Annotated in this window: 64 protein-coding genes, 1 tRNA gene, 1 other RNA gene, 1 riboswitch and 1 other annotated feature (2 of these 68 running past the window's edge); of the genes, 59 read left to right on the forward strand and 7 right to left on the reverse strand. The window is 37.3% G+C overall.

Annotation, left to right across the window (positions count from 1 at the left end):
• The 9 genes from LEGAS_RS01665 to LEGAS_RS01705 form a co-directional block, all read left to right on the forward strand.
• Positions 1-464, forward strand: partial view of a hypothetical protein gene (locus LEGAS_RS01665; RefSeq protein ID WP_013231218.1) — the 3' portion only. It extends 193 nt beyond the left edge of the window; the window shows 464 of its 657 coding nt (coding positions 194-657); its start codon lies beyond the left edge, outside the window; the stop codon is at positions 462-464.
• Between the two features lie 17 nt (positions 465-481).
• Positions 482-649: riboswitch (Lysine riboswitch) on the forward strand.
• A gap of 82 nt (positions 650-731) precedes the next feature.
• Complete coding sequence (locus tag LEGAS_RS01670) at positions 732-2,171, forward strand: amino acid permease (RefSeq protein WP_013231219.1); 1,440 nt, start codon at positions 732-734, stop codon at positions 2,169-2,171.
• Positions 2,172-2,355: 184 nt separating this feature from the next.
• A complete protein-coding gene (locus LEGAS_RS01675) occupies positions 2,356-2,577 on the forward strand; it encodes a DUF1146 family protein (protein WP_013231220.1) in 222 nt (73 codons plus the stop codon).
• Positions 2,578-2,677: 100 nt separating this feature from the next.
• Entirely contained in the window at positions 2,678-3,670 is a 993-nt protein-coding gene (mreB, locus tag LEGAS_RS01680) for a rod shape-determining protein (RefSeq protein ID WP_010015915.1), read from the forward strand.
• 1 nt (position 3,671) lies between these two features.
• Positions 3,672-3,881 carry a DUF2969 family protein gene (locus LEGAS_RS01685; RefSeq protein ID WP_010383814.1) on the forward strand — a complete coding sequence of 70 codons (210 nt, stop codon included), beginning with the start codon at positions 3,672-3,674 and terminating at the stop codon, positions 3,879-3,881.
• 64 nt (positions 3,882-3,945) lie between these two features.
• Entirely contained in the window at positions 3,946-5,166 is a 1,221-nt protein-coding gene (locus LEGAS_RS01690; RefSeq protein WP_013231221.1) for an FtsW/RodA/SpoVE family cell cycle protein, read from the forward strand.
• Positions 5,166-6,167 (forward strand): DUF2785 domain-containing protein, encoded by a 1,002-nt coding sequence (locus LEGAS_RS01695; protein WP_013231222.1) that lies wholly within the window; start codon positions 5,166-5,168, stop codon positions 6,165-6,167. The genes LEGAS_RS01690 and LEGAS_RS01695 overlap by 1 nt, the downstream gene beginning before the upstream one ends.
• A gap of 60 nt (positions 6,168-6,227) precedes the next feature.
• Positions 6,228-7,361, forward strand: coding sequence for a D-alanine--D-alanine ligase family protein (locus tag LEGAS_RS01700; RefSeq protein WP_010383809.1), 1,134 nt, complete (start codon positions 6,228-6,230; stop codon positions 7,359-7,361).
• Positions 7,361-8,227, forward strand: coding sequence for a helix-turn-helix domain-containing protein (locus LEGAS_RS01705; RefSeq protein ID WP_013231223.1), 867 nt, complete (start codon positions 7,361-7,363; stop codon positions 8,225-8,227). The genes LEGAS_RS01700 and LEGAS_RS01705 overlap by 1 nt, the downstream gene beginning before the upstream one ends.
• 116 nt (positions 8,228-8,343) lie before the next feature.
• On the opposite strand, the gene LEGAS_RS01710 is transcribed toward LEGAS_RS01705, so the two are convergent.
• From LEGAS_RS01710 to rpsD, 4 genes are all read right to left on the reverse strand, one after another.
• Positions 8,344-8,787: a universal stress protein gene (locus LEGAS_RS01710; protein WP_010016459.1), complete on the reverse strand. Its 444-nt coding sequence runs from the start codon at positions 8,785-8,787 to the stop codon at positions 8,344-8,346.
• 408 nt (positions 8,788-9,195) lie between these two features.
• Positions 9,196-10,482, reverse strand: coding sequence for a replication-associated recombination protein A (locus LEGAS_RS01715; protein WP_010388015.1), 1,287 nt, complete (start codon positions 10,480-10,482; stop codon positions 9,196-9,198).
• Between the two features lie 46 nt (positions 10,483-10,528).
• A complete protein-coding gene (locus LEGAS_RS01720) occupies positions 10,529-10,900 on the reverse strand; it encodes a DUF1694 domain-containing protein (protein WP_010388017.1) in 372 nt (123 codons plus the stop codon).
• Between the two features lie 117 nt (positions 10,901-11,017).
• On the reverse strand, positions 11,018-11,629 hold the full coding sequence (rpsD, locus tag LEGAS_RS01725) for a 30S ribosomal protein S4 (RefSeq protein ID WP_010016454.1): 612 nt from the start codon (positions 11,627-11,629) through the stop codon (positions 11,018-11,020).
• A gap of 315 nt (positions 11,630-11,944) precedes the next feature.
• Here rpsD and ezrA point away from each other — a divergent pair, with 315 nt between their 5' ends.
• The 34 genes from ezrA (at position 11,945) to LEGAS_RS01885 (ending at position 38,554) form a co-directional block, all read left to right on the forward strand.
• Positions 11,945-13,657, forward strand: coding sequence for a septation ring formation regulator EzrA (ezrA, locus tag LEGAS_RS01730; protein WP_013231224.1), 1,713 nt, complete (start codon positions 11,945-11,947; stop codon positions 13,655-13,657).
• A 51-nt stretch (positions 13,658-13,708) separates the two neighbouring features.
• Positions 13,709-14,254 (forward strand): GNAT family N-acetyltransferase, encoded by a 546-nt coding sequence (locus LEGAS_RS01735; protein ID WP_013231225.1) that lies wholly within the window; start codon positions 13,709-13,711, stop codon positions 14,252-14,254.
• 106 nt (positions 14,255-14,360) lie between these two features.
• A complete protein-coding gene (locus tag LEGAS_RS01740) occupies positions 14,361-15,905 on the forward strand; it encodes a YhgE/Pip domain-containing protein (RefSeq protein ID WP_010388023.1) in 1,545 nt (514 codons plus the stop codon).
• 98 nt (positions 15,906-16,003) lie between these two features.
• Entirely contained in the window at positions 16,004-16,594 is a 591-nt protein-coding gene (locus LEGAS_RS01745) for a TetR/AcrR family transcriptional regulator (protein ID WP_010388025.1), read from the forward strand.
• Between the two features lie 54 nt (positions 16,595-16,648).
• Entirely contained in the window at positions 16,649-16,798 is a 150-nt protein-coding gene (gene rpmG, locus LEGAS_RS09845; protein WP_010016448.1) for a 50S ribosomal protein L33, read from the forward strand.
• Between the two features lie 11 nt (positions 16,799-16,809).
• The gene (secE, locus tag LEGAS_RS01750; protein ID WP_013231226.1) at positions 16,810-16,983 is read left to right on the forward strand and encodes a preprotein translocase subunit SecE; all 174 of its coding nucleotides are present in this window, start codon (positions 16,810-16,812) and stop codon (positions 16,981-16,983) included.
• Between the two features lie 152 nt (positions 16,984-17,135).
• The gene (nusG, locus tag LEGAS_RS01755; protein ID WP_010388031.1) at positions 17,136-17,765 is read left to right on the forward strand and encodes a transcription termination/antitermination protein NusG; all 630 of its coding nucleotides are present in this window, start codon (positions 17,136-17,138) and stop codon (positions 17,763-17,765) included.
• Positions 17,766-17,892: 127 nt separating this feature from the next.
• Positions 17,893-18,357, forward strand: coding sequence for a 50S ribosomal protein L11 (gene rplK, locus LEGAS_RS01760; RefSeq protein WP_010388033.1), 465 nt, complete (start codon positions 17,893-17,895; stop codon positions 18,355-18,357).
• A complete protein-coding gene (gene rplA / locus LEGAS_RS01765; protein ID WP_010388036.1) occupies positions 18,357-19,049 on the forward strand; it encodes a 50S ribosomal protein L1 in 693 nt (230 codons plus the stop codon). Before rplK ends, rplA begins: the two co-directional genes overlap by 1 nt.
• A 39-nt stretch (positions 19,050-19,088) precedes the next feature.
• Positions 19,089-19,205: a sequence feature (ribosomal protein L10 leader region), on the forward strand.
• Between the two features lie 27 nt (positions 19,206-19,232).
• A complete protein-coding gene (gene rplJ, locus LEGAS_RS01770; RefSeq protein WP_010388037.1) occupies positions 19,233-19,793 on the forward strand; it encodes a 50S ribosomal protein L10 in 561 nt (186 codons plus the stop codon).
• 38 nt (positions 19,794-19,831) lie between these two features.
• A complete protein-coding gene (rplL, locus tag LEGAS_RS01775; protein WP_010388040.1) occupies positions 19,832-20,197 on the forward strand; it encodes a 50S ribosomal protein L7/L12 in 366 nt (121 codons plus the stop codon).
• A gap of 131 nt (positions 20,198-20,328) precedes the next feature.
• The gene (locus LEGAS_RS01780) at positions 20,329-20,970 is read left to right on the forward strand and encodes a class I SAM-dependent methyltransferase (protein WP_013231227.1); all 642 of its coding nucleotides are present in this window, start codon (positions 20,329-20,331) and stop codon (positions 20,968-20,970) included.
• A complete protein-coding gene (locus LEGAS_RS01785) occupies positions 20,948-21,445 on the forward strand; it encodes a nucleoside deaminase (RefSeq protein ID WP_010390029.1) in 498 nt (165 codons plus the stop codon). Before LEGAS_RS01780 ends, LEGAS_RS01785 begins: the two co-directional genes overlap by 23 nt.
• Positions 21,446-21,518: 73 nt before the next feature.
• Positions 21,519-22,037 (forward strand): HD domain-containing protein, encoded by a 519-nt coding sequence (locus tag LEGAS_RS01790; protein WP_010390027.1) that lies wholly within the window; start codon positions 21,519-21,521, stop codon positions 22,035-22,037.
• Between the two features lie 19 nt (positions 22,038-22,056).
• An RNA gene (gene ffs, locus LEGAS_RS09850) (signal recognition particle sRNA small type) lies at positions 22,057-22,154 on the forward strand.
• Between the two features lie 104 nt (positions 22,155-22,258).
• Positions 22,259-24,016 carry a DNA polymerase III subunit gamma/tau gene (dnaX, locus tag LEGAS_RS01795; RefSeq protein WP_013231228.1) on the forward strand — a complete coding sequence of 586 codons (1,758 nt, stop codon included), beginning with the start codon at positions 22,259-22,261 and terminating at the stop codon, positions 24,014-24,016.
• Positions 24,017-24,055: 39 nt separating this feature from the next.
• Positions 24,056-24,661 carry a recombination mediator RecR gene (recR, locus tag LEGAS_RS01800; protein WP_010390024.1) on the forward strand — a complete coding sequence of 202 codons (606 nt, stop codon included), beginning with the start codon at positions 24,056-24,058 and terminating at the stop codon, positions 24,659-24,661.
• Positions 24,658-24,924: a YaaL family protein gene (locus LEGAS_RS01805; RefSeq protein ID WP_010016434.1), complete on the forward strand. Its 267-nt coding sequence runs from the start codon at positions 24,658-24,660 to the stop codon at positions 24,922-24,924. Before recR ends, LEGAS_RS01805 begins: the two co-directional genes overlap by 4 nt.
• Positions 24,925-24,999: 75 nt before the next feature.
• Complete coding sequence (gene tmk / locus LEGAS_RS01810; protein ID WP_013231229.1) at positions 25,000-25,644, forward strand: dTMP kinase; 645 nt, start codon at positions 25,000-25,002, stop codon at positions 25,642-25,644.
• A 5-nt stretch (positions 25,645-25,649) separates the two neighbouring features.
• Complete coding sequence (locus LEGAS_RS01815) at positions 25,650-25,979, forward strand: cyclic-di-AMP receptor (protein ID WP_010387342.1); 330 nt, start codon at positions 25,650-25,652, stop codon at positions 25,977-25,979.
• Positions 25,979-26,899, forward strand: coding sequence for a DNA polymerase III subunit delta (locus LEGAS_RS01820; RefSeq protein ID WP_010387341.1), 921 nt, complete (start codon positions 25,979-25,981; stop codon positions 26,897-26,899). The genes LEGAS_RS01815 and LEGAS_RS01820 overlap by 1 nt, the downstream gene beginning before the upstream one ends.
• A gap of 1 nt (position 26,900) precedes the next feature.
• Complete coding sequence (gene rsmI, locus LEGAS_RS01825) at positions 26,901-27,776, forward strand: 16S rRNA (cytidine(1402)-2'-O)-methyltransferase (protein ID WP_013231230.1); 876 nt, start codon at positions 26,901-26,903, stop codon at positions 27,774-27,776.
• 45 nt (positions 27,777-27,821) lie between these two features.
• Positions 27,822-28,559: an acyl-[acyl-carrier-protein] thioesterase gene (locus tag LEGAS_RS01830; protein ID WP_013231231.1), complete on the forward strand. Its 738-nt coding sequence runs from the start codon at positions 27,822-27,824 to the stop codon at positions 28,557-28,559.
• Positions 28,560-28,599: 40 nt separating this feature from the next.
• A complete protein-coding gene (galE, locus tag LEGAS_RS01835; protein WP_010387340.1) occupies positions 28,600-29,592 on the forward strand; it encodes a UDP-glucose 4-epimerase GalE in 993 nt (330 codons plus the stop codon).
• Positions 29,593-29,752: 160 nt separating this feature from the next.
• A tRNA-Lys gene (locus LEGAS_RS01840) sits at positions 29,753-29,825 on the forward strand.
• A 113-nt stretch (positions 29,826-29,938) separates the two neighbouring features.
• The gene (locus LEGAS_RS01845; protein WP_010387339.1) at positions 29,939-30,712 is read left to right on the forward strand and encodes a M15 family metallopeptidase; all 774 of its coding nucleotides are present in this window, start codon (positions 29,939-29,941) and stop codon (positions 30,710-30,712) included.
• Positions 30,713-30,781: 69 nt separating this feature from the next.
• Positions 30,782-31,426, forward strand: coding sequence for a deoxynucleoside kinase (locus LEGAS_RS01850; protein WP_013231232.1), 645 nt, complete (start codon positions 30,782-30,784; stop codon positions 31,424-31,426).
• Between the two features lie 87 nt (positions 31,427-31,513).
• Positions 31,514-32,281, forward strand: a complete 768-nt coding sequence (gene proC / locus LEGAS_RS01855; protein ID WP_010387338.1) for a pyrroline-5-carboxylate reductase — start codon at positions 31,514-31,516, stop codon at positions 32,279-32,281.
• Between the two features lie 87 nt (positions 32,282-32,368).
• Positions 32,369-33,106: a GH25 family lysozyme gene (locus tag LEGAS_RS01860; protein ID WP_041771812.1), complete on the forward strand. Its 738-nt coding sequence runs from the start codon at positions 32,369-32,371 to the stop codon at positions 33,104-33,106.
• On the forward strand, positions 33,103-34,104 hold the full coding sequence (locus LEGAS_RS01865; protein ID WP_010387330.1) for a Gfo/Idh/MocA family protein: 1,002 nt from the start codon (positions 33,103-33,105) through the stop codon (positions 34,102-34,104). Before LEGAS_RS01860 ends, LEGAS_RS01865 begins: the two co-directional genes overlap by 4 nt.
• A gap of 4 nt (positions 34,105-34,108) precedes the next feature.
• Positions 34,109-35,425, forward strand: coding sequence for a DEAD/DEAH box helicase (locus LEGAS_RS01870; RefSeq protein WP_013231234.1), 1,317 nt, complete (start codon positions 34,109-34,111; stop codon positions 35,423-35,425).
• Between the two features lie 239 nt (positions 35,426-35,664).
• Positions 35,665-36,354 (forward strand): response regulator transcription factor, encoded by a 690-nt coding sequence (locus LEGAS_RS01875; RefSeq protein WP_013231235.1) that lies wholly within the window; start codon positions 35,665-35,667, stop codon positions 36,352-36,354.
• Positions 36,347-37,630, forward strand: coding sequence for a sensor histidine kinase (locus tag LEGAS_RS01880; protein ID WP_010387311.1), 1,284 nt, complete (start codon positions 36,347-36,349; stop codon positions 37,628-37,630). Before LEGAS_RS01875 ends, LEGAS_RS01880 begins: the two co-directional genes overlap by 8 nt.
• A 54-nt stretch (positions 37,631-37,684) precedes the next feature.
• The gene (locus LEGAS_RS01885; protein WP_013231236.1) at positions 37,685-38,554 is read left to right on the forward strand and encodes a S1C family serine protease; all 870 of its coding nucleotides are present in this window, start codon (positions 37,685-37,687) and stop codon (positions 38,552-38,554) included.
• A gap of 69 nt (positions 38,555-38,623) precedes the next feature.
• Here the strand turns inward: LEGAS_RS01885 and LEGAS_RS01890 are convergent, their stop codons facing one another.
• Positions 38,624-38,950: a thioredoxin family protein gene (locus LEGAS_RS01890; RefSeq protein ID WP_010387316.1), complete on the reverse strand. Its 327-nt coding sequence runs from the start codon at positions 38,948-38,950 to the stop codon at positions 38,624-38,626.
• 516 nt (positions 38,951-39,466) lie between these two features.
• On the opposite strand from LEGAS_RS01890, the gene LEGAS_RS01895 reads away from it, so the two are divergent.
• The 7 genes from LEGAS_RS01895 to LEGAS_RS01925 all read left to right on the forward strand — a co-directional run bounded on the left by LEGAS_RS01895 (position 39,467) and on the right by LEGAS_RS01925 (position 46,663).
• Positions 39,467-39,922, forward strand: a complete 456-nt coding sequence (locus tag LEGAS_RS01895; protein ID WP_010387317.1) for a PLP-dependent transferase — start codon at positions 39,467-39,469, stop codon at positions 39,920-39,922.
• Between the two features lie 50 nt (positions 39,923-39,972).
• Positions 39,973-41,097, forward strand: coding sequence for a vitamin B12 independent methionine synthase (locus LEGAS_RS01900; protein ID WP_013231237.1), 1,125 nt, complete (start codon positions 39,973-39,975; stop codon positions 41,095-41,097).
• Between the two features lie 108 nt (positions 41,098-41,205).
• On the forward strand, positions 41,206-41,682 hold the full coding sequence (locus LEGAS_RS01905) for an S-ribosylhomocysteine lyase (protein WP_010386312.1): 477 nt from the start codon (positions 41,206-41,208) through the stop codon (positions 41,680-41,682).
• Positions 41,683-42,056: 374 nt separating this feature from the next.
• Positions 42,057-43,655, forward strand: a complete 1,599-nt coding sequence (locus tag LEGAS_RS01910; protein WP_013231238.1) for a peptide ABC transporter substrate-binding protein — start codon at positions 42,057-42,059, stop codon at positions 43,653-43,655.
• A gap of 62 nt (positions 43,656-43,717) precedes the next feature.
• Positions 43,718-44,437, forward strand: coding sequence for a gamma-glutamyl-gamma-aminobutyrate hydrolase family protein (locus tag LEGAS_RS01915; RefSeq protein ID WP_013231239.1), 720 nt, complete (start codon positions 43,718-43,720; stop codon positions 44,435-44,437).
• 145 nt (positions 44,438-44,582) lie between these two features.
• Positions 44,583-46,427, forward strand: a complete 1,845-nt coding sequence (locus tag LEGAS_RS01920) for an APC family permease (protein ID WP_013231240.1) — start codon at positions 44,583-44,585, stop codon at positions 46,425-46,427.
• 38 nt (positions 46,428-46,465) lie between these two features.
• A complete protein-coding gene (locus tag LEGAS_RS01925; RefSeq protein WP_041771665.1) occupies positions 46,466-46,663 on the forward strand; it encodes a hypothetical protein in 198 nt (65 codons plus the stop codon).
• A 140-nt stretch (positions 46,664-46,803) separates the two neighbouring features.
• Here the strand turns inward: LEGAS_RS01925 and LEGAS_RS01930 are convergent, their stop codons facing one another.
• The gene (locus tag LEGAS_RS01930; protein ID WP_010386320.1) at positions 46,804-47,535 is read right to left on the reverse strand and encodes a type 1 glutamine amidotransferase; all 732 of its coding nucleotides are present in this window, start codon (positions 47,533-47,535) and stop codon (positions 46,804-46,806) included.
• Positions 47,535-48,893 (reverse strand): Mur ligase family protein, encoded by a 1,359-nt coding sequence (locus LEGAS_RS01935; protein ID WP_013231241.1) that lies wholly within the window; start codon positions 48,891-48,893, stop codon positions 47,535-47,537. Before LEGAS_RS01935 ends, LEGAS_RS01930 begins: the two co-directional genes overlap by 1 nt.
• Before the next feature lie 176 nt (positions 48,894-49,069).
• Here LEGAS_RS01935 and LEGAS_RS01940 point away from each other — a divergent pair, with 176 nt between their 5' ends.
• The 9 genes from LEGAS_RS01940 to LEGAS_RS01980 all read left to right on the forward strand — a co-directional run.
• A complete protein-coding gene (locus LEGAS_RS01940) occupies positions 49,070-49,930 on the forward strand; it encodes a C40 family peptidase (RefSeq protein ID WP_013231242.1) in 861 nt (286 codons plus the stop codon).
• 191 nt (positions 49,931-50,121) lie between these two features.
• Entirely contained in the window at positions 50,122-50,742 is a 621-nt protein-coding gene (locus tag LEGAS_RS01945) for a thymidine kinase (RefSeq protein WP_013231243.1), read from the forward strand.
• Between the two features lie 96 nt (positions 50,743-50,838).
• Positions 50,839-51,912, forward strand: coding sequence for a peptide chain release factor 1 (prfA, locus tag LEGAS_RS01950; protein WP_010386326.1), 1,074 nt, complete (start codon positions 50,839-50,841; stop codon positions 51,910-51,912).
• 2 nt (positions 51,913-51,914) lie between these two features.
• Positions 51,915-52,922, forward strand: coding sequence for a peptide chain release factor N(5)-glutamine methyltransferase (gene prmC, locus LEGAS_RS01955; RefSeq protein WP_010386328.1), 1,008 nt, complete (start codon positions 51,915-51,917; stop codon positions 52,920-52,922).
• Positions 52,923-52,963: 41 nt separating this feature from the next.
• Positions 52,964-53,971 carry an L-threonylcarbamoyladenylate synthase gene (locus tag LEGAS_RS01960; RefSeq protein ID WP_013231244.1) on the forward strand — a complete coding sequence of 336 codons (1,008 nt, stop codon included), beginning with the start codon at positions 52,964-52,966 and terminating at the stop codon, positions 53,969-53,971.
• Positions 53,972-54,181: 210 nt separating this feature from the next.
• A complete protein-coding gene (locus LEGAS_RS01965; protein WP_010386330.1) occupies positions 54,182-54,451 on the forward strand; it encodes a phosphocarrier protein HPr in 270 nt (89 codons plus the stop codon).
• Between the two features lie 2 nt (positions 54,452-54,453).
• Positions 54,454-56,169, forward strand: a complete 1,716-nt coding sequence (gene ptsP / locus LEGAS_RS01970; protein ID WP_013231245.1) for a phosphoenolpyruvate--protein phosphotransferase — start codon at positions 54,454-54,456, stop codon at positions 56,167-56,169.
• A gap of 147 nt (positions 56,170-56,316) precedes the next feature.
• Entirely contained in the window at positions 56,317-56,799 is a 483-nt protein-coding gene (locus LEGAS_RS01975) for an RNA polymerase sigma factor (protein WP_010386332.1), read from the forward strand.
• Positions 56,792-57,671, forward strand: partial view of an anti sigma factor C-terminal domain-containing protein gene (locus tag LEGAS_RS01980; RefSeq protein ID WP_013231246.1) — the 5' portion only. Its footprint extends 146 nt past the window's final position; the window shows 880 of its 1,026 coding nt (coding positions 1-880); the start codon lies at positions 56,792-56,794; its stop codon lies beyond the right edge, outside the window. Before LEGAS_RS01975 ends, LEGAS_RS01980 begins: the two co-directional genes overlap by 8 nt.

Genomic DNA, 57,671 nt, shown 5'->3' on the forward strand with positions numbered 1-57,671 from the left:
ACTATTGGATTTTGGTGCCCGCTATGGTGCTTGTATCTAGTTTACTTTATTTTATGAATTATAAAATTGCTATGTGGTGGTTTATTATCACACAAGTGCTGTCAATGCTGCTAGCGTTGACAATATCATTTATTCTGCAAATCCACTGGTTATCAGGTCCCAAGCTTGGGCCAGCCATACCTAATATACTATTATTATGGTGGTTACAATTATTAGCAACTATAGCCGTGATTATTATGCCAAATCTTGTTAAGAATCGCCGGATGCGTCAGGGATTGACAATGGTTACTATTTTTCTTTGGTGGCTAATGTTAATGGCCTGTATACAACGTAACGACATGCCATTTTCAAGCGGTTTAGGATCATTATTTTTTGGTTATTTCTGGTGGCAATTGAGTGAATATCAATATCGAAAACGTGCCAAACATTGGCGACATGTATTAGAAATTGACACTTTAATTTAAAAATGATATGATATTCAAGTTATCAAAGAGGTTGCAACCAACATGAGTCACGTGAATGAGTCCGCCAAGGATGTTGAATTGACGTAAAAGGGACGGTTGCCGAAGTGTTATTCTTGGCAGAATAATACTGGGCTAACAATTAATAGTTGTTAGACTGTCACGCAACGTGATGTGCTTTGAAAAGTTGATTAAACAATGACTTTTTGAACCTCTTTCTATGTATTTAGAAAGGGGCTTTTTATTTGCCCCGACTAGGGAGATTTTTTTATGAGCGAGCAACAAGATGGTATGAAACGTAATTTGAAAACACGCCATGTATCTATGATAGCTTTAGGAGGGTCAATTGGGACGGGACTTTTTGTTGCTTCTGGTGCTACAGTGGCTCAGGCAGGGCCTTTTGGTGCAATTGTGGCCTATCTGGCTATCGGTGTCATGGTTTACTTTTTAATGACAAGTTTGGGTGAAATGGCAACTTACGCGCCGACTTCAGGTTCCTTTTCTGATTATGCTGGCAAATATGTTGATCCGGCATTGGGTTTTGCTATGGGGTGGAATTACTGGTTTAACTGGGCAATTACATTAGCTGTCGATATTGTAGCGGTTGGCTTGGTATCGAAATTTTGGTTTCCTGATGTACCAGGTTGGATTTTTTCAGCCGTTGCCTTAGTATTCATTTTTTTAATTAATCTATTTTCAGTCGGCGCGTTTGGTGAAGCAGAATTTTGGCTATCAATGATTAAAGTAATCACAATTATTGCCTTTCTTATTGTTGGATTGGCCACGATTTTTGGTGTTATACATTCTGATGTGAATGTTATGAAAAACTTATCTGTTGGTAACCATGGCTTTGTTGGCGGACCACAAGCTATTTTGTCAGTTTTTGTTGTTGCTGGTTTTTCATTTCAAGGAACAGAATTAATTGGTATTACTGCCGGTGAGGCAGAAAATCCTGATAAATCAGTGCCAAAAGCAATTAATCAAGTATTTTGGCGTATTCTATTGTTCTATATTTTAGCAATTTTTGTTATCTCAGCCTTGGTATATTACCGTGATCCACGCTTGCTAAGTTCTTCTACAGAAAATATTGCTGTATCACCATTTACAATTGTTTTTAAAAATGCAGGAATTGCGTTTGCTGCAAGTTTAATGAACGCAGTTATTTTAACATCAATTGTGTCGTCAGCAAATTCTGGTTCTTACGCGTCAACCCGTATGCTGTATGCTATGGCACGTAAAGGCGAAGCGCCTAAAATATTTGCTAAGCTATCAAAGCGTGGGGTGCCGGTTGCAGCGTTAATTCTAACAACTATTATTGGCTTGTTAGCTTTTATTTCTAACACTAAAGGTGGATCGGTAGCCTATACGTGGTTAGTGAATGCTTCAGGTTTGACAGGTTTTATCGCTTGGGTTGGAATTGCAATTTCGCATTATCGTTTCCGACGAGCATATATTGCTCAAGGTAAACAATTAAGTGATCTAAAATATAAAGCTAAATGGTTTCCTTTTGGCCCAATATTTGCTTTGATTATTTCGATGGGTGTTATTATTGGTCAAGATCCTGCAAGCTTCACGAATTTAAATTGGGAAAAAATAGCTGTGACGTATTTATCAGTTCCACTATTTATTATTTTGTTTGTGACCTATAAAATTCGTTATAAGACAAAAAAAATTAAATTGGAAGATGTTGATTTGACAAAACATCGATAAAGAAGGCGTATGAGTTAAAAAAGCTTATAGGCTTTTTTATTAGCAATTGCGTAAAATTTTACTGGATAAGTTACAAAAAGCACGAACTTATTGATATAATAAAACCACGACATTATCTAAATACAGGCGTTTTAAAAGTTAAGCTGAAAGAATTTGATAATAATCAAGAAAGACCGATAATACTATGAGTCCAATATTTATGTTGAGTATTAACATACTTGCTGTCTATTTTGTTTTTTGGTTAATAAGACCAATAAATTTTGCAAAATTTATGCCATATACGCCCACGCAAGCGATGTTTTTGAAGATTGTTATGGCAATTGTGGTTGGTTATTTGTTAGCAAGTTTTTTTATCTCCCTGACTAACTGGATACTAGCAATGCCAAGCGCAGTGTTTGGAAAGTAGTCCAAAAGCACCTCATAATTATGGTATAATTGATTAGATTATATAGACAAGTCGGTACGTATGTACTCATTTATTAAAATACTAAATTTGGAGATTAAACATGGCAAAAGATATTGGCATTGATTTGGGAACAGCCAACGTTCTCATTTATGTAGAAGGCAAGGGCATTGTATTAAATGAGCCATCAGTGGTGGCAGTTGATGACAAGACCGATCGCGTGTTGGCAGTTGGTTCAGAAGCTTATCGTATGGTAGGCCGGACACCAGGAAATATTCGTGCCGTGCGGCCGCTAAAAGATGGTGTTATTTCGGACTTTGATGTGACGGAAGCGATGCTAACGTATTTTGTGGACAAACTTAACGTGAAGGGATTCATGTCGAAGCCAAATATTATGATTTGTGCACCAACTAATATTACTGAAATTGAGCGTAAAGCTATTATTCAAGCTGCTGAAAAAGCTGGTGGCGCCAAAGTATATTTAGAATATGAACCAAAAGTTGCAGCAGTTGGTGCAGGATTAGATATTTTTAAGCCAATTGGATCCATGGTTATTGATATGGGTGGTGGTACGTCGGATATTGCTGTACTGTCATTGGGGGATATCGTTGTTTCTGAGTCAATTCGTGTGGCTGGTGATAAAATGAACTTTGATATCGTTGCTTACTTAAAAAAACACCATAACTTAATTGTTGGTGAACGGACAGCAGAAACAATTAAAATTCAAATTGGTTCTGCATTGCCTGTTGATGAACCTTTGACTATGGAAGTTCGTGGTCGTGATAATTTCGAAGGTATGCCAAAGACGATTACAATTCACTCTAACGAGGTAGAAGAAGCGTTACATGACACACTACAACAGATTGTTCGCGCAGCACATTCAGTTTTGTCAAAACTCCCCCCAGAATTGGCAGCAGATATTATTGATCGTGGGATTATGCTAACAGGTGGTGGGGCACTTCTTCATGGCATGGATCAATTACTGGCTGATGCATTAGAAGTGCCAGTCGTTGTTTCTGATTCACCACTTGACAATGTTGCCAAGGGAGCAGGCGCTTTGCTTGAACACATGAAATCAAATCGTAAAGGGTTATAAAATGCGGAAAAAGAATCAAAATTTTAGTGTAGACCTTGTAGTTGTGACAGACCAAACGCAAGTGATGATTGATAATAAACAAGTTGGTTATATCGAAAAAGCAGACCGCGGTTTTGTGGGGTATTTTGGACAACAAGCAGTTATTAATCAAGCTAAGACACAGGATGACGCTTTACAGGCTATTCTAGCTAGTTTTAATTTATATCAATAATATAATGACAGAAGCCCTTATCATATTTATGATGAGGGCTTGTACATAGACGAGGAACACCAACATGCAGCGTACACCATCACGACAAATGAGTAGCCGTACATCCGGTTCAGAACTAGACTGGGGTATTATTTTAGCGCTATTATTATTTATGATTATTGGATTGAGTTCTATTTTTCAAGCAGCACTCCATTCTCAGTATGGAACGATGCAAATGGCTTTAAGAACGACCATTGTGCAAGGTGTTTTTTGGATAATTGGCACATTGATTATTATATTCCTATTACGTTTTGATGCCTCTCAACTTTGGCGTTTGGCACCGATAGCTTATGGGTTAGGTATCTTTTTATTAGTTGCTGTTTTAGTTCTGTATGACAGGCAGATGGCAAATTTAACAGGAGCTAAATCCTGGTTTGTTCTAGGGCCTATTTCATTTCAACCATCTGAAGTTGTTAAACCAGCATTTATTTTAATGTTGAGTCGAGTTGTTGCACAGCATAATAGATTATACGAACATCATACAACGCGATCGGACGGACTTTTGTTAGGAAAAATGGCACTTTGGTTTTTGCCAATTGCTGTGCTAATTGCCTTGCAAAACGATTTGGGAACATTGTTAGTATTTATTGCTATATTTGGAGGTGTTGCTTTGGTCTCTGGCATTACGTGGCGAATTTTAGCACCTGTGATTGGTATCGTAGCAACGATAGGTGTGACATTACTAGCACTTGTGACCTCAGCTACTGGCAAAATAATTCTGGATGCATTGGGATTTAAATTATATCAATTTGATCGTATTCAAACTTGGTTGCATCCGGATCAAGATACATCAGCTTCAGGATACCAAACATTTCAGAGTTTAAAGGCAATTGGATCTGGACAACTAACTGGTAATGGGTTTGGCAATTTAAAAGTCTATGTGCCAGTTCGAGAATCTGATATGATTTTTTCAGTTATTGGCGAAAGTTTTGGCTTTATTGGTGGGGCAATATTAATTGCCTTGTATTTTGGCCTGATTTATAGACTGATACGAGCAACATTTAAAGCACAAAACGCTTTTTATGCTTATATTGCAACGGGTGTTGTCATGATGGTTTTGTTTCATGTTTTTGAAAATATTGGTATGAGTATTGGGTTGCTACCATTAACTGGTATCCCATTACCATTTATATCTCAAGGTGGTTCCTCGTTACTTGGTAACTTAATTGGCGTGGGTTTAATTCTAACAATTGGTTATCAGCAACAAAATGACACTTTTAAAGAAGCAACAGGATTTTCAATTTAATGGATGAACTAAAAGAAATCAAAAAAAAATTTAGTGTTTTACGTCAAAAAACGCGCAAGGGTGATATATTTCAATCATTAGGTCCACTAATGTCAGACAATTTGATGACGTTGCCATCTCAAGGCACTACGCCAGTTGTGTTACCTAAAAATGGCGAACATGCTTTGGAGCGATTTCAAACATACGATCATCAGTTAGATATACGCACTGAGGGGATGTTAGATAATATAAAAGTAACGACAATTTCTGATGAAGATATACAGTTAGCGATCACACAACTAGCCAACCCGTTACCAAAATATCGTGATACAGGTGCTTTTTTGTTTCTAAGTGATATAATACAAAATGAGTTGATTTCTGAAGATCAACTTCGTTTATTAACGCAACGTCTTGTGTCAGATGAACAATTATTTTCACATATTTTAGAACCAGAAAATGATGGGATTTATGGCCGATCGTTCAGCATATTAGTGCTATCGTTATTGCTCTTTACACAACGAACTAAAATACACTTTATGTCTGCAGATCAAATGGATCTTGTTATTAACCAAGTAGCTTTATATGTGGCTCTTGAACGTGATACACGAGGGTTTATTGGTACAAACGGTTGGGCACACGCATTTACGCATATTGGAAATGTATTGGCTGAACTTTTTATGATGCCACAACTAATGCGTGCGGATAAATTATTTTTGTTGGCAAGTATGTTAGCTGGTTATCGTGAATTGAAACAACCGTTAATGATGGGTGAAACTGAGCGATTAGTTGAAGTTGTTATATATGCGGCTAATGCTCATGAACTGTATGCTGATTATATCCTATTAACATTGAAATTATGGCGAAAAGATCTTGTCACGCAGCGTGATTTGAAAACAGAAGCACAATGGCATCAATTATATAATAGGTCACGTTTTTTTCACGAAATTATTTTGCGTGGATCACAAAACGTACCAAAAAAATTGTATGATTATGCTGAACAAACAAAAGATTACTTAACTTAAAAAGGTATGTTGAGCAATATTACCTCATTTTTGATATAATAAAATTCGGAGTGAAATATAATGACTAAAAAACATGTTGCTTTATTATTTGGTGGTAATTCATCAGAACACGATGTATCAAAACGTTCGGCTCAAAATTTTTATGATGCAATTAAAGCAACCGGGAAATACGAAATAACGGTTTTTGCAATTGCACAAAATGGCTACTTTTTAGATCCAGAAAGTTCAAACCGTGTGCTAGCATTAGAAGATGAACAACCAATTGTTGATGCCTACATGGCAAAAATTGATACGACTGATCCATTGGCTCGCATTAGTGCATTAAGCGAAGGTGGCGATTTCGATATATTTTTCCCAGTTGTACATGGTAATTTGGGTGAGGATGGTACACTACAAGGATTGTTTAAATTATTGAACAAACCTTATGTTGGTGCACCATTACGCGGTCATGCAGTGAGTTTTGATAAGGCGATGACCAAAGAGTTATTGACAGTCAATGGTATTCGTAATACAAAATATGTAGTTCTCGATCCTAAGACTGCTAAAGAATGGACGTGGGAAAAAGTTGTCGCAGCACTCGGTGATATTGTTTTTGTCAAAGCAGCTAACCAAGGTTCCTCTGTTGGTATTTCTCGTGCTAAAAATGCAGTTGAATTTGAAGCAGCTCTGTCAGATTCATTTCAATATGACTATAAAGTTTTAGTTGAACAAGCTGTCAAAGGATCACGAGAACTGGAAGTTGGTGTGATTGGTAACGAAGAGCCAATTGTATCGGAAATTGGGGCGCATACATTACCAAATCAAGGTTCTGGTGATGCATGGTATGATTACAATAATAAGTTTGTCGATAATTCAGATGTGCTTTTTGAAATTCCTGCGAAGTTACCAGAATCTGTAACAAATGAAGTAAAAGATATGGCTATACAAGCTTATAAAGTTCTGAATTTACGAGGTGAGGCAAGGATGGATTTCTTGTTAGATGAGAACAATGTACCATATCTAGGGGAACCAAATACATTGCCTGGTTTTACAAATATGTCGTTGTTTAAACGACTGTGGGATTATTCAGATATTGATAATGTAAAGCTTGTAGATATGTTAATAACATATGGTTTTGCAGAATTTGAAAAAAATGCGCAATTAAGTTATCAATTTGTTACTTTGGGTGAAGAAAAGATAGGGAAGTTTAATTAATGGTAAAAAATAGTAGAAAAGACAGTTTTGATGGTAAAGCCATCCGTACTGCACGTAAAAAAATGCGTTTGTCGCAAGTTGAATTAGCAGAAGGTATCACAACACAAGCCACAATTTCTTTAGTTGAAAACCAAAATCGTGTGCCTAATGCTGATGTATTATTGGCTATATTAGACCGCTTGAATTTGGAAATTTCAGAATTTGTATCCGGTGATTTTTTAACGCAAAAAGCTAAAGAATTATTGGGAAAAGTTGTATTGCAAATGAAGCATGATGCTTTAGCTGAGTTCTCAGAATTTGAAAAAGCCTTGAGCCAAAATTCACCTACAATTCAAGCTTATTATATTTTAAAAGCGACTGATGAATGCTACAATAAAAAGGATTTTGCGAAAGTAATTTATTACGCTAACTTAGCAGTAGATAAAAAAACACCATCTTTGGGAGATTTTTATTCGTTTTATGCTTATCGTCAAATGGGAACAAACTATTACTTACAAGGTGATATTGAAACTGCTAAGGAAAAGTTTAGCCTGGCCTATGAACTGGAGCCTAATTTATTGACGGCAAACGAATTAGAATTTCACGGGGCACTGCAAGGCCGTCAGTACTATGCCGAGTTTTTGATTGAGCAAAATGAATTAGATAAGGCAGCGCAAATACTAGAAGAAGGTTTATTAGCATTGCGCAAACGTGTTGATCTGTTCTGGGTTCCGGATTTGAGTGAGATGTTGGCTAATGTCGAGAAAAAGCGAGGTAACGATCTTTCTGCTAAACGTTACTTACACGATGCTAGAATGGCAGCTTTCTTATCAAATCGTAAAACAACAGAGGAACGTTTGTCAGCGTTAGATACTGTTGCGTTTTAATTAAAACTATCATATATTAAAAAGTCGCCAACTCTGTATGCAGAGTTGGCGACTTTTTAATATACTTTAATAATATTTGTAAAAGATGTATGTGTCAAAATTAATAGTGTTAAAGATCAACCGCGAACAACTAATACATCAATATTGGCTGTTCTTGTCACAAACTCAGTAACAGAACCGATAACTAAGCGCTCTACAGCGTTTAAACCAGTAGCACCAATAACGATGATGTCGGCATTAACTTCATTTGGGACGTCCTTAGCAATCAATGCTTTTGGTGAACCATATTCAATGAGATAGTCAACGTTTTTAACACCTGCATCAATGGCTTGTTGCTTGTATTTATCAAGTGTTTTACGCGTTTCATCAGAGACAGCTTCGACCATTGTATCATCAAAGCTGGCTACATTTTGAAAAGCACGTGTATCAATGACGTTCAAAATTGATAAAATACCATTGTCACCAGCATCATTTGTTAACTCAATGGCGCGAACAAGTGCGGCTTCTGATTCTTTTGAACCATCCATTGGCACTAAAATGTTGTTATAGTTTGCTGTCATAAGAATTCTCCTTTAATATTGTTTATACTTTAAGTATACCGCTTACATTGATAAATTACTATTAATTTGAGAATATTTGTTGCCAAATTTTTTGTACAAAAAAGCGTCCACAATTGTGGACGCACGGGACATGCCCGAGACACTCATGATACCGTTAATCGTTACGCAGGTTTTCCTCGAGATTGTCGAGGTGGATCGTTCATAACGCTTGTTAGATTGCCGAATGAAAGGGCTTATCTGTCAAGTCGAAAATCCCAATCCGAGAAATAAAAGTTGTAAGGAAAAAGCTGATGATGTAACAATGCGTATATCTGAGGAATCTATACTTTATTATAACGCGAAAAAATGTCAACAACCAGTCTTGACATTTTGAAACTAGTGATTGTATTATTAGTTTCAAAATAATGCTCATTGTAAGCCTTTTTTTTGTTGTAATTTTAAAGAATGGTATACATCATAGAATGACTGTTCAATTTTCGAGTTGCCCTTAGGTTGAAAATATGAGACATCACGGATACTGTCTGGTAAATATTGTTGTGGGACCCAGTCATTATCGAAATCGTGGGGATAAATATACGATGTACCATGATCTAAATCAGCCGCACCTTGATAATGTGAATCTTTTAAATGGTTGGGAATATCTGACACCTTACCTGAATGAATATCATTAATCGCCATATCCAGTGCTTGGTAGGCTGCATTCGACTTTGGAGAAAGTGCGAGTTCAATTATTGCATTTGCCAAAGGAATTCGTGCTTCCGGAAATCCAAGTGTTTGAGCAGCTTGAATGGCTATTACAGCATGTTGAACAGCGGATGGATTAGCTAAACCGATGTCTTCATAGGCAATAACTGTCAAGCGCCGTGTCAAAATTGGTAAGTCACCGGATTCTACGATTCGTGCAGCATAATGTAAGGCAGCATCAACATCGGAACCACGAATAGATTTTTGAAGAGCTGAAATGACGTCGTAATGTGCATCGCCATCTTTATCAGCTGACATTGCTTTGCGTTGTACAGTTTCTTCAATAATTGGCAAAGTTATATTAATGATATTGTCTTTTTTATTAGGAGGTGTTGATAAAACAGCTAATTCTAAACCGTTTAGTGCGCTGCGTAGATCACCATTTGTCGCCCGAGATAGTTGTACCATCGCATTATCATCGAGCATAACGTTATAATTGCCAAGGCCTTTTTCTTTATCTTCAAGTGCACGTTTAACGGCGATTTTGATGTCGTTTTCGGTCAGTGGCATGACTTGAAAAATTTGAGTTCGCGATCGAATGGCGGGCGTTACGTTAATGTAAGGATTCTCAGTTGTAGCGCCGATTAAAATAATTGCGCCAGATTCTAAATGAGGTAATAAAAAATCCTGTTTTATTTTATTTAAACGATGAATTTCATCAAGTAGCAAAACGACAGTACCAGACATTTTAGCTTCTTCAGCGACAATTTGAAGGTCTTTTTGGCTATCTGTCGCAGCATTTAACATACGAAATGCATATTTCGAAGATCCAGCAATAGCTGATGCGATTGAAGTTTTTCCAGTACCTGGTGGACCATATAAAATCATGGAACTAAGACGTTTAGCGTCAACCATTCGTCGAATAATTTTACCGCTACCTACGAGATGAGGTTGTCCAACGATTTCTTCAATTTGAGTTGGGCGCATACGATACGCGAGAGGTTGCTGCATAATATTAAACCTTGGTGATTCCTTTTTATAGTATAGTAATAGCTTATTAATTTAAATATATGTTGTCAATATTGACAGCAGTATCTGCGGCTAATAAAACAGCAATTGGATCGTTTTGATGTATAGACTCTGTTGTATGAGAGAGTAGTGTGAATGGGTGTTTTGTACGCGTTGCTATAGCAACATAGGGGGCAAAGTTATCTCCAGCAATATTTTGATCAATTAAAACTTTACCCATACTGTGTGATTTTAAAGTGGTTTCAAATTGTGATTGAACATCTAAACTTCTTAGTTGTGAATATTTAACAGCAACCACGACGCGTTCTCGAAATGTGCCAAGGTAATGTTTTTGTTCATCAGGGTTTATTTGAGATTGACCACCAAGTTGTTCTTTTTGTAAGCGCTCATTGATATCCATGTTTTATTCTCCGATACGTTGTAGTATGTCTATTATACGTTATATTTAAATCACAACACAAACAAAAGAAAAAACGCCACCAAAACGGTGACGTTTTCAACCAAATGAATTAAGTTATTAACCCAAACGGTTGTAATATTCGACAATTAATGATTCATTAATGTCGGCATCTAGTTCTTCACGTTCTGGCAAGCGAACTAATGAACCTTCAAGCTTTTCAGCATCGAATGAAACGAATTGTGGATGACCCACAACTGATTCAACGGCTACTTGAATAGGAACAATAGTTTTTGACTTGTCGCGAACTGAAATAACTTGACCAGGTGTTACGCTGAATGAAGGGATATCAACACGTTTGCTATCGACCATAATATGGCCATGATTAACTAATTGACGTGCTTGTTGGCGTGTTGTGGCCAAACCAAGACGGTAAACAAGTGAATCCAAACGTTGTTCCAACAAAATCATGAAGTTAGTACCATGTGTACCCTTACGGATCTTACCAGCTTTGTTAAACAAAGAATGGAATTGACGTTCTGTCAAACCGTAAGTGAAACGCAACTTTTGCTTTTCACGCAATTGTGTACCATATTCAGAAATTTTAGCGCGGCGACCTGCACCGTGATCACCAGGTGCGTATGCACGACGTGATAATTCTTTACCAGTACCAGACAATGAAACACCTAAGCGACGCGAAATGCGCCACTTTGGACCTGTATAACGTGACATATATAATGTCCTCCAAAATGTAGTTTGTCGTACATTTGAGGGGTAAGCACCAGATGCGTGCAGCGCCGAACTTGACGTTTCTCAGAACCAGTAGCTATGGCCTTACTAACGATTTGGGGCGTTGTTGACGCGCTTCTTTACTTACTGCTACTCAATTAACAACTTCTTTTAATAGTAACAGAAATGATTATGATAAGCAAGTTATTAAGAAAGGTGTAAACGATTTGAGATTTAGCAAAATACATTGCGATACTCAGCATTACATCTAATCGCGTGATAGAATGGGATTATCAATTAAAAATGGGATAAAAACACATGAATCTGACTATATTAGCAATTATTTTAGGTATCGTTGTCATCGCATATTTAGCAATATTTATCATGCAGCGTACCACAGTAAAAAGAGTGAGCGCGTACCAAACTAAAAAGGAACAACTAGCATCGTTAAAGGTTCGTGACGAATTGGTTGAAGGACGTAAATTGGCATTAACAGGACAATCTTTAAAACAGTATCAAAGTTTGGAAGGTAGTTTTAATGATGTTAAAAATAATAAATTTTTGAAAATTGATCAACAAGCCAACCTTGTTTTATTTGAAGCACGGGGCATTAATTTTATTAAAACGCGGCACGAATTGTCACGTTTAGAAGCTATGGTTGATGATACAGAGAGTACAATTAACACTGTTCGTAGTGGTTTAACAGAATTAAAAAAGATTGACGAAGCACATCGCGAAGCCATTAACGATTTAAAAAAGAAATATGATGACTTACGTAAACGTTTGCTGGCAGAAAACTTTAAATTTGGCCCAGCAAATAAAGGTCTAGATAATTTTTTGAAGCAACTTGAGGGTGATTATGACGAATTTACACGTTTAACGGAAAATGGTGATCACGCAACTGCTTCTGATATTTATGAACAATTAGCCATGGAAACAACACAAATGGAAAACATGATGGCTGACATTCCGGCGTTGTTTGAAAAATTAGACACAGTGTATGTTGAGCAATTGAATGAATTGGTGCAGGGACACACGGATCTCATTGCCCAAGGTTATGTTTTCCCAAATGACACATTGGTGGAGGAACTTGAAGCAATCGATGCACAACGCCAACAGGTTCTTCAATTACTGGGTGAGCTTAAGTTAAAAGAAGTGTCAGAACAAAATGGCTATATTGATCGACGCATTGATACATTATATGACATGATGGAAACAGAAGTGACGGCTAGAAAAGAAGTTACTAAAAATGCCGATCAGTTGTCATCAGACTTATTACGGTTGCGCGAACAAAATAGTCAATTATCGATGACGTTAGATCGCTTAGGCCAAAGGTTTCAGTTCAATCATAAAGAATTAGAAACACGACGTACATTGTTGGAACAAATCAATGCTACCGAGGAACAAGTTAATCATAACGATGATTTGCTCGAGGCTTCCGAAATGTCTTTTAGTGAGTTACGCGCCAAACAAGACAGTCAGTTAAAACGTTTCTCGGAAATTGAGAGTCAACAAGTTGAAATCTGGGAGAAAATTTCAGGACTTGAAAAAGCGCAACATTCAGCACGACAATTTGGTGGCCAATATCAACAAGAAATTGAAAATATTAAACAAGCTGTTGAACGCATGAATTTACCCGGATTACCAGCAAGTTACTTAGAGTATTTTTTTGCAGTATCTAATGAGTTGAATAGACTAGCTAAATCGCTGCAAGCACATCTAATCGATATGGATGAGGTGCAAAGACAACTTAACATTGTTTCGGCTGATATTGATACGTTAAAAGAGAAAACAGAAACACTTGTTGACCAAGCATCTTTAACGGAACAATTATTACAGTATGCTAATCGTTATCGTACGAGCAGCGATCGTGTTGCAGCCGCTAGTGAACAAGCTCGTATGTTCTATGAGCGGGATTACAGCTTTGATAAAGCGATGGATGTTTTGGGACCAGCCTTAGATAGTGTGGAGCCTGGAGTCTATGAAAAGTTAGTTGATTCGTATATGAAACGTAAGACACCACTACTATAAACTAGAAAAAGCCAGCTGATGCTGGCTTTTTTCATGAAAATGGGTAGAATAATGAAAACTATTGATGATTATAATGAAATATTAACAGATAGGTTATTGTTACGGCGTGTTTTATTAACAGATGCGTCACAAATGTATCAATGGTTGAGTGATGAAAATACCGTTCAGTGGTTATCTGGGACTTTGAACACTAGCATTGAGAATGTTGAAAATCAGGCGATCAAATCTTATTTTTGGCAAGATGTTGTCAACACAAAAAAATATGGCATTGCATTAAAAGAAACAAATGAACTAATTGGGAGTATTGATTTTCGACAAAATATATTAAAAAACAATGCTGAAATTGGCTATGTATTGACACCCTTGCAGAGAGGGAAAGGATTTATGCACGAAGCCGTCAGTAATTTGCTGAAAATTGGATTTACTGAACTTAATTTAGTTGATATTTGGATTAGCCATGACATTGAAAATATCAGTAGTCGTCACATACCTGAGCGTTTAGGATTTGAACAAGCCAAAATTAGTGATACATCAGATCATATTGTTTGGCATATGTCATCTGAACAATATCGTGGAAAATCTCAAATGGATTTTTGATTTGAAAAAATGTTGTAAAAGTCATAAAAATTTATAAAGATACCCCAAAATATAAATTTTATCGTTATGCTAGTAAAGTATATCGTAATTAATAGAAGAGGTTTATATGTTAAGTTGGCAATATTTATTAAAAAATAAGCGACAATTAGCTAAGTGGCTAGTTGCTGCTACGATACCTGTGGTATTTGTCGCAGGTTTCTTAGGCACAATGGGCCATGCAACACAACAAGCTAGTAGATTAAAGGTTGCCGTGGTGAATCTAGATGATGGTGGTCAGTATCATGATAAGCAGCAAAATATTGGGGCAGATTTTTCGCGTCGCCTACGCAACGAAAAAGCATTCGCGGCCGTAAGTTACACAACGGAAAAACAAGCAAAATTGGCCCTACGTGATGGTAAAATTAGTGCCGTTGTGGTTATGCCGTCAGCACTGACAAGCCAGTTATCAGATTTTCAAAAATCTGGTAAAACAATTAATTTGCAGCAAATAATTGCTAGTGGACAAAGTCAGTTTGCTTCGCAATATATACAACGTCAATTAACGCAAGCATTGAATCATGAAAATGCGCTTTTGATGATTGGTAAGGCTAATAGCTCAATGTTAAAAAATCTTGCAAATCAAAGTCAAAATTTATCGCAAGAAGCAAATGACTTACAGACTAATTTGCAAGCAGTTGGGAATGGTATTGACGCCCAAACAGCAAGTGATCTGCAAGAAACAGCACAAGAAGAAACAGCAAAATTAGCAAACTATTCCTCACGACTTAATGATGCAATTAGCGCAGGAGATACTTCTAAGATCAGCGAGATGGCTTCAGCGATTAATGATGTATCGTATACAATGCAAACTTCTATAGTCGGGGGTATTAGTAATATGGCGGCTAATTTAAACAGTACAAAAGCGTTGAGTGATGAATCGGGTATTATTCAATCCAGTGCAAAAAAAATTCAACAAGGGCAGTCTAGCATCGCTGGTAAATTGAAAGATACGCTAGGGGAACAAGAATCAAGTAAAAATGTATCACCTTTATCACAGATGATGGCTTTTGATATGACAGATATTCAACCTATTAAGCAAGATGGCCAATTTATTTTGCCGAATTTATTGGTCATTGGCGTGACACTGTTGTCTATTTTGTTTGGTTTAGTATTACCAATAAAATCAACAAAGCAAGAAATGCTTGCATTGGAACAGTGGTGGCTTAATTTTCAAGTAGGTGGGGCATTGAGCATTGTGACTGTATTGTTGATGACAATTAGTGCGTTATTTTGGCAAATATCAGTAAAACAATTCTTCGCTATTACAGTGGTGACTTTGTTGGCTTCTTGGGCGATGATGAGTATTGTTTGGTACTTAAAACAAGTATTAGGTCAGAGTGGCTGGTGGTTATCAATAGTTCTAATGATACTGCAGGTAATTTTCACAATCACGTCAGTACCTAGTAGCATGTCAACTACTGCATTTAATATCATCCGTAATATGTTTCCGTTGGCTGCCTTAAATCGTGCGATTAGTCAGCTAATATTTGGCGGTAATGTACAACAAAATGTCGTCATAATAGTACTTTGGCTGCTTATTTCTACTATTTTATTAGTGACATACTACCGCATAAAGCAACGTCAAAATCTTGAAGAGATATTAATTGATTGAACCTTTTCTACTATTACTGATTAGAAAAAGTTAGTTTAAATTTACAGCGTGATCAAAGTTATACTATTTTTTGATAAAAAAGGGTGTAAAATAATGATATGATAACAAAGAAAAGTACAAGTGAAGTCACACGTGAACGCATCTTGCTAGCAGCAACGGAATTATTTTTAGCAAAAGGATATGAGCAAACAACGACGCGCGAAATTACTAAAGTACTCAACATCACACAACCAGCACTGTATCATTATTTTGGAGATAAAGAGGCACTGTTTGTTGAAGTTATCAAACGAGTAGGTAAACAAGTATCAGACAGCATGCATTTTATTTTAAGCCAAACATATGAACAGCCTATTGATCAGCTTGCCGCTATGACACAAGTCATTGTTACCCGTCATCCGCGTGATGTTTTCACTTTGATACATGGTAGTTTTAATGTATTATCATTAGAAAATCAACGAGAATTGGGCATTGTTTTTGGCCGTGACTATGTGAGACCAATTGCAAAATTTTTTGATCAAGAAGCATTAAAGCTTCGCCAAAATGTTGACTCTCGAGTAGCCAGTTCGTTTTACATTACGAGTTTGGCACCATTATTCAGTGATTTTCATCGTCTTAATGGTACATTGGATATGACAGAGAGAATACAACAATTGCTTGATCTCATTCTCTATGGTGTCTCAGAACGTTGAGTTTTGTACAGGTAGATGGTATGATGTAGTGAGAATTTAACGGAGACAACACACATGGCTAGTCAAAAAGTATCACTCGCGTGCACAATTTGTGGTTCGCGTAATTACACGGTAGCATTATCAAAAGACCGCACAGAGCGCCTGGCAGTTAAAAAGTTTTGCGCTTTTTGCGGAAAGCATACATTACACCAACAAACAAAGTAAAGGTTATAAACATGTTGAAGTATTTTAGAAACGTTGCAGCAGAGATGAAGCGAGTAACTTGGTTATCACAAGAACAAGCATCAAAAGAAACGGTGACAGTCATCACTGTCTCAGTTGTTTTTGCGTTATTTTTAGGTGGAGTGGATTGGCTTTTACAAAGCGGTTTTAATTTCATTCTAAATTAATAGCGAAATGATCAGAAATATAGTATACTAGTAATATCAGCAAGGACTTCTTTATGAGGTCCTTTTTTATAGCAAAAAAGGAGAAGCCTTAGAAAACGTTGATATGTTACCATATTTAAAAGTAATGATAAACGAAGTGGGCACATGAAATTATGTCAGAAAATAACGAATTACCACAAGAAAACAAAAACGAAGCAATTACTAATAACGATAATATTGAAAAATCGTGGTTTGTTGTGCATACCTATTCCGGATATGAACACAAAGTGAAGGCTAATTTAGAGTCTCGTACACAAACAATGGGTATGTCAGAACAAATTTTCCGAATTTTAGTGCCAGAACAAGAAGTGACAACTATTCAAGATGGTGAAGCAAAAACTTCTGTTGAAAACGATTTTCCGGGCTATGTTTTAGTTGAAATGGCAACACCACATGACTACAATATGACTGATGAAGCTTGGTATGTTGTGCGTAACACGCCTGGTGTCACAGGATTCTTGGGATCTCACGGCGCTGGATCAAAACCTAATTCACTAATGCCTGAAGAAGTTGATCTTTTGATGAAACGTATGGGTATGGTAACGCGTGAAGTAGTTGATTTGGCAGTTGAAGTTGGACAAACAGTTAAAATCATTACTGGTCCTTTTTCTGGTATGGAAGCCACTGTTACAATGGTTGATGTTGAGAAACAAACATTGGAAGCCACAGTTGAAGTGTTTGGACGTGAAACACCAACAGAATTAGACTTTGCTGATGTAGATACTGTTTTAGATGAAGCTTAAATAAGTGTCAATTTAAATAAATACTTGCGAAAAAATACATTATCTTATATAATTAATGGGTATGCCATAGGCATGCGTGGGAGCAGCACTTAAGCTGCGTCTACCACAACACGAGGAGGAAAAAATCGTGGCTAAAAAAGTTACAACAGTAGTTAAACTACAAATTGCCGCTGCTAAAGCAACGCCAGCACCACCAGTTGGTCCTGCGTTGGGACAAGCCGGTATTAATATTGCGCAATTCACAAAAGAATTTAACGCGCGTACTGCAGAACAAGCGGGTTCAATCATTCCGGTTGAAATCTCTGTTTTCGATGACCGTTCATTCGAATTCGTTACGAAGACACCACCTGCTGCTGACCAATTACGTAAAATTGTTGGTAAGGGTTCAGGAGAACCTAACACTAAGAAGGTCGGAAACGTTACTTTGGATCAAATTCGTGCAATTGCTGAAAACAAAATGGCTGATTTAAATGCTAATGATGTGACGGCAGCTATGCGTATGATCGAAGGTACAGCACGTTCAATGGGTGTTACTGTTGAAGGTGTTGACTTGACTGTTGACGGTACAGCAATCAAGGAGGACGCAGAATAATGACTCAAAAACATGGTAAGAAGTATACTGCAGCATTAGCAAAGGTAGAAGCTGAAAAGAACTACAATTTGAATGAAGCAGTAGCACTAGTTAAAGAAATTGATTACGCTAACTATGACGCTTCTGTTGAAGTCGTCTTCAAGTTAAATGTTGACACACGTCAAGCAGATCAACAATTACGTGGTGCTGTTGTTTTGCCAAATGGAACAGGTAAAGACAAGAAAGTTATTGTCTTTGCACAAGGCGACAAAGCTAAAGAAGCAGAAGCTGCTGGAGCCGATGTTGTTGGAGCTGCTGACTTAGTTGCACAAATCCAGGGTGGCTGGATGGATTTTGATACAGCCATTGCTACACCGGATATGATGGCTCAAGTTGGTCGTGTTGCACGTATTTTGGGTCCTAAGGGATTGATGCCTAACCCAAAGACTGGTACAGTTACAATGGATGTTACTAAGGCTGTTTCAGATGCTAAGGGCGGACAAGTAACATATCGTACAGACCGTGACGGAAACGTTGCTGTTCCTGTTGGTCGTGTGTCATTTGATGAAGCTAAATTAGCTGAAAATATCAAAATGATTGCTGATACTGTATTGAAGTCTCGTCCAGCAGCCGTTAAGGGTGCATATGTAGAGCACGTGTCAATTTCATCAACAGTTAGTCCAGCTGTTACTTTGGATGTTAACGCATTGTAAAGTTTGACGATATCAACTTCGTTTGATATACTTATTTAAGTAAATTAAATCATTTTGCCTAAGACTCAGGTGGTACTTGTACCTTAATATCCTGCCGAGGAAGTTTAAAAAACTTTTCCCGTGTGTCTTTTGGTACACGGGATTTCTTTTGCAAAATAATATTATGAAAGGAGAATATATATCATGAGTGAAAAAGCTATTGCAGTAAAAGCACAAAAAGTTGAAGAAATTGCTGATCAATTCAAGAATGCTGCTTCAGCAGTTGTTGTTGATGCTCGTGGATTGACAGTTGCTCAATCTACAGATTTGCGTCATCAATTGCGCCAAGAAGGTGTAGTACTTGAAGTTATCAAGAACAAGATTTTGACACGTGCCGCTGAAAAGGCTGGATTTGCTGAATTGAACGACATTTTTGCCGGTCCTTCAGCCGTCGCTTTCTCAAATGATGATGCTATTGCACCATCACGTATTTTGAAGAAATTTGCTGACGCCAACGAAAAGTTGGAAATCAAAGGTGGTGTTGTCGATGGCAACATTGCTAACTTGGACGACATTAACAAATATGCATCTTTGCCATCACGCGAAGGCTTGTTTGGACAATTGTTGGCCGAATTCCAATTCCCAATCCGTTCGTTTGCATATGTTGTTAAGGCGTTGCAAGAAAAGTTGGAAGAGAAAAATGGTGGCGAAGCCACTACTACCGAAGAAACACCTGTTGCTGAAACAGCAACAGATGCTGAATAATTTAAAAAATAACATACAAAAAATTGGAGGATTTAATCATGGCTTTTGATAAAGACGCGATTATCGCATCATTGAAGGATGCAACAATCTTGGATTTGGCTGATTTGGTTTCAGCAATCGAAGAAGAATTTGACGTTTCAGCAGCAGCACCCGTAGCAGCAGCTGGCGCAGCTGACGGCGGCGCAGCTGAAAAGACAGACTTTGACGTAGAATTAACTTCAGCAGGTACTGCTAAAGTTAAGGTTATCAAGGCAGTTCGTGAAGCAACTGGTCTTGGATTGAAGGAAGCTAAGGACTTAGTTGACAACGCACCTTCAATCGTTAAAGAAGGCCTTGATGAGGCTGCTGCTAACGAATTGAAAGAAACTTTGGAAGCAACTGGCGCATCAGTAGCATTGAAGTAATTTCTTTTTTCGAAATTATGAATGAGGCAGTGTGAGTTAAGATTTTCTGATTTGAAATCATAACTCATTTGCTATATTAAAAGAGGTGCTTCGGTACTTCTTTTTTTGTACATAAACTTAAGGAGCTATTAATGGATACATCTAAAGAAAAAATTGCTGGAGAAATGTATTTTACAGCTAATCCTAATTCAGAACATCATTATCAAGATTTTGATTTTGATTTATTAGGTAATCATCTACGTTTTACAACAGATAGTGGGGTTTTTTCTAAATCAACTGTCGATTTTGGCACTAGGACAATGCTGAATGCATTAAACAAAACAACTATTATTTCAGGAAAAATATTAGATCTTGGAACTGGCTACGGGCCAGTTGGTGTGGCGGTGGCAAAATATTTACAGCAGCCAGTTGATATGACAGATGTTAATGAGCGTGCTCTGGCCTTAGCACGTAAAAATGCAGAGCAAAATGGTGTGATAGGTTTAGTTAATGTTTTTCAATCAGATATCTATGCTAACGTATCTGATAAGTATGCGTTAATCTTGGCGAATCCCCCTATTCGCGCTGGGAAGAGTGTCGTTACGGCAATGTTACAAGAAAGCATTCACTATTTGCTGCCAGGTGGTAAACTAATTGCAGTGTTACAAAAGAAGCAAGGGGCACCTTCAGCACAAAAAAACATGGCCACAGTTTTCGGAAATGTGAAAGTTATTCACAAAGATAAAGGTTATTATATCTTGGAGAGCACATATGATCCAACAACCAACGTTTAGTAGTGAACAAATTGATTATTTTATGCAGGTTGCGTTAAACGAAGCGAAATTTGCTGAAAATGATGGAGAAGTGCCGATTGGAGCAGTTATTGTAAAGGATAATGTCATTATTGCTCGTGCGCACAATCATCGAGAGGCAGAGCAAATGGCAACAGCACATGCAGAGTTACTGGCTATAGAGTCTGCAAATCGTCTATTAAGCTCGTGGCGTTTGGAAGACACAGCTTTGTTTGTGACACTTGAACCTTGTATTATGTGTGCGGGAGCAATCATTAATGCACGTATTCCCTCAGTTTATTATGGCGCAGAAGATAGCAAAGGTGGGGGAACAAGATCTTTATATCAGTTACTAGAAGATGACCGTTTAAACCATCGTGCTGATGTACATACCAATATTCGGGGTGATGAAGGCGGTGCCTTATTACAGCACTTTTTTAAAAAAATTCGGTTACAGCGTAAACTTGGAAAAAAATAAATGCAAATTGTTACACAATTATTTGGTTTAGTATTATAATATAAGCAGACTTATCAAATGAGGAAAATTATACATGCAAAATCCGAATGCTTGGCGGAATGACCAAGAGTATTTAAATATCGTAGATGACTTATTACAACACGATGAAGTACAACAACTAGCACAATATACACAGCATCATTTTTCAAATCGTTTGCGTCATTCTATTTCGGTATCATACCGTTCCTACTTGATTGCCAAAAGAATTGGTGCAGATGAAGTAGCTACTGCACGTGCAGGGCTGTTACATGACATGTTTTATTACGACTGGCGTGTGACAAAGTTTGAAGAAGGGTCACATGCTTATGTGCACCCGCGTATTGCATTAAAAAATGCGCAAAAAATAACTCATATTAATTCAAAAGAAGCAGATATTATTTTGAAACATATGTTTGGTGCAACGATTGCATTACCAAAATATCGTGAAAGTTGGATTGTGTCAATTGTGGATGATTTCGCTGCAGTTAATGAGTACCTCATACCAAAGACATACTTAACATATTTCAAATGGCATACAAAATGGACCAAAAAAATTGCAGAAGTATTTGCGTAAACTTTAAAAATTAGATATAATGATAAGGCAGGCAAGTGTTGGCTCTCGAACTGGGTCAGGACAGGAATGTAGCAGCTCTAAGGTTGTTCAATACTGTGCTTGTGTACATATTTGACCGCATTGCGGTCTTTTTTTGTAAATAACTTGTGGTCTGTAGTGAAACAAATGCAATTACCAAGTTGTTACGACATAGCAATAAACTAGTAATGGAGGTGGTGACATTGGCATATCAGGCATTATATCGGGTCTACCGACCACGAACGTTTGATGATATGGTTGGGCAAGAGGTGATCACACAGACACTGAGAAATGCCATTGAAACACATCAAACAGGTCATGCCTATTTATTTTCTGGTCCGCGTGGCACAGGGAAAACGTCGGCAGCTAAAATATTTGCACGTGAAATAAATGGTATTGATCCTACAACAGATGATTCACAAATACCAGATATTGTTGAATTTGATGCTGCATCAAATAGCCGTGTTGAAGACATGCGTGATATTTTGTCAAATGTTGATTATGCACCAATTGAAGCTGAATTTAAAGTGTACATCATCGATGAAGTGCATATGCTTTCAAATAGTGCCTTCAACGCACTACTTAAAACATTAGAAGAGCCGCCAGCTAATGTAAAATTCATTTTGGCAACAACTGAACCGCAAAAGGTGCCTGTAACTATTTTGTCCCGAACCCAACGATTTGAGTTTAAACGTATTGATAGTTTAATCATCAAAGCGCGTTTAGTAGATGTCTTGAATAAGCAACAGATAGCGTATGAAGATGACGCACTTCGCATTATTGCAAATGTTGCTGAAGGTGGTATGCGTGATGCTTTGTCTATATTAGACCAAGTTATTGCGTTTGGTACGGATAATGTGACGGTTGATAATGCATTACAAGTTACGGGATCAACGACAACAACAGAATTGTTATCGTATGTAGAAGCCGTAAGTGCTGGCGATACACCTAAAAGTTTACGAGTGTTACATGATATTCTTATGGCAGGCAAAGATGCCCAACGGTTTGTTGTCGATGTTCTTGGCCTACTACGAGATATTATGCTTGTTGATGTTGCAGAAGAATTAATTAAGTCAACAATTCAATTTTCAGAGTTACAGTTATTGTCAAAAAAACTGGGGATAACCCGTATTGAAAAAATGATGCTGGCATTAGATGATATTCAAAAACAGTTGATGCAAACGATGCAAAGTGATGTATATTTAGAGCTATTAACAGTGAAATTGAGTATGATTGTCGAACCCAAAGCGACAGCACCAAAAACACCATCGGTAAGTGATGAATCACGTATGTCTTCAGTAGCAATAAATGAGGCTGATATAAAAGATCAAACAATAAATGTCACACCCCTAGTTACTGAAAAATCTCAAAATGTCACACCTATTGTTTCAGAGCAAGAACAAGTAATTAATCCAGCGTCATCCGAGCAAATAAATCAAAATACTGATACTAATACGATAGTTTGGACTGGACAACAAGCAGTGTTTGCTGTATTACAAATGGCAAAACGTGAAGCGCTCAGTCGGGTAAAAAATAATTGGTCAACACTTATTACCCAATTTGATGTTGCACAACAAGCAATGCTTACAATCGCTGAACCTGTTGCTGCAAGTGATGAGGCTATTGTACTAGCATTTGATTATCCAGCATTGCTTGAGCAAGCTTTAAATGATGCTCAAATGCAAAATAGTTTGGAAGCAGCACTACGAGAGCAACATTTACCATTATCAATGGTGTTGATTTCACAAGATGATTGGCATCAAGAACGCGCAGCATATGTCACAAAACTCAAATCGGGTGAGACAAACCGAATTGTTTTAACTGATTTGCCTCGCGTGAGTAGTCAAAAGGCATTAACAAACAAAGAAGAACCAAAAACTGTGGTAAAGGCAACGGAGCCAGCTGTTGTTATGGCAGCAAAAAAAATGTTTGGTAGTGATATTGTAACTGTTATTGATTAATAATAAAAGAAAGGATTGGCTCATGTAGCCTTTTAATCTATGGATTATCCAGAACCTATTGCAAAATTAATAGATAGTTATACAAAATTACCCGGTATTGGTTCTAAAACTGCCACACGCTTGGCTTTTTATACGCTTGGCATGGACGAAAAAGATGTATTAGATTTTTCAAAATCACTTGTTTCTGCCAAAAAAGATCTGACATTTTGTTCGGTATGTGGTAATATAACGGAAAATAGTATTAACCCTTGTGTGATATGTCGAGATGTCACGCGTGATCAAGATACTGTGTTTGTTGTCGAAAATTCTCGTGATGTCATGGCTATGGAAAACACGAGGGACTATCATGGGCTTTATCATGTTTTGAATGGTGTAATTTCACCCAGTGCGGGAACAGGGCCAGAAGATATTAATTTGCCTAGTTTAATTCGACGCTTATCAGAACATCAAGAAATTGATGAGGTTATTGTTGGTACCAATGTTACTGCTGAAGGGGAAGCAACAGCCATGTATCTTGCAAGGTTACTCAAACCTGCAGGGATCAAGGTGACACGTTTAGCACATGGTTTGGCAGTTGGGTCAGATATTGATTATGCAGATCAGTTAACACTGATTAAAGCCGTACAAGGACGAACAGAATTATGATTTTTGGAAAAAAAAAGCGTGACCTACGTCATGAATATGATCAAGCCCTTGTTTTTCAAGTTGATAAGGCGAAAATAGATTGGGACATGGCGAAAAATTCTGAGGAAGCGCTATTAGATGGCCAAGTAAATGTCCGGCTAATACAATCTCAAACAGCATTAAATAAAGCAAAATTTAATTACCTTTATCGTGAGGCAAGACGACGGAAAACGGTTGGACACATGCAAACGCATGTTTTAAAAACTGATCGTAATCAGTTTTGATGATGTGGTGAACATTAAAAGGTCACTATTTTTCTGGATTAACTGTATGAAACTAAGAAACAGGATACCAATATCATGACAAAGCCATTATTTATCACGTTTGAAGGGCCAGAGGGCGCTGGTAAGACCAGTGTTTTAGAAATTTTAATTTCTGAATTAAAGCCTTTACTTGGGGATGAATTAATTACGACACGTGAGCCGGGAGGAAATCCGATATCTGAAGCAATCCGTGCCATTTTACAACCTGCAGAAGATAATGGTATGGATGAACGGACAGAAGCATTGCTTTATACAGCTGCGCGTCGCCAACATCTAGTAGAAATTATCTTACCGGCCTTGAAGTCCGGTAAAGTAGTTATTTCTGATCGTTATATTGACAGTTCCTTAGCTTATCAAGGTGGCGGTCGAGGATTAGGTGTTGACAATATATGGCAAATTAATCAGTTTGCCACAGAAGGTTTAATGCCAGATCTAACAATTTATTTTGATGTACCACCAGAACTTGGATTGGCGCGTGTTAAAGCAAATCGTCAAGGCAAAATCGATCGACTTGACAAAGAAAATTTATCATTTCATCAGACAGTGCGTCAAACATATTTACAACTACAACATGACTTTTCTGATAGAATTAAAATAATTGATGCTGCACAGTCATTAGATCAAGTAGTGGCTGATACGCGTGAATTATTGTTAAAAACGCTTAAAACTCGAAAGGGGTAATTTTTATGAAACTTGTTACAGCTATTGTTCAAGATAAAGATACAACAAAGTTGAGTAATGCATTTGTAAAAGCAAATGTACGTGCTACACGTTTAACGACGTCGGGTGGTTTTTTACGCTCAGGAAATACAACATTTTTAATTGCTATTGAAGATGAACGTGTCCAAGCAGTACTTGATATAATTCAATCTGTTTCACAAAAAAGGAAACAATATATGGTACCGCCAGTGAGTTTAGATGCCGGTGGTGCTCATGTTGGCGCATATCCTGTTGAAGTTGAAGTTGGCGGTGCAACAGTTTATACACAAAGCATTGAATCATTCCATCAGTTCTAATGAAATCAAATTTTGCAACAATAACACAAATGGTCTATCCGACACAAACTTCGCATTTTGTGAGTTTAATAAGCAAAAGTCAGTTAAGCCATTTTTATTTATTTATTGGACCAAGTCAGCCAGAAAAGCTGGCTTTTTCTCAGTATCTAGCATGGCAAATTGTTGGTGCAACAGAGCGCAATCTCGTCAGAGTGATGGAAAATGATCATCCAGATGTTAAAATTGTCAGACCAAGTTTGCCAAAGAGTGGCACAGGCACAAATAGGACTTGGAAGGTTGACCAAATTAGAGCTTTGAAACCTGAATTTGTGACGGTTGCTCAAGAAAGTACACGTAAAGTTTTTGTTTTTGACGCTGTAGAAACGCTTCATGCTGAATCAGGTAATGCCTTATTAAAATTTATTGAGGAACCTACAGGTCCACAATTAATTGTGATGTTAGCAGAAAATATCAATGAAGTGATGACAACGATTCAATCACGCGCTCAAATTGTTCATTTACTACCTGAAACGACAATAGCAGCAGATGATTCAGTTGATGATGAGTGGCGTCAAGCAACACAAACAATTTTATTTAAATGGTTTGAATTAATGATGCAACGTCGTATTGAAGCTTTTGTATACGTACAAACACAGCTTGTTAATCAATTAAAAGATAGTCAACAGCAGCAATTATTTTTTAATTGGTTACATCAATTGTCACGTGATACAGTTGTCTTTGGGCAGATTTCAGACGATAAGTTAGTATTTCCAAGGTTAGTTGGTTTATATAAAACATTGATACAGCACTATACAAAAAAGCAATTGCTAAGAGCAAGTGATGCGGTACTTATTGATGATCGGATACGTCAAAATAATGTGTCGTTACAAACACGTCTTGAAAAAATTGTGCTTGATGTGACGATTGCCTTAGGAGAATAACATGCAACAACAAAAAAGTTTTGAGAAAAAACAAACAGGCACATTATTTTTAGTGCCAACCCCGATAGGTAATTTACAAGATATGACACCGCGCGCTATTGATACATTAAAAAACGTTGATTTAATAGCAGCCGAAGATACACGTCATACACAACATCTACTCAATCATTTTGATATTGGTACAAAACAGACAAGTTTTCATGAACATAATTGGCAAATGAAAATTCCTGGCCTTATTTTGGATCTACAAAGCGGTAAAAATGTGGCTCAAGTGAGCGATGCTGGAATGCCATCTATTTCAGATCCAGGTAAAGAACTCGTTGCCGCCGCAATTGAAAATAATGTTACTGTTGTACCGATTCCAGGTGCAACGGCTGGTATTACGGCCTTAATTGCTAGTGGACTGGTCCCGCAACCCTTTTATTTTTATGGCTTTTTACAACGAAAAAACAATGAACAGTTGGCAGAGTTACAACAATTATCTAGCATAAGAGATACTATTATTTTTTATGAATCACCACATCGTATAAAAAAAACATTAGAAAATATACAAAAAGTTATGGGTGATGACCGACGTGTGGTTCTTGCTCGTGAACTAACTAAACGTTACGAGGAATTTTTGCGGGGCACAACACAAGAATTAGTTGAATGGGCAAAAGACAATGAAATTCGTGGTGAGTTTGTAGTCATGATTGCTGGTTATCAAGGTGTAGTAGAAGAACAAAAAAAATCTGATGACCGCGATTTATCTGTTCATGATGCTGTTGAGACCTTGATCAGTAGGGGATTAAAACCTAACGCAGCAATTAAGCAGATCGCAAAATCACGTGATCTTGATAGACAAGCAGTTTATTCTGATTATCACGGTATTGACTAACAATTTATTGTGAGAAAAACTGTTACATATAAAGGAACTACTATTATGCATACATTTGAAATTAAACGACATGTCGAATATTATGAAGCTGACACGACTGGGAAGTTAACATTACCAATGATTTTAAATTGGGCAGTGTTGGCTTCAAAGAAACAGAGTGACGCATTAGGTGTTGGGCAAAAAATATATTTGGGTCGTGGTTTAGGTTGGATTATTTTGCAGTATGAGGTACATATCACACGTCGTCCAAAAATCAACGAAGAAATTACGATTAAGACATATGCCGCAAAATATAATCCTTTTTTTGTCAGTCGGCCATTTGTTTTTTTTGACACTAATGGCAACGAAATTATCCGTGTTGATTCAATTTGGGCAATGATTGATATTGAAAATAGACGCATGGCACGTTTACCGCAAGACATTATTGATAAGTATCAAGCAGAGCGTGTTAAACAAATACCACGCATTGCAAAACCTGCGCAATTTGGTATTGATGACGTGTTTGAAGAAAATGATTATCATGTACGGTATCTTGATATTGATGCCAATAAGCATGTCAATAACTCAAAATATTTTGAGTGGATGCAAGACGTTATCACACCAGAATTCTTAGCGACTCATGAAGTAACTGATATTAATTTGAAATTTGAGAATGAAGTTCGCTTAGGACATACGATTCAATCGCAAGTGATTTTACAAGAACATACGAGTAAACATCGTATTATGCTGGGTGATGTTGTTAGTGCAGAAGCTGAGTTTCAGTGGCGTGATGTGTCCTTTTAGTGTAAACTGAAGATATAATTCTAAAATAGAGAGGTCTATTATGTCAGTATTAGTATTAGGTGGGGCGGGTTACATTGGCTCACATATGGTAAAAACACTTGTTGAGAGTGGACGTGATGTTGTTGTTGTAGATGCACTTTTTACGGGGCACCGTGATGCAGTCAATCCAGCGGCTAAATTTTATCAAGTTGATATTCGTAACAAAACTGCGCTATCAGACGTTTTTGATAAAGAAAATATTGAACAAGTTGTGCATTTTGCAGCTTTTTCAATTGTGCCTGAATCAGTCGCAAATCCATTGAAATACTTCGATAATAATACAAGTGGTATGATCACATTACTTGAAGTGATGAAAGATCATGATGTGAAGCAAATTGTCTTTTCATCGACTGCTGCCACATATGGTAATCCAGTAAATATTCCAATTAAAGAAACTGATCCACAAAATCCTATTAATCCTTATGGTGAATCAAAGCTCATGATGGAAAAAATCATGGCTTGGTCAGACAAATCTGATGGCGTAAAATGGGTTGCTTTGCGCTACTTTAACGTTGCCGGAGCTGCTGAAGATGGCTCAATTGGTGAAGATCACACACCTGAAACACATCTTGTACCAATTATTTTACAGGCTGGTTTAGGACAGCGTGAGTATATTGAAATGTTTGGTGATGATTACAAGACGCCAGACGGGTTCAATGTCCGAGATTATGTACATGTGCTTGATTTAGCTGATGCGCATATACGTGCTTTGAAATATTTAGCTGATGGGCACGAGTCAAATCAATTCAATTTGGGTTCTGCAACTGGCTTTTCTGTTAAAGAAATGGTTGAGGCAGCACGTGAAGCGACAGGCGTTGATATACCATCAAAAATTGGGCCACGTCGAGCTGGCGATCCAGATATTTTGATTGCTAATTCTGATAAGGCACGTGATGTTTTAGGTTGGGCACCAAAGTATGATAATGTACAAGATATTATTAAAACAGCTTGGCATTGGCATCAAAATCATCCAACTGGTTATGATGATAAATAAATTTTCAAAAAGTGGTCCTACAACTTGTAGGATCATTTTTTGCTCAAAATTATTAAAAGAAATGATGTGATTAATAGATGGGGAATAGGCAAAATGTCAAAACTGGTTGCGTAAGCACTAAATTTATGATATACTAATTTTTGTTGTGAAAGTGACAAATGGACAGCTAGCTCAGTTGGTAGAGCAACGGACTCTTAATCCGTGGGTCCAGGGTTCGAGCCCCTGGCTGTCCACTAAATAAATGCCAATACAGAGATGTATTGGTATTTTTGTATTATAATCAAAATAAGCGTTGTTCACTTTGTGTACCAAGTCGTAATGATTAATAAATGGGGGAATTTGTTGTATGAAAGTACATTCGAAAAAATTTGGTGGTTTAATATTGGGATTAGTTATCATTATTTTTGTGATAATTTCTGTAATCTGTTACGTTAATCATAGTAACGGATTGATTAAAAAACAGCAAGAGATGCAAAAATCACCTGTCAAAAGCTTACGATACACATTACCAAAGCATACGAAAGTGTCAGATTGGCAATTAATTTTGGTCAATAAACAGCATCCACGTACATCTGAAATCCAGTTTAATAAAGTGACAGTTGATGGCAAACAAATGGATCAGAGAATTGAAAAACCTTTAAACGATTTTCGTGCCGGTGCTAAGATAGCAGGATACGATACAACTCTTGTATCAGCATATCGGTCGATTGCTGATCAATCTGAAGTTTATCAAAATTCTCTGAGACAAAATGAAGCAAACGGAATGGATGAAAAAGCTGCAACAAAGTTGACGCAAAGTGTTATTCAAACACCTGGTTCATCTGAACATCAAACAGGTTTGGCAGTTGATGTAGCGGGGAACGATGCCTTAGCAAAATATCCTGCATTAATGGCACAAATGGATGAATTTAAATCACAAAGATGGTTAATTAAACATGCGTCTGATTATGGTTTTGTTTTACGATATTTAAATGATTCTAAATCAATTTCACAAACCGGCATCGATTATGAATCATGGCATTTTCGTTATGTTGGTATTGCCAACGCACGATACATGGTACAACATCATCTTACTTTAGAAGCCTATAGAAATATGCTTAGAAAGGCAGCTCAAAATTAGCTCTGAAAAGCATGTTAATTTTTGATATACTAGGTATGTATTAAATTGACTGAAATTAGGAGAATTGGCATGATTGTATTATCAGGCACTATTGGTGCCGGCAAAACAAGTTTAACGGAGATGTTAGCGAACCATTTAGATTCAAAGGCATTTTACGAAAGCGTTGATGACAATCCAATTCTGCCGTTATTCTATGAAAACCCAAAAAAATATGGTTTTTTATTGCAAATTTATTTTTTGAATAAACGTCTAGCACAGATAAAAGTGGCACAAACTACTGGAAAAAATAATATTGTAGATCGTTCGATCTATGAAGACGCACTCTTGTTCCAATTAACAGCAGATCTGAATCGTGCAACTCAAACTGAAGTAGATATTTATAAATCACTTGTTGACAATATGATGGCTGATATCACTGGTGTTGATGATATTAAAAATCCGGATTTACTGATTCATGTGCGGGTTAGTTTTGAAACTATGCTTGAACGCATTGAAAAGCGCGGACGTTCATTTGAACAAATTGCTGCAAATCCCGATTTATATGAATATTACAAAGAATTAAATAAACGCTATGACGCTTGGTTTGAATCATATGATCGATCACCAAAAGTGCAAATAGATGGTGATCGCTTTGATTTTGTCATGAACGATGAGGCGCGTTACAAAGTCCTAGATATGATTGATACAAAATTATCAGAAGTTGACACAAAATAAAAAGCGATGGGTTATTTAAGACTCATCGCTTTTTATAAAATATCATAAAAATAACCACGAATTCAGAATAAAATTTGGAGGATAGAAATGATTAAATATGGTTTTATTGGTACAGGAAATATGGCCCAAGCAATGATTAAGGGTTTACTAGGTAAAGGTGTTTCAGCAAACAATATTGCAGTAAGTTCACCACGTTCTGCTGCTAAACTAACTGAAAAATGGGGCGTAATATCCTTATCTGCGCAAAAGCTTATTGATGAAAGTTCTCTAATTGTGCTGGCATTTCTACCAAACCAATTAGAAAATGTTACAGCTAAATTAGATTTCCAGGATAAACTTGTTGTATCTGTTTTGGCAGGAATAACACTTGAACAACTAATATCTGCGACACATACCACACAAATAGTTCGAACATTGCCTAATGTCAACGTGGCCATTAATCAAGGTGTGACAGCTTTTTCTAAAACTGAGTTAACAACAACTAACAGCACAACATTTAAGATTTTTTCAGATTACCTGGGTAGTAGCGTTGTCCTAGCAGAATCGCAATTTGCTATATTTTCTGCCGTTGCCGGTTCGGGACCAGCGTACGTATTTAAATATATTGATGCATTAGCACAAGCAGGCATTGCTAATGGATTGGAAGCTAAATTAGCAACTGATATTGCCACACAAACAGTACTTGGATCTGCTAAAACATTAGCATTATCAACACAAACGGCCAAAGAGTTACAAAATGCGGTTACCTCACCGGGAGGTTCAACACGTGCGGGGTTAGACGATTTTGACACACACAATTTTGATGATGTGATAGCACATGCAATTAAAGCGACGGTAGAACATAAACATTTATAAAAAGGGAGATGATACCCTCATGCTTCGGAATGTTAATTTAGTATATTTAATGAGCGGTTTACTGATAAATTTTGTATAATGGATATTATGACGAATAACGCTGGAAAAACAAAACAAATTAGAACAAAAAAAACGCTAACATCAATGACTTGGGTCTTGATCGTTGGTGGATTGATTGCAACTCTGGCAGTGTGGCTATTTGCCAAGCCAATTGTATTAACGACAAACACGATACCGACTGGTTTTTCAGTGCAGGGGGTGGCAATTAACCAAGCATCAGGTTACGTGGATTATAGTAATTTAGCATCAAATGGCGTTGATTACGTTTATTTACGTGCCACTACAGGAACATCTTTTGTGGATGATAGTTATCAATCAAGTTATAATCGTGCACGGTCTGCACAATTAAAAGTTGGTAGTATTCAAGTTTACGATGCAAGTGTTGATGCGCTAACACAAGCACAATATTTTATTGATAATGTTGGTAATCGTGTTGGACAGCTACCTATTGCATTTTATGTGACAGATAATCAAATTGACACACAAGCTAGCATTGATAGATTAGCCAAATTAATACAAATTTTAAACACACACTATAACAAATCAACTGTAATTTATACAACACCGAGTGTGAAGAGTAAGTTATCATCGACTATTTCTGAAGCTAAATATTGGTTGATCGACACAGATACAACTAATAAATCGCATGTAAACCAGTTCATTCAATACAGTGAGGACCATACGATTGGTAGTGGATTGAAAGCAATCAAAATGCCAACAAGCGTGTTTAACGGTACAGAAAAAGAATTTGAGGGTATAAAATGATTAAATTTGGTGTTATTGGCACAAATTGGATTACCAAAATGTTCATTGCAGCAGCAATTGAAACTGGCGAGTATGAATTGTCAAAAATTTATTCTCGAACACAAGAACGTGGGGAATCCTTTTTAAGGACACTTACAGTTGACGATGTAGATATTGTCACGACATTAAGTGACTTATATACAGGAATTGATTTGGTCTATATTGCTTCACCAAACTCACTTCATTTTGAACAATCAAAAGTGGCAATTGAAGCAGGTGTGCATGTGATCGTTGAAAAACCAACAACGAGCAATCCAGCAGAGTTTTCAGAGATAGAAAAGTTATTGACATTGTATCCAGAAGTGCGTTATTTTGAAGCAGCGCGTCATGTTCATCAGCCTAATTTTAAAGTGATTCAGCAGACAATGGGTGAACTAACGCAATTACAGGGTGCGACTTTAGTTTATCAAAAATATTCATCACGTTATGATGCCTACTTAGCTGGTGAGGAACCAAATGTCTTATCGCGTAATTTTAGCGCAGGTGCTTTGTATGACTTAGGTGTTTATCCCATTTATGCAGCTATTGCTTTATTTGGTGCACCACGTGCAGTGCAATATTTACCAATCTTATTAACTAATGGTGCAGATGGCAAAGGCACAGCCAGTTTGTTTTATGATGACTTCAATGTGACGCTATTATTCGGCAAGACTGCGAATTCTTATCTATCAAGTGAGATATATGGTTTAAAAGAAACAATTGCAATATCAAATATTGCTGAACTTGATACAATAACATACCATGATGGTGACGGCCATGCTGACAATATTGGACAAAAAACAGATGATAATCCCATGATACATGAAGCACAAGATTTTGCAGATATTATTAATGATCCTGTTGAAAATCACACCAAATATAATCAGTGGTTTCAACTTGCCAAACAAGTGAACCAAACATTGTTTGACTTACGTTCGTCTGCTGACATCGAATTTCTAGCAGACAAGAAAGAATACTAATTTAATGGCAATTAAACCAGAGTTACAAGATAAATTTAATAACCAATTTGAACAACCAACCCCGATACAAGACGCTGTTTGGGAACGTTTTTCAACAGGCGAAAATATTTTTGGTTTAGCACCAACTGGTACTGGTAAAACATTGGCTTTTATTTTGCCGATGTTATCGCGTATTGATGTTAAAGTAAAGCGAACACAGGTGTTAATTTTAGCACCGAGTCAAGAGTTGGCGATGCAAACAACAGCCGTTGCTCGTGAGTGGGGTGCACTAGTTGGTGTCTCCGTAGCTAGTCTAATTGGCGGGGCAAATGGGCGACGCCAATCAGATAAATTAAAAAAAGAAAAGCCGCACATCGTTATTGGTACATTAGGCCGCGTATTGACGATGGTCGATGGTGGTGCCTTAAAATTAAATGGTATTCAAACTGTTATCTTTGATGAAGCTGATGCCATGTTAACGGAAGAGCGCCATGATAGTTTGCAAGAATTGGCAGATCAATTACCTGAAACTGTTCAACTTGGGTTATTTTCAGCGACATCTGGTGTTGATTTGAAGTATGTCGCTGATACATTTCATCAAGAAGTGCGCCCAATTTCAGTTGGTACAGATGCGCCAGCATCTATTAGACATGAATTTCAGTATGTTGATCAAAAAGCACGGGCTAACATGCTGATTCAATTGGCAAGACATGATAAACAGGCACTTGTTTTTTTTAACACAATTAGTGGTTTGGTTAATATGCAGGCGACATTACGTCATGCACATGTGAGTGTCATGAGCATTGGTAGTAATGACAAGCGCCAGGTGCAACGTGCTGATGCGTTACGCTTGTTCAAAAAAGGCGAGGTAACTTTGTTATTAGTGACTGATGTTGCTGCCCGCGGATTAGATATTGAAGACTTGCCTTTAGTTGTGAATGCGCAACTACCACAAAGTAAAAAAATTTATGTTCATCGTACAGGTCGTACAGGTCGCATGGGTAAACCTGGTCGTGTATTAAATCTTGGTAATGATCATGATATACGGGACTTGAAACGCGAATTAGGGGATGATTTCGAATTGATTAAGGCAGCTAATGCGTTTGCTGATAAAAAGGACGCGCTGACTAAAAATAAACCATCCGAACGTGAGCGTTCAAATGGAAATGATCGTGAGAAAACAGATACAACACTTTCAGTAACACAAAATACTCAAAATGTGACACCTAAAATGAAGCAAAAATCAACGTCTGAAATAATTGACAAGCCAAAAAAGAAAAAACGCTTGAAAGTATCTAAGGATAAAGGTAAGCCAAAGTGGGCTAACAAACGTGAAAACTAAGTTACTTTCGTTATGTAAAAGTGTCATTTTATGAATGATACTTTTTTGTTTGAAATGGTATGACAACTCACGTCCAGTGTACACAGCATTGGAGACGATTGAATTACTAAATATAATCTTAATTTGAAGAGTTATCACTTTATATGAGAGAGGTATTGTAGTCATGGACAAATTTAATCTCCTATTAATCATAAAGTAGTACACTGAAGTCAATAAAACAGTACAATGGAGATATGAAAATGGCAAAAGCAATTAGAATATTATTAATAGAAGACGATGTGAATTTAGCAGATAATATTGTCGGCTTTTTAGAGGATTTTGCGGACGTCAATGTTGTTAATAATGGTCTTGATGGTGAGTTTGAAGGTCAGGAGTCACCTTATGACTTAATTATCTCTGATTTAATGTTGCCGGGAGAAAATGGTTTTGAGGTGATTAAATATTTGCGAAAAAACGGTATTGAAACACCAGTTTTGATTTTGACAGCTAAAAGTTCACTTGATGATAAAATTGAAGGTTTTAATGTTGGCGCAGATGATTATCTTACAAAGCCATTCTATCGTGAGGAATTATTGGTACGTGTCAAAGCACTACTTCGGCGCGCAGGTGTTTACTCCGAGGATAATATGATTGCTGTAGGTGATGTATTAATTAACTTAGAAAACCGTGGGGTGCAAGTCCATGGGCAACAAATTAAGTTAGTCGGAAAAGAATTTGATATTCTGACATATTTAGCGCAAAATAAAAATATTATTGTCACACGTGATCAGATTTTTGATCGCGTCTGGGGCATTGATTCTGATACAACAATTAACGTTGTTAATATTTATCTCAACAATTTGCGTCGAAAATTAGAATCTGTTGGGCAAAATGATTTAATTAAAACTTTGCGTAACATTGGTTTTATTCTAGAGGTTAAAGATGCCTAATGTGATTAACAAACAACAGCAAATTCGCGGGTTCTTGCTGTTAATTGCGAGTTTTTTTGTTATATTTTCAGTTCTTGGAAGTGTTATTTATTGGTCCTATACGCGGACAATATTTCAGAATTCAGATACAGCTATTACACAACAAATTAAGCAATATGATTTGGCAGGTGCGCTTCAAAATTCGGCCGATGCGAATAGAAAATCACCGTTGTTGCTACAATCAAATATGTTAGCAGATGTCTGGGTGTATGATAAAGATAAGAAGTTGGTTGTTGATGATCGTATACCAGAACCAATGCAATCTACTTATAAAAAGAAATTTAAATATACGTCCAAATTTATTTTATCCAGACCTAAAACTGTACAGATAGGGAACGATTACTATCGCGGTGTCAAAGTGAACTTTATCAATGGTGCGAAAAATAATGATGGTAAATCTGTTAAATATGGCGTTATAACCGTCAACGTCACAGATACAATTTTTAATCTTAACCAATTCAAAAAGGTTATTTTGTGGTCATTTGGTACATTTGGACTACTTGCCTTGATGGTTTCTTACTGGATTAGTTTAAAAAATATGAAACCTATTCTCAAGGCTTGGCAACAACAACAAGATTTCGTTAATAATGCAGCGCATGAATTACGTACGCCAATGGCTGTTATTCAGGGTAAATTAGAGAATATGCTCACGCGGCCAGAGTCAACTGTTCGAGAGCAATCTGATGCGATTATACTGTCTTTATCTGAAGTTCGGCGATTGACATCCTTGACTAATAATATGCTTACTTTAGCAAAATCAGGCTCTAACATGACACGAATTGAAAAAGAATCAACTGATATTGCTGAATTTTTGTCACGAATTGTGGCACCTTATCAAGAAATGGCTGAGTTTGAAGGTAAACAAGTACTACTATCCACACAAGTTAATCAGCCAGTGTTTATTGACCAAAAACGTATTCATCAGTTACTTGTTTTGTTAGTAGATAATGCGATGAAGTATTCAGAGTCGGGCGCAACAGTATCAATTTCGGCAATGATTGAGAAACGGAAATTTGTGTTGAGTGTTGCTGATACGGGGCGAGGAATTAGTGATAAAGCTAAAAAGCATGTTTTTGATCGCTTTTATCGCGAAGATAAAACAGGGAGCCGACAAACTGGTGGCACTGGTCTCGGGTTATCGATTGCGGAATGGATAGTCCATGCACATGGTGGTAAGATTATTGTATTAGACAATCAACCGAAGGGAACGATAATTAAAGTGACACTGCCACTTTAATTATCATTAAATGTTGTGACGTTATATTATATGTTATAAGAGGAGGATTATATTATGAAACATTCCCTGATTACTGTGGCTGTCGTAGCGGCTGTTGTGGGTGGTGGTGTCGTCTATTCTGGTACGCAAACCAATTCTTGGTTTCAACAGCAAGCAGCTACCAAAAAAGTGGCTCATATATCTGGCCAAACATCGATCGCACAAACTGCCTATACAAGTAATGATAGCGCCACGACAGCATATAATAAGGTAAAAAATGCAGTGGTAACGGTTCAGAATTTAAAAAATAATTCGGCACAGCAAAGCGATGGTTTTGCAGGGCTATTTGGACAAGCACAACAAGAAGGTGGTCAAAGTTCACCAAAAATCGAAACAGCTTCTGAAGGTTCTGGTGTGATTTATAAGATTACCAATGGCACTGCTTATATCATTACTAATAATCATGTAGTAGCTAATTCTGATGCCTTACAAGTGATTACAGCAGGTGGTACTAAAATAAAGGCAACTGTGGTAGGTACGGATGTTGAAAAAGATCTTGCATTGATTAAAGTTCAAACGACTGTTATTAAGTCAGCTGCATCATTTGGTAAAATTGATGGTTTACAATCAGGGCAGCAAGTATTAGCCATTGGCTCACCATTAGGATCTGATTATGCAACATCAGTAACAAGTGGTATTATTTCGGCGCCACGACGTGAATTATCAAGTCAGCAAACTGGTTTTAGTACGGCTAAAGTGATTCAAACGGATGCTGCAATTAATCCTGGAAATTCTGGTGGGCCACTTATTAATTTAGCCGGTGAAGTTATTGGTATTAATTCTTCAAAAATTGCATCATCAAATGATGGTGTCAGCGTTGAGGGAATGGGTTTTGCAATTCCAGCAGACATCGTGCAAAGTTTTATTGCTAAGACTGAAAAATAGTCAAAAAATGAAGGTATCTTCCTAATTAGGAAGATACCTTCATTTTTTATAAGCTAGAGTATCGATGTCTTACAAAGTTTTTTGATACCAGTCGAGTACTTGGTCGGGCGTTAAACGTTCACCGTGACCAATACGAGATATTTCTGTGCCATTTTCAAACAAAACAAATGAAGGGATACCACGCATATTGTATTTTGTGGCAACATCAAGGTTTTCATCACGATCAGCATCGAACCAATTAGCAGTTTTACTAATGGTATCTTTAATATTTTGGACGAAAGGCTTGATAGCACGGCAGTCGCCACACCAATCAGCAGATAAAAACATGACATTACGACCAGAATGTTGAATATTTTCTTCGACGACAGTATTGGTATTGTGTGTTGGTTGATACATCATTTACTCCTTTGATTACATTATAAAGAGTATACCATAATATTGTTAAAGTTTTTAATTTTATGAAATGAGAAAAATAAAAATATAATTTGAAAAAAGTGTTGACATCTCACAAAATGAAAGTTATAGTAAAGACAACATAAACGTTGAAAAGATAAGTACAATTTTAGGTCTTAACAAGAGAGCTCGTGGTTGGTGAAAGCGAGTAAGATATGTCGTTGGAAAATGGTCTTGGAGTTTCATGGATACGAGCCAGCGCGTACTCATATGTACGGCGCAGTGAGTTGAAATCGGTAGTGCTCGTTAACGCACAACGTATAACCTGGAAGTTTTCACAGATGTTCTCGACGATTTCTAACGGGCGTACGTTAAGGTGTGGGCGCGAGAGCCCTGCATGAACACCGGGTGGTACCACGTTATTGAAGCGTCCCGTAATCTACATTATAGATTACGGGACGCTTTTTATTTTATAATTTGTCATATTATTAAGTGAAAAATTAGGGAAGGCGATAAAAAATGAGTGTGATATTACAAAACGGTTTGTTGAAACGTGAACGATTGACATTTGGTGTCCGTATGGCACATGTCAGTCGGTATGCTCAAAAAATTGCTGAGTATCTTTCAGCACACATCAAAGTAACACGGGTCTTATATCCTGCGTTAGTCAATCATGACGGGCATGATATTCAAATGAAACAGGCCAATTCAGGTGATGCAATATTAAGCTTTGACGTAAATTCTGCGGCTCATGCGAGACCGGTTGTGCAATTTTTTAAATTGCCAGTGTTTTCTGTTTGTTTAGGTGCAGTGGACATAATTATTAGTTTTCTATCGAAGATGAGTCATGCGGCGTTAAACGCGAAGCTATTAGCAAATGTGGGTATTTCACCAGGATTACTTCGTTTCTCAGTCGGTTTGGAAGATACGGATGATTTAATTGCCGATCTAGAACAATCACTTGTACAAATTTAAAAAAGGAAAAAAGGCTGTTAATAACTCAGAAACAGCGTGGGTAAAAATTTATGATAACAACTACAACTAAATTGCATTATCGTTTTGATCAGGTTGGCTCTTATTTACGTCCTGATCGATTAAAAAAAGCCCGTGAGCAATTTGCTAACGGTCAGATTGATAAACAAGCATTATTGATCATACAACATGAAGAAATAAAAAAAGTTGTTGATGAGCAGGTAAAGGTTGGTTTATCGGCGGTGACTGATGGTGAATTTAATCGCTCATGGTGGCATTTAGATTTTTTAGGGCAACTCGGAGGTTTTGAATTTTATGAACAAGAAAATTCGTATAAATTCCATGGTGCTAATACACGGACTACTAATGTACGTTTGAATGGTAAGGTTCACGCGAACTTTGCACATCCTTTTTTTGAGGATTTTACTTATCTGCAATCAATTGTACCAGCTGGGATTGAAGTGAAACAGACGATACCATCACCGACCTTAGTCATTAAACGTGATCATCGATCCGATTTGTGGTCAAACTATTACGCGACTTGGACAGGATTTTTGGATGATGTCGCACAGGCGTATCATGATACTTTGCAACATTTTTATGATTTAGGTGCACGTTATATTCAGTTAGATGATACAACTTGGGCATATTTAATTACACAATTGAATGCAAATCGTGATAACCTAAAAGAGCGGGAAAAGTATGAACAACTTGCTGAAGATAATGTTTACGTGATTAATAAAGCGTTGTCAAATTTACCAGATGATTTGAAATTATCGACACATATTTGTCGTGGCAATTTTAAATCAACTTATTTGTTCGAGGGTGGGTATGAACCTGTTGCAAAATACTTGGGGCAATTAAATTATGATGGCTTTTTCTTAGAATATGATGATGCACGTTCAGGCGATTTCAAGCCGCTATCTGATATTTGGCATAATCGACAAAATGTCGAAATTGTTCTTGGGTTATTAACCTCCAAGTCAGCTGATCTAGAGGATGAAAAAACCATTATATCTCGCATTATTGCGGCACAAAAATATGTACCAAAAAGTAATCTTGCATTATCTACACAGTGTGGCTTTTCTTCAACCGAGGAAGGTAATGTACTAACAATTCCTGATCAATGGCAAAAATTAGCTTTAGTTAAAAAAATAGCTGACGAACAATTAAGTTAAAAATTTTCGTGCAGATTAATGAACTGGGAGAATGTGATAAACTAAACTGATATTATAGAGTAAAATAAGAGATGAAACACAAGAAGATATGCTTAAAGGAGAAAAATAATGGCAGAAACAGTTGTTGAAAGTTTTACATTAGATCACACAAAGGTTAAGGCACCTTATGTACGCGTTATTGAGTCACAAAATGGTCCACAGGGTGGACACATCACAAACTATGATTTACGTTTGACACAACCTAATGAAACAGCTATTGAAACTGGTGGATTGCATACGTTAGAACATCTATTTGCAGGGCTTGTGCGTGATGAAATTGATGGGATTATTGATATGTCGCCATTTGGTTGCCGCACAGGATTTCACGTTATTTCTTGGGTAGATTATGATGCTGAAACACTGGCGAAAGTATTCAAAAAAGTACTTGAAAAAATTGTTAGTGATGAAATAACGGAAGTACCAGCTGCTGAAATTGAGAGCTGCGGTAATTTTAAAGATCACAGTTTACATTCAGCAAAAGAATGGGCTAAAATTATTTTGGCACAAGGCATTTCAAGTGATGCATTTGAACGCAAAGTTGTCTGAATACAGCATTACAATCAATTGCTAATATGACACTAGCAACAAAGAAGAGCAAAGTATAGATGAATCATTAAACAGAGAGCTTCATACAAAGGGTAACATTAGGAAAATGGTTTCGGGGTTATCGTCATTGTGAGTGTGTTGTTATAAACACAAACAATTATCGGATAGTGACACGAAATGTCGTCGCGCAGTCTTATATAAGGCTGCGTTTTTTTATATGTTATATTGAAAATGCTGATGATTTGATTTTGGCACTTGAATAAGCTGTAAAGAATGTTTAATACGAGACAATGTCAGTAGTTGTAACAGCACTGATTGGTAAATATGTGTTAATCTTAAATATAATCGATTACATAATCAAGGGGAATTGAGAGATGAACAACAAAATTATCATTGGACTTGTGGCTACAGGTGTGATTATTGGTGGCATTGTCGTAGCTACAAAATCGCAACAATCAACGGATGGAAAAGTCTTACGTATTGCAACACAAAATAACATATCAACACTTGATCCTAATTACGCTGATGAAATAGGTGCTAATTGGGCGGAGGTACAAACGCTAGAAGGCCTCTATACCACTGGAAAAAATGGTGAAATCGTGGCCGGCGTGGCTCAAAAGGTTGTAAAACCAACAGAAAATAATACAATATATACACTACATTTGCGGAAAAATGCAAAATGGTCAGACGGTACGAGAGTAACAGCGCAAGATTTTGTTTCCTCAGTCAAACGACAAGTGGATCCAAAAACAAAGTCAACGCGTGCCAATCATTTTAAGGATATTGCTGGATACGATGCTGTTTATAATCATCATGCAAATTTGGATCAGTTAGGTATTCAGGCTGTTGATCAATATACAGTTAAAATTCAATTATCACATCCTGTCCCTTACTTTGATTTTATTTTAGCTAACCAACTGTATCCTATTAATCGCGCTAAGGTGAAAGAATACGGTAAAAAATATGGGCAAACTGCGGCGACAACAGTTTCCAATGGTGCGTACACGATTAAAAAATGGAATCAAGCATCAACAACATGGGAATTTGCAAAAAACAAGTACTATAGTGATAGTAAAGATGTGCACTATGACACCATTAAAGCGACTCAAGTAACAGACACAACGTTAGCAGCAAAACAATTTCAAACGAAAAAAGTAGATGAAGCAACTGTTTCAGGTAGTGTATTGTCTAATTTGAAAAAGACCAATGCCGATGACATTAAAGCAACTGCTGCAGGACGTGTTGCCTTTATTGTTTGGAATGCTAATGATAAAGTTGCTAGTAACTCTAATTTAAAAAAGGCTGTGAGTTTAGCAATCAATCGTCAAACCTTGGCTGACGAAGCATTGGGTGATGGCTCTAAACCAGCAAAATCAATTATACCTAGTGGTGAAATTAAAATTGCTGGTAAAGATTTAAATGATGGTTTATCACTACCTTATAATAAAATCCAAGCACAACAATACCTTAAAAAAGCGCAGTTAGAATTAGGTCAGAAAAAAATTGATATGACGCTTAATACAGCAGATACGGACGCTTACAAAGCAGTGGGTGTTTTCTTGAAGCAAAGTATTGAATCTGCATTGCCTGATGTCACGATTAATTTGAACCGATTACCTTTAAATGCTGAAATTTCAGCTTTTAATAATCACAATTTCCAAGCGGGCACACTTTCGTGGTCAACGGACTATGATGATCCAATTGACTTTTTGGATATTGCTTATTCAAAGGGTGCTATTAACTTTACAAAATGGAAAAATGATGCCTATGATAAAGTTTATGAACAAATTAATAGTCAAAATACTGCTAATGATGCACGTTATCAATTAGAACGAGAAGCAGCCAAGATTAATAATGAAGAAAATGGTGTTACGCCACTGTACCAGACATCAAATGTGCATTTACAAAGTAAGACCGTTAAAAATCTAAATTATCCATTAGTTGGTTATCAAAACTATAAATATGCTAAATAATGTGTTAATTAACTGATGAATAATGGTTACGTCGTCAATAGCTTTCAATTTGGAGAAATAAAATGATTAAAAAAATAGGAATTCCGTCTAATAATGTATTACATGCCAATCCGAGATTTGGTACGAATTATGTTGACTATGTTCAAAAAAATTATATTGATGGATTGACAAACGCCGGTGCATTACCTGTGATATTACCCATTGCCCAACCGGAATTAGCAAAAGCGTATGTTGATATCGTCGATGCGTTAGTTTTTGTGGGTGGACAGGATGTGTCACCTGAATATTTTGGGGAAGAACCACACTTAAAATTAGCTGAAATAGATCGCGGACGAGATGCTTTTGAAATAGCATTAGTGGCAGAGGCAATTAGACAAGAAAAACCTATTTTTGGTATTTGTCGTGGATTACAGATTATTAATGTTGCCCTAGGTGGCACATTATATCAAGATTTACCAAGTCAGTATCATACACTAACGGTGAAACATGATCAATATCCAACCAAATGGTATATGCCTACGCATCATTTAGTTGTAAAAAGCGATAGCTGGTTGAATGGTGTTATTAATGAAAACACGCTGGTTAATTCATTCCATCATCAAGCAGCTAAAAACTTAGCCGCGGGTCTAACGCTAGACGCAACTAGCACTGATGGTGTAGTTGAAGCATTTTCTGATGAGAATCGCCGAATTTATGCAGTCCAGTGGCATCCTGAAATGTTATTGATGGGCCAAGTGCCAGAAGCCCAAGCACTATTTAATGCTTTTGTTGGTAAGATTTAAATTAAAGTAAGCAGTACAAGCGTTAATCAGCTAAAAAATCAAGTGTCACCCTATGTTGAACATAAATCTAACTTAGGGATTTTTTTATTTGTTAAAAGAGCGTACAATATGTTGAGTAATAAATAACTGTATTGAGAGAAATAATATGTTTCAAAATATGAAACGCATTTTAATTGGGAAACCTCTAAAAACACTAGATGAGGGCGGTCAACAATTATCAAAGACAAAAGCATTAGCATTATTATCGTCAGATGCTTTATCATCAGTTGCTTATGGTACTGAATCAATCACAACAGCCCTATTGGCTGCTGGTGCTGTCGCATTATGGTTGCAGCTACCGATTGCTTTATTGGTATTAATATTGCTGGCAGCGATTGTCATGAGTTACCGGCAAATTATTCATGCATACCCTTCTGGTGGTGGCGCTTACGCTGTTGCAAGTGAGAACTGGGGACCAAAAGCCGGCTTAATTGCCGGCGGCTCGCTATTGGTTGACTATATGTTAACGGTGGCGGTTTCGGCTTCGGCCGCTGCTGATGCGATTACAGCTGCTGTGCCAGCGGTGTTACCTTTTGCAGTGCCACTAGCGATTATAGTTGTTATTTTACTCACTGGTATGAATTTGCGTGGATTACGTGAAAGTGCTAATTTTTTGATGTTTCCAGTTTATTTTTTTGTGGCTGTCATAGCGTTAATGATTATTTGGGGCCTTTTTCAGGCAATAACAGGTCAATTACCTTATCATGCTGCCGCAAAGGTTGGCACAAGTTTTTCTGGCTTATCATTTGTTTTATTTATGCGCGCGTTTTCAAGTGGTTCATCATCATTAACAGGTGTCGAGGCAATTTCAAATGCTGTGCCAAACTTTAAAGTGCCCAAAGAACGACATGCTGCCGCAACATTAACAACAATGGCTCTTATTTTGGCTACATTCTTTGGTGGTATTACATTTTTGAGCTACTGGTATGGTATTAGACCAGATGCACATTCAACCGTATTATCACAAATTGCGGCTATGACATTTGGCGGTCATGGTGTTGGTTTTTATGTGGTGCAATTAGCAACGGCTATGATATTGGCAGTTGCTGCCAATACTGGTTTCTCAGCTTTTCCGATGCTTGCTTTGAATTTGGCTCGCGATAAATATTTGCCACATCTTTACATGGATAAGGGTGATCGTTTAGGATATTCTAATGGTATTTTATCACTTGCTTTTGGTGCAGTGGTGTTGTTGTTGATTTTTCATGGCTCAACGGACGCATTAATCCCATTATATGCCGTTGGTGTTTTCGTCCCATTCACCTTATCGCAATCAGGCATGATTATTCACTGGTGGCGTAAGCGACCAAAAAACTGGCTGATTAAAGCAATCATTAACTTTATTGGTGCTTTTATTTCGGCCGTATTAGTTATAACATTGTTTGCGACGCGTATTGAACATGTATGGCCTTACTTATTAATTATGCCTATTGTCATGTACATGTTCTTGAAAATTAAGGGTCATTATACGAGTATTGCAAGGCAATTAAGATTAGCATATGCTAAAAATGACCATGCGGTGCGCCACCACTATGATGGATCAACAGTCATTGTATTAATATCAAATGTCACAAAGGTGACGACTGAAGCAGTTGATTATGCTTTATCAATCGGTGACAACGTTGTGGCCATGCATGTGAGTTTTGATGTGAATCCCAAAAAAGAATTAGAAACATCCAACCAATTTAAAGTTGATTTTCCAGATGTCCGTTATGTGGATATCCATTCTTCTTATCGATCAATTATTAAACCAGCAGTGAGTTTTGTAGACGCGGTAGTTAAGCAGGCAGAAAAGCGCAATCATTCGGTGACGGTGTTGGTACCACAGTTTGTACCTAAAAAGCCTTGGCAAAATATTTTGCACAATCAAAATTCGTTACGTTTGCGAACAGCCTTTGCTTTACGAAAAGATATCTCAGTATCAACTTATTATTACCATTTATCAGAGTAAAGAAAACAAATAAACATGAAAGGTGATAGCGTGGGATAGTGTTAAATAGTTCTCACGCTACTGATAGTCTTATGTCGCAAGATACAAAATTAATGCTATTTTTTATTTGGGTAGTGATTGCCATGTTGATCTCGACAATTGGCTTAATTATAATTATGCGTTGGTATCATCGTGAGGTGAATAAGGTCAAACAAGCTAAACGTGATGAAAAAATGAAACAGCATGATAATGAATAGTTGAAAAAACACCAACAGTGAAAGATGCCAAGTGGATTAGATGTTATCTAACTTTCTTTTAGTCTTTTACTGTTGGTGTTATTTTTTTAATAAGTTATTGTCGCTTTTTAACAACGAGCTTTAAAATAGTGTTTATTTCATTAAAATGTTTCTGTTTCAATTTGGTCTAATTTCTCAGTCCAATCAACTTCAGGATACTTACGAGACAAGGCCGTTGCTAAAACACGCTTTGCTAAATTACCATTACGGGTAAAAATCGGGCCATGAAAATATGATCCGTAGACATTACGGTAAATCACGCCTTCAGTTTGATCCATCCCGTTGTTACCATTACCTGAAATAACAGTCCCTAAGGCGCGTTCATTTTTACCTAAGAAAGTACGACCTTGGTGGTTTTCAAAGCCATGATAAGTTTCATCCGTATCATTATTTTTAATCACAATATTGCCAGTAAGTCGTTTATTATTTAACGTCGTTAATTTAGGCTCATGCATGTTAATTGTGTAATGATCCATGACGCCGATACCATCAACTCTAGTGCCATCAGCCATGACCATATAATGGCCAAGAAGTTGAAAACCACCGCAAACAGCCAATAAAGGGCCATCGTTTTCAATATAATGGCGCAGTTGGTCGGCCTTATTTTTCAAATCTTTGGCAACAATTGTTTCTTCATAATCTTGCCCGCCACCAAACAAAGCAAAATCAAAGCTATCAGCATCAAAATCATCTCCAAGTGATACCAGATGATAATTAACAGCAACACCAATTTGTTTGGCATAATATGTTAATGCAATAATATTGCCGTAATCACCGTATGTATTCATCAAATTACCATAAAGGTGCGCAACAGAAATCTCGAAATTTGCCATTAAAATCCTCCTTTGATATAGCCGGCTGCGCCAAGTTGTTCACGTAACTGCAGCATAGCTGTATAAGTTGCTGCGATATACACTTTATCGGTTGGTAGTGATTTAATTGCAGTCACAATTTGAGTTAAATCTTCATAGACAGCTTGATCCGGAAAACCGGCCATTTTCAAACGGACACGCAAATCTTTATAGCGTTCACCACCAGTAGCAACTGCTTTGATGTTGGTATCATGTAGTTTTTCAAATTCTGCATCCCAAATCCAACTGGTATCGATGCCATCCGCGTAATTGGCATTTAGCAAAGCTAACAATGAAAAATCATCTTTTTCAGTGACCATCATGTCGATAACAGAATTTGTGCCAACGGGATTTTTAATCAAAACAATGATGACGTCTTTACCATCAACATGAAGCGCTTCTTGACGACCAAATATTTGCGCATTGGATTCAAAGGCTGTTTTTATTTTTTCGGGATCGACATTAAACTCACGGCCAACTGCAAAAGCAGTCAGTGCGTTGTAAATATTGTACAACCCACCAATTTCAATGCGCAGTGGCGTGTTATCAATGCTAAAAGTTGAATATTTGGGTGTTAAGTCAGTGATACTAGTGACTTGATAGTTTAATTTTGGACGTACAAAGCTGTCTGTTGTACTGAAATACTTACCTAAATTAGCGTAAGTTATAAAATCATAGTTTAAAACAGAATGATCTGTAGGGGATAAGATGCCGTCGGTATTGATTGGTGCAACAGTTGGGTTATAATCAGCTGGTTGTATATGATTAAAGCCAAAGTATTTGCGTTCATTGGTGAAATCACCACGTGTAAAAATTGGTGAATCACCATTAGCTAGAACAATAGCCTCGGGCGCATGCTTAATACCAGCAATAATTTTATCGTATGTCGTATAAATTTCACCATAACGATCAAGTTGATCACGGAAAATATTGGTCAGCACAAACATTTTTGGCTTTATTGCTGCAGCAATCTTTTCAACGTTTGCCTCATCTACTTCAAGTACAGCAACTGGCTTTTGGCCATTTGGTGAGGGTTTAACTTTTGCTGTGACAAGCGTGCCTGTGATGCCTTGAATCATGTTTGAACCAGAAGGATTAGTAATGACAGTATAACCACCTGCCTGCAAGACACGTGTGATAAGGGCAGTTGTTAGTGTTTTACCATTTGTACCAGTCACGATGATTAACTCAAAATCCTGTTGGATTTTTGTTAAAATATTGGGATCGATTGATACCGCGAGTTTACCTGGTAAGCTTGTGCCACCACGATGTAAAATGTCATGCAAAAGCCAATAAGAACTTTTTGCAGTGATGCGTGCTAGTGTGCTTTTAAGTGTCATAATTTCCCCGCTTTCATGATTATAATTTTACCACGAGCAAGCGTGTGGTGGGAATATTTACTTAAAAGTTAAGTCATATCTAGCAATATTATGATCAAGCTGTTTTAATATTCATGAAAGCTGAAAGTGTTAGTATTAAAAGAGAGATATAAAGCAACTGCGTTTGAAGGAGTTATATGGGGATGTTACCGAATAAAAAAAGAAAAAACCAGCGCTTGTGGTTAAATATAACGATTGTTGGCGGTCTGACGGGTGTTTTATTGATAGCCAATGTCAGTAACTTATCTCAATTGATTGAACCTGTTCAAGCGATGGCAATTAATGCATTACCAACTCAAACAACTGCAACTGGTCAAAAAGTAACTTTCACAAGAACATTCACTAAGCGATATTTAGTGGCAAATGCAACGCAAAAAAGATTAGTGGGATTTCAAACAATTGGCTCAAAGACATATTATTTTGAACCAAAAACAGGTGAAATGGTCTATGGCTTAAAAACGATTGCCGGAAACAGTTACTATTTTGATGAAAATGGCGTGAGTAACACACAATTAGCATATAAAAAAACAGTTGCATCAGTTGATGGTAACAATAAAATTGTCGAAAAAGCGATTGCAGATGGTATGAAACTTGTTGGAAAAAGTCCTTATGTTTATGGTGGTGGTAGAACATCAAAATCTATTGCCAATAATGAATTTGATTGTTCATCTTTTATCGCTTGGTTATATCGTCAGGCAGGACAACCGTTAGTTGTCCAGTCAGCCGCATCTACAACCATATTGAATCAAATTGGAACAACAGTGGCGTGGTCTGATATGAGACGTGGTGATATACTGGTGACCCCTGATACGTATACAGAAGAGCGACTTCATACTGCTATTTATTTAGGTAATGGTTTCATATTACATGACTCTGCACCGACTCATGGTGTCGCAATTAGTCGATTAGTTGACCTAGTAAATTCTAAAACGTCGCAAACATTGACATGGTCGGGATTATTTAAACCTGGAGCGGTGCGACAAGTTGTTGATAATTAATTTTAAGATATCACTTCAAATCATGGTTTTTTGTTGTGTTAAAAATTGCTATAATAGTAAGAGACTGTTTTTGTTTGAACAACTTAACTGAGATGTTCAACATAAATTTTATTTAATAAGTCAGGGGGTAAGTGTTGATAAACGATGGGGTTATTAAGGTTATGAAATCACATCGTCAACACGTTAAAGATATGGCACAACTATTCTTTGAATACGGCGCAATGAGTTCAGGTAAATCGATTGAAATTTTAAAAGTAGCGCACAATTACGAATCACAAGGTCGACAGGTACTTTTGATGACGCCAATTACTGATACACGTGCAGGTATTGGGGTTGTCGCAAGTCGTATCGGGTTATCCCGTGAGGCTTTAGCAGTCAAACCAGCAGACGATTTATATGTTTTGATTAAAAGTATGGCAGCTAATGATTTGGCCGTTGTTTTAGTGGATGAGGCACAGTTTTTAACACCAGAACAGGTAGATCAACTAGCCTATACAGTAGATAACTTACATATTCCAGTGATGGCGTTTGGCTTAAAACAAGATGCTTTCAACAATTTATTTGCTGGATCAAAACGATTGATCGAATTAGCGGATAAACTAGAAGAAATGAAAACCATTTGTTCATTTTGTGGCAAAAAAGCAACAACCCAACTGAGAATAGTCAATGGTAAACCGCAACGGCAAGGCGCACAAGTATTCATTGGGGGTGACGAAGCTTACATTCCAACGTGCCGCCGTCATTGGTTCAATCCTGATCTAGACAAAATTGCGACAATGTTTCCATATGAAGCAACTGAACATGCCAAATAAACAGGTAATAAGAATTAACAGGTAGTTAATTCGTACATAACATAAATACGTGAACTGTAACATGTAGCAATCAGTTCACATCTTGGAGAATAATAGATGGACCCAATATTTCAATCATTACAAACAGTTGTTGATCGCTATGATGAGCTAAATGAGCAGTTGGCTGATCCAGATGTTGCTGGTGATGGCCAACAATATATGGCGTTGTTAAAAGAAGCAGGCGAAATGCGAGAAACTGTTGAAGTGTATACCCACTATCAACAAGTGATGCAAGGTATTTCGGATGCTGAAGACATGCTTGATGATGCCGAAATGGCACCACTTGCCAAAGAAGATTTGAACACGTTAAAACCTGAAAAAATTGTATTAGAAGATCAACTTAAAATTTTGATGTTACCAAAAGATCCAAATGATGATAAAAACATCATCATGGAAATACGTGGCGCAGCGGGTGGCGACGAGTCATCGCTATTTGCTGCAGATTTACTTGATATGTACCGCCGTTATGCAGAAAAGCAACGTTGGGTTGTGAGCATTATTGATGAAACAATCACTGAAGTTGGTGGCTATAAAGAAGTAGCTATTATGATTACTGGTGATAATGTCTATTCGAAGCTAAAATTTGAATCTGGTGCACATCGTGTTCAGCGTGTACCGTCAACAGAAACACAAGGTCGTGTACATACGTCGACTGCGACTGTTGGGGTGATGCCCGAATTTGAGGAAATTGATTTCGAATTGGCTGAATCTGATTTGGAAGAGGAATTTTTCCGATCAGGGGGTGCTGGTGGACAAAACGTCAACAAGGTGTCAACAGCTGTACGCTTAGTGCACAAACCAACTGGTATTATGGTTAAAATGCAAGAAGAACGTACGCAAATCAAAAACCGTGATAAAGCACGTAAATTACTTGCTAGCCGTGTATATGATTTTTATGCACAACAAAACGAAGCCGAATATGCAGAGAAACGTAAATCTGCTGTTGGTACTGGTGATCGTTCTGAACGTATCCGGACCTATAATTATCCGCAAAATCGTGTCACGGATCATCGTATTGGCTTGACGCTCAATAAACTTGACCGTATTATGAATGGTGAACTGGGTGAAATTGTGGATGCACTTGTTATTGCAGATCAAACAGCTAAGTTAGCTGAATTAAACCAAGCCTGAAAATGACTGAAAAACAATTTGAAACACCAAAACAATTTAAGCAGGTTGGTAATTATGAACCTACACGTCAAATAATGCCAGATAAATTGACCGCACCAAAATGGTATGACTGGGACGATATTAAGAAACCTACAAAGCCAAGCCAAGTTAAAATTTCGTTACTTGAGGGCCGTAAGTGGGCAATTGCAGAATTGACAAGTGTTGGCATGCCAAAAGAAGATGCCCAAGACAACGTCGATTTTTTATTGAGTGGTGCATTAAATATTAATTATGCCTACTTACGTGCAAACATAACACGCACGATGCCGTCTGATTTAGCAGCTATTTGGCCAAAATGGCTGGCCAAGTTGATGAATAATGAACCTGTGCAATATATTTTAGGCCATGCACCTTTTTATGGTCGTGAGTTTATGGTTGATTCCAGGGTTTTGATACCACGCCCTGAAACGGAACAATTAGTTGAATGGATCTTAAAAGATGCTGGTAGTAAAAATGGCAAACCAGTTTCAGTGTTAGATATTGGGACAGGAACTGGCGCGATTATTGAGACTTTGATGTTAGAAAATCCTCGTGTACGCGGATTTGCGGCAGATATTTCATCAGGTGCTTTAGCAGTTGCAGAAATGAATGCGCAGCGTTTTGGTTTAAATTATCTACATCTGGTACAAAGTGATGTCTATAGCGCTGTAGAAGGACTCGAATTTGATATTATTGTTAGTAATCCACCCTACATTGCAACAACTGATGAAGATGAGATGGCTGACAATGTGCTTGAATATGAACCGCACACTGCATTATTTGCCGATCATGATGGTTTAGCAATTTATGAAAAAATAGCAGCGGATTTAGCACTTTATTTATCTGATAACGGCCGTGCGTATTTTGAAATTGGCTATAAACAAGGACAGCAGGTTGTGTCAATGATGCAGCATGCCCTGCCACAGGCAGAAGTGACACTGAAAAAAGATTTCTCAGGCCTAGATAGAATGGTCAGAGTAGTGAAAGGATAGTCGCGTAAGCTTATTATTAAGCATTGACGCATATGGTTATAATGAAGACTGAATTATTAACAAGTAACGATATAAAACGAGCCGGTGAATTACTTAGGGCCGGTGAAGTAGTTGCTTTTCCGACGGAAACCGTTTATGGATTAGGCGCCGATGCAACGAATGAAACAGCTGTCAAAAAAGTCTTTACAGCTAAGGGACGACCAGCAGATAATCCGTTAATTATGACTATTGCTGATGAAAAGCAATTGGATGAGTTTGTTTTGATTTCACAAGCAGCACGACAATTAATGACAGCCTTTTGGCCGGGATCTCTGACAATTATTTTACCTATTAAACCAAAAAAAGTAGCAATGATCGTAACTGGTGGCTTACAAACAGTAGCATTTCGTTTGCCTGATAATGATGTGGCTCGTGTGGTGATTCGTGACGCAGGTGTGCCAATTGTCGGGCCAAGTGCAAATACTTCTGGTAAACCGTCGCCAACAACTGCGCAACACGTTTGGCATGATATGAATGGTAAAATTGCTGCCATTGTTGATGATGGTCCAACACAAATTGGTGTGGAGTCGACAGTTATTGATATGTCTGCTAACGTGCCAACTATTTTACGACCTGGCGCTGTCACGCAGCAACAGCTGCAAGATGTATTAGGTGTCACAGTGATTGATGCGACAAGCACGACATCAGTGGCGAGTGACGTGACACCTAAAGCACCGGGGATGAAATATCGGCATTATGCACCGGATAAAAAAGTTGTTATGTTTGATAGGCTAGATGCGATAGATCTAATGCATAGTTTACAAACACATGATGTTGTCATGGCACAGGATACAACAATTGAAGTGATGCAGTTATCGTTAGAACAATCATGGTCGCTTGGTGAAACACTTGAAACTGCCACGGAGCAATTATTTGCAGGTCTACGTTTTTATGATGATGAGGCACAAGTGGCGACGATTTATGTTGAAAAAATGTCACCAATTGGCATTGGTAAAGCATTCAATAATCGTTTAGCAAAGGCAGCGGGTAATCAGGAATTTAATCTGTGAGTAAAAGAGGAGAATCCCTCTTTTTTATTTACAGAAAACGATTTGTGGTTCATATGTAAACGTTTACATATGAAACGCCGTCAGATGGGCATTCTAGATGATTTTGCCTGATATAACAAGGATTTACCCGACAATTCACTTGATATTTTGTAAGCGCTTTGATAAACTAATAACAGAGGCTGTTTAACAGCTAAAAAGGAGAAATTAATTATGACACAATCAAAAGACTTTCATATCGTAGCAGAAACAGGGATCCATGCACGTCCAGCAACTTTGTTGGTACAAGCAGCATCAAAATTCACTTCAGATGTGACATTGTCATACCAAGGTAAAGATGTTAACTTGAAGTCAATCATGGGTGTGATGTCATTGGGTGTTGGTCAAGGTGCTGATGTGACAATCAAAACAGACGGTGACGATGAGGAAGCTGCTATGGCAGCCATCGTTGAAGCAATGGAAACAGAAGGACTTGCAGAATAACAATGTCTAATAACTTCAAAGGAATCGCGGCAAGTAATGGGATAGCAATTGCTAAAGCTTATTTGTTAGTTGATCCAGATTTGTCTTTTACAAAGACAACAATTACAGATGTGACGGCTGAACAGGCACGTGTCGACGATGCTTTGAAGGCTGCTAGTGCTGATGTTGAGATCATTAAATCTCGCGCTGAAAAAAACTTAGGTGCTGATGAAGCACAGGTATTCGAGGCGCATTTAATGGTTCTGTCAGATCCAGAAATGTCTGGCGCATTCAAACAGAAGATTGCTGATGATAAAGTGAATGCTGAACAAGCAGTCAAAGAAGTGACAGACATGTATATTGGCATGTTTGAAGCTATGACTGATAATGCTTATATGCAAGAGCGTGCAGCAGATATTCGTGATGTGACTAAACGTATTTTGTCACATCTTTTGAATGTGGCATTGCCTAACCCGGCTCTAATTGATGAAGAAGTCGTTCTAGTATCAAAAGATTTAACGCCTTCTGATACTTCTCAACTTGATCGTCAATTCGTTAAGGGCATTTTAACTGATTTGGGTGGTCGCACAGCACATGCTTCAATTATGGCACGTACATTAGAAATTCCTGCAGTGGTAGGTTCTGAAGTAGCTACGCAAAAAATCACGGCAGGTGTGACAGTGATTGTCGATGGATTAACTGGTGACGTGATTGTTGATCCAGATTCAGAGACGTTGGCAACTTACCAACAAAAAGCCGCTAATTATTTGGCTCAGCGTGCAGAATGGGCCTTATTAAAAGACCAACAATCTGTTAGTGCGGACGGTAAGAACTTTGTGTTGGGTGCTAATATTGGCTCACCTAAGGATATGGATGCTGTATTAGAAAATGGTTCGGAAGGCGTTGGTTTATATCGTACTGAATTCTTATATATGGAATCAGATCACTTACCAACCGAAGACGAGCAATTTGTTGCCTATAAAGCAGTTGTCGAAAAGATGGCGGGTAAGCCAGTTACTGTGCGTACCATGGATATTGGCGGTGACAAAAACTTAAGTTATTGGAAATTACCAAAAGAGGAAAATCCTTTCTTAGGTTATCGTGCCATTCGTATTTCTTTGGATCAAACAGAAATTTTCCGGACACAGTTACGCGCGTTGCTACGTGCATCTGCTTATGGTAATTTATGGATTATGTTCCCAATGATTGCTACGTTAGGTGAATTCCGTGCGGCTAAAAAAGTCTACTTAGAAGAACGCGCTAAGCTTGAAGAAGCTGGCGTGTCAATGGGTGAGATCAAGCTAGGAATTATGATTGAAATTCCAGCAGCAGCCGTTTTGGCAGATAAATTTGCCAAAGAAGTTGATTTCTTCTCAATCGGTACAAATGATTTGATTGGTTATACAATGGCCGCTGATCGTGGTAATGATAAAGTTGCCTATTTGTATCAACCTTATAACCCATCTATTTTACGTTTAATTAGTAACGTCATTACAGCAGCTCACAATGAAGGCAAATTCGTTGCGATGTGTGGCGAAATGGCTGGTGACCCGATTGCTGTACCTGTTTTGATGGGTATGGGATTAGATGAATTTTCAATGAGCGCGCCATCTGTTTTGCAGACACGTTCGTTGATGAAAAAGCTGAATACTGTTGACATGAAGTTGTTAGCTGAGAAAGCCTTAGACGCGGAAACCAATGATGACGTTATTGCATTGGTTGAAGCAGCGACAAAATAATGTGTTACAATTTTAAACTAAATTAATATAAATCAGAACAACTGCAAATATGACTTGAATGTTGAAGTCGAGTTTGCAGTTGTTTTTATTTGTGTTTTTTTGTAACCATTTGCCATTTTGTTCGTTATATCTATGAAAGGGGGGAATATGAAAATTAATCACTATGAAAAAGAACTTATCAATATTGCAAATGAAATCATTGGCTTTTTGATTAATAATGGCGCTAAAAAAAATGATGCGCAAGACATCATGCAGGATGTCTTTGTAAAATTACTTCAAGCAGATATTCTATTGGCACCAGATAAACTAAGACCATGGCTATATCGCGTTGCGTTATCGCGTTTTTACGACATTTATCGTCGACAAAAACGTTATCGTGATATTTTGCTAGAACAATATGCACAATATTCTGAAGTTGAACCAATACTGGCAGATTATAGTGGTTTACAACGCGCATTGGAAAAATTAAATGATTACCAAAGCGCGTTGATTGTATTATATTATGATGATCGAAAACACATCAACGATATCGCTATGATATATGATGTCAGTTCATCTAAAATTAAAGTCGATTTATATCGAACGAGACAGCAACTAAAAGACATAATGATGGGGTATGAAAATGAGTGACAATGTTAATTTTGAAAAGATTATTAAAACAGAGAAACGCAAAAAATGGTTAAAAACAATAGCTGTTTCTGGTGCAGCAACAGTGATAATTGGAGGTAGTGTATTCTATGCTATTCATAAACAAGTAGGCATACAAATGGCAAAACAAGCATCAAAACAACAACGGCAATTTAATATTGATGATCTTATATCTTCGCCAAACATTATATCGACTTCACAATATTTTTCAATGACAAAAACAACACAGAGCACATTGAAAAGTGATCGTGAAAAAAATATTGATGGTTACCGTGTTGCCTACCCAGAAAAAAATGTGACATTTAACACGCATGGTGTTGAAAGTGCTTCTGCACAAACACCAAATATTTATAATAAAAATCCAGCAACTAAAGAAATCATTGCCACTAACCGGCAGTCACAACAAAAAGAACCACTATTTTTCAATGTGAAGTATGAACATGCATACCAATCTGAAAAAGATAAAAAAGAATTGTTAGCGTCAAGTATACCAACGCATGAGGCCGAAACATTAAGTCAGTTATCAAATACTTTAGGTGAAGTGGCAATTACTTTTGATAAACGCTATTCCTATGATGACATTCGACAAATGATGCCCGAAAATGTCATGATTAATTATTATTGGTTAGGGATTCATAGTGATAAATTGGATACAATGAGTGCGGCAGGGTCTTACATTGGTTTAAATGCTAGTGATGATGGTACTGGAAAGTTGACTGAGGGAGCTGAAGTAAAAGCAGGAAAAAATGATTTTTCTGGTTATCAAGGACTAAAAAGTGCGTTAGAGCAACAATCTGGGCAACGAACGGTTAATGATATTGATATTGCAAAAGACGGTCAAAGGCAAATGTCAA

This window comes from Leuconostoc gasicomitatum LMG 18811 (assembly GCF_000196855.1).
Lineage (GTDB): Bacteria > Bacillota > Bacilli > Lactobacillales > Lactobacillaceae > Leuconostoc > Leuconostoc gasicomitatum.

Bases quoted from the DNA above. Each gene is read 5' to 3' on its own strand.
- proC (WP_010387338.1), top strand. From the start codon at position 31,514: ATGATTAAATATGGTTTTATTGGTACAGGAAATATGGCCCAAGCAATG.
- LEGAS_RS01785 (WP_010390029.1), top strand. From the start codon at position 20,948: ATGATCCAACAACCAACGTTTAGTAGTGAACAAATTGATTATTTTATG.
- ezrA (WP_013231224.1), top strand. From the start codon at position 11,945: ATGAATCTGACTATATTAGCAATTATTTTAGGTATCGTTGTCATCGCA.
- ptsP (WP_013231245.1), top strand. From the start codon at position 54,454: ATGTCTAATAACTTCAAAGGAATCGCGGCAAGTAATGGGATAGCAATT.
- LEGAS_RS01890 (WP_010387316.1), bottom strand. From the start codon at position 38,950: ATGTATCAACCAACACACAATACCAATACTGTCGTCGAAGAAAATATT.
- nusG (WP_010388031.1), top strand. From the start codon at position 17,136: ATGTCAGAAAATAACGAATTACCACAAGAAAACAAAAACGAAGCAATT.
- LEGAS_RS01675 (WP_013231220.1), top strand. From the start codon at position 2,356: ATGAGTCCAATATTTATGTTGAGTATTAACATACTTGCTGTCTATTTT.
- LEGAS_RS01710 (WP_010016459.1), bottom strand. From the start codon at position 8,787: ATGACAGCAAACTATAACAACATTTTAGTGCCAATGGATGGTTCAAAA.
- LEGAS_RS01805 (WP_010016434.1), top strand. From the start codon at position 24,658: ATGATTTTTGGAAAAAAAAAGCGTGACCTACGTCATGAATATGATCAA.
- LEGAS_RS01720 (WP_010388017.1), bottom strand. From the start codon at position 10,900: ATGGATATCAATGAGCGCTTACAAAAAGAACAACTTGGTGGTCAATCT.
- LEGAS_RS01865 (WP_010387330.1), top strand. From the start codon at position 33,103: ATGATTAAATTTGGTGTTATTGGCACAAATTGGATTACCAAAATGTTC.
- LEGAS_RS01745 (WP_010388025.1), top strand. From the start codon at position 16,004: ATGATAACAAAGAAAAGTACAAGTGAAGTCACACGTGAACGCATCTTG.
- LEGAS_RS01905 (WP_010386312.1), top strand. From the start codon at position 41,206: ATGGCAGAAACAGTTGTTGAAAGTTTTACATTAGATCACACAAAGGTT.
- LEGAS_RS01930 (WP_010386320.1), bottom strand. From the start codon at position 47,535: ATGGCAAATTTCGAGATTTCTGTTGCGCACCTTTATGGTAATTTGATG.
- LEGAS_RS01860 (WP_041771812.1), top strand. From the start codon at position 32,369: ATGACGAATAACGCTGGAAAAACAAAACAAATTAGAACAAAAAAAACG.
- LEGAS_RS01740 (WP_010388023.1), top strand. From the start codon at position 14,361: ATGTTAAGTTGGCAATATTTATTAAAAAATAAGCGACAATTAGCTAAG.
- LEGAS_RS01815 (WP_010387342.1), top strand. From the start codon at position 25,650: ATGAAACTTGTTACAGCTATTGTTCAAGATAAAGATACAACAAAGTTG.
- rpmG (WP_010016448.1), top strand. From the start codon at position 16,649: ATGGCTAGTCAAAAAGTATCACTCGCGTGCACAATTTGTGGTTCGCGT.
- rpsD (WP_010016454.1), bottom strand. From the start codon at position 11,629: ATGTCACGTTATACAGGTCCAAAGTGGCGCATTTCGCGTCGCTTAGGT.
- rsmI (WP_013231230.1), top strand. From the start codon at position 26,901: ATGCAACAACAAAAAAGTTTTGAGAAAAAACAAACAGGCACATTATTT.
- LEGAS_RS01830 (WP_013231231.1), top strand. From the start codon at position 27,822: ATGCATACATTTGAAATTAAACGACATGTCGAATATTATGAAGCTGAC.
- LEGAS_RS01700 (WP_010383809.1), top strand. From the start codon at position 6,228: ATGACTAAAAAACATGTTGCTTTATTATTTGGTGGTAATTCATCAGAA.
- LEGAS_RS01820 (WP_010387341.1), top strand. From the start codon at position 25,979: ATGAAATCAAATTTTGCAACAATAACACAAATGGTCTATCCGACACAA.
- LEGAS_RS01715 (WP_010388015.1), bottom strand. From the start codon at position 10,482: ATGCAGCAACCTCTCGCGTATCGTATGCGCCCAACTCAAATTGAAGAA.
- LEGAS_RS01880 (WP_010387311.1), top strand. From the start codon at position 36,347: ATGCCTAATGTGATTAACAAACAACAGCAAATTCGCGGGTTCTTGCTG.
- LEGAS_RS01790 (WP_010390027.1), top strand. From the start codon at position 21,519: ATGCAAAATCCGAATGCTTGGCGGAATGACCAAGAGTATTTAAATATC.
- LEGAS_RS01685 (WP_010383814.1), top strand. From the start codon at position 3,672: ATGCGGAAAAAGAATCAAAATTTTAGTGTAGACCTTGTAGTTGTGACA.
- LEGAS_RS01695 (WP_013231222.1), top strand. From the start codon at position 5,166: ATGGATGAACTAAAAGAAATCAAAAAAAAATTTAGTGTTTTACGTCAA.
- galE (WP_010387340.1), top strand. From the start codon at position 28,600: ATGTCAGTATTAGTATTAGGTGGGGCGGGTTACATTGGCTCACATATG.
- secE (WP_013231226.1), top strand. From the start codon at position 16,810: ATGTTGAAGTATTTTAGAAACGTTGCAGCAGAGATGAAGCGAGTAACT.
- prmC (WP_010386328.1), top strand. From the start codon at position 51,915: ATGACTGAAAAACAATTTGAAACACCAAAACAATTTAAGCAGGTTGGT.
- LEGAS_RS01705 (WP_013231223.1), top strand. From the start codon at position 7,361: ATGGTAAAAAATAGTAGAAAAGACAGTTTTGATGGTAAAGCCATCCGT.
- LEGAS_RS01735 (WP_013231225.1), top strand. From the start codon at position 13,709: ATGAAAACTATTGATGATTATAATGAAATATTAACAGATAGGTTATTG.
- rplJ (WP_010388037.1), top strand. From the start codon at position 19,233: ATGAGTGAAAAAGCTATTGCAGTAAAAGCACAAAAAGTTGAAGAAATT.
- LEGAS_RS01945 (WP_013231243.1), top strand. From the start codon at position 50,122: ATGGCACAACTATTCTTTGAATACGGCGCAATGAGTTCAGGTAAATCG.
- LEGAS_RS01885 (WP_013231236.1), top strand. From the start codon at position 37,685: ATGAAACATTCCCTGATTACTGTGGCTGTCGTAGCGGCTGTTGTGGGT.
- LEGAS_RS01935 (WP_013231241.1), bottom strand. From the start codon at position 48,893: ATGACACTTAAAAGCACACTAGCACGCATCACTGCAAAAAGTTCTTAT.
- LEGAS_RS01845 (WP_010387339.1), top strand. From the start codon at position 29,939: ATGAAAGTACATTCGAAAAAATTTGGTGGTTTAATATTGGGATTAGTT.
- LEGAS_RS01670 (WP_013231219.1), top strand. From the start codon at position 732: ATGAGCGAGCAACAAGATGGTATGAAACGTAATTTGAAAACACGCCAT.
- LEGAS_RS01690 (WP_013231221.1), top strand. From the start codon at position 3,946: ATGCAGCGTACACCATCACGACAAATGAGTAGCCGTACATCCGGTTCA.
- LEGAS_RS01900 (WP_013231237.1), top strand. From the start codon at position 39,973: ATGATAACAACTACAACTAAATTGCATTATCGTTTTGATCAGGTTGGC.
- tmk (WP_013231229.1), top strand. From the start codon at position 25,000: ATGACAAAGCCATTATTTATCACGTTTGAAGGGCCAGAGGGCGCTGGT.
- LEGAS_RS01875 (WP_013231235.1), top strand. From the start codon at position 35,665: ATGGCAAAAGCAATTAGAATATTATTAATAGAAGACGATGTGAATTTA.
- LEGAS_RS01910 (WP_013231238.1), top strand. From the start codon at position 42,057: ATGAACAACAAAATTATCATTGGACTTGTGGCTACAGGTGTGATTATT.
- LEGAS_RS01915 (WP_013231239.1), top strand. From the start codon at position 43,718: ATGATTAAAAAAATAGGAATTCCGTCTAATAATGTATTACATGCCAAT.
- LEGAS_RS01965 (WP_010386330.1), top strand. From the start codon at position 54,182: ATGACACAATCAAAAGACTTTCATATCGTAGCAGAAACAGGGATCCAT.
- recR (WP_010390024.1), top strand. From the start codon at position 24,056: ATGGATTATCCAGAACCTATTGCAAAATTAATAGATAGTTATACAAAA.
- rplA (WP_010388036.1), top strand. From the start codon at position 18,357: ATGACTCAAAAACATGGTAAGAAGTATACTGCAGCATTAGCAAAGGTA.
- LEGAS_RS01975 (WP_010386332.1), top strand. From the start codon at position 56,317: ATGAAAATTAATCACTATGAAAAAGAACTTATCAATATTGCAAATGAA.
- mreB (WP_010015915.1), top strand. From the start codon at position 2,678: ATGGCAAAAGATATTGGCATTGATTTGGGAACAGCCAACGTTCTCATT.
- LEGAS_RS01960 (WP_013231244.1), top strand. From the start codon at position 52,964: ATGAAGACTGAATTATTAACAAGTAACGATATAAAACGAGCCGGTGAA.
- LEGAS_RS01895 (WP_010387317.1), top strand. From the start codon at position 39,467: ATGAGTGTGATATTACAAAACGGTTTGTTGAAACGTGAACGATTGACA.
- LEGAS_RS01780 (WP_013231227.1), top strand. From the start codon at position 20,329: ATGGATACATCTAAAGAAAAAATTGCTGGAGAAATGTATTTTACAGCT.
- rplL (WP_010388040.1), top strand. From the start codon at position 19,832: ATGGCTTTTGATAAAGACGCGATTATCGCATCATTGAAGGATGCAACA.
- LEGAS_RS01870 (WP_013231234.1), top strand. From the start codon at position 34,109: ATGGCAATTAAACCAGAGTTACAAGATAAATTTAATAACCAATTTGAA.
- LEGAS_RS01850 (WP_013231232.1), top strand. From the start codon at position 30,782: ATGATTGTATTATCAGGCACTATTGGTGCCGGCAAAACAAGTTTAACG.
- LEGAS_RS01940 (WP_013231242.1), top strand. From the start codon at position 49,070: ATGGGGATGTTACCGAATAAAAAAAGAAAAAACCAGCGCTTGTGGTTA.
- LEGAS_RS01920 (WP_013231240.1), top strand. From the start codon at position 44,583: ATGTTTCAAAATATGAAACGCATTTTAATTGGGAAACCTCTAAAAACA.
- prfA (WP_010386326.1), top strand. From the start codon at position 50,839: ATGGACCCAATATTTCAATCATTACAAACAGTTGTTGATCGCTATGAT.